The 57,671-nt window shown below is 43.7% G+C and carries 55 protein-coding genes (2 of these 55 running past the window's edge); 11 read left to right on the plus strand and 44 right to left on the minus strand.

The window, feature by feature from the left end; genetic code table 11:
- The 11 genes from CVU62_01070 to CVU62_01120 form a co-directional block, all read right to left on the minus strand.
- A protein-coding gene (locus tag CVU62_01070; GenBank protein PKN38823.1) for a beta-ketoacyl-[acyl-carrier-protein] synthase family protein crosses the window boundary here: on the minus strand, positions 1–572 show its beginning. It extends 679 nt beyond the left edge of the window; the window shows 572 of its 1,251 coding nt (coding positions 1–572); it begins with the start codon at positions 570–572; its stop codon lies off the left edge, out of view.
- Between the two features lie 99 nt (positions 573–671).
- Positions 672–1,670, minus strand: a complete 999-nt coding sequence (locus tag CVU62_01075; protein ID PKN38824.1) for a radical SAM protein — start codon at positions 1,668–1,670, stop codon at positions 672–674.
- A 25-nt stretch (positions 1,671–1,695) separates the two neighbouring features.
- Positions 1,696–2,775 (minus strand): radical SAM protein, encoded by a 1,080-nt coding sequence (locus CVU62_01080; protein PKN38825.1) that lies wholly within the window; start codon positions 2,773–2,775, stop codon positions 1,696–1,698.
- A gap of 21 nt (positions 2,776–2,796) precedes the next feature.
- Complete coding sequence (locus tag CVU62_01085; protein ID PKN38826.1) at positions 2,797–3,069, minus strand: phosphopantetheine-binding protein; 273 nt, start codon at positions 3,067–3,069, stop codon at positions 2,797–2,799.
- Positions 3,070–3,106: 37 nt separating this feature from the next.
- Complete coding sequence (locus tag CVU62_01090; GenBank protein ID PKN38827.1) at positions 3,107–3,532, minus strand: hypothetical protein; 426 nt, start codon at positions 3,530–3,532, stop codon at positions 3,107–3,109.
- 223 nt (positions 3,533–3,755) lie between these two features.
- A complete protein-coding gene (locus CVU62_01095; GenBank protein ID PKN38828.1) occupies positions 3,756–5,297 on the minus strand; it encodes a hypothetical protein in 1,542 nt (513 codons plus the stop codon).
- Between the two features lie 108 nt (positions 5,298–5,405).
- Positions 5,406–6,197: a polysaccharide deacetylase family protein gene (locus tag CVU62_01100; GenBank protein ID PKN38829.1), complete on the minus strand. Its 792-nt coding sequence runs from the start codon at positions 6,195–6,197 to the stop codon at positions 5,406–5,408.
- A 144-nt stretch (positions 6,198–6,341) separates the two neighbouring features.
- Positions 6,342–7,691, minus strand: coding sequence for a B12-binding domain-containing radical SAM protein (locus tag CVU62_01105; protein ID PKN38830.1), 1,350 nt, complete (start codon positions 7,689–7,691; stop codon positions 6,342–6,344).
- A gap of 57 nt (positions 7,692–7,748) precedes the next feature.
- Positions 7,749–8,021, minus strand: a complete 273-nt coding sequence (locus tag CVU62_01110) for an acyl carrier protein (protein PKN38831.1) — start codon at positions 8,019–8,021, stop codon at positions 7,749–7,751.
- 47 nt (positions 8,022–8,068) lie between these two features.
- Positions 8,069–8,593 carry a hypothetical protein gene (locus tag CVU62_01115; protein PKN38832.1) on the minus strand — a complete coding sequence of 175 codons (525 nt, stop codon included), beginning with the start codon at positions 8,591–8,593 and terminating at the stop codon, positions 8,069–8,071.
- A 128-nt stretch (positions 8,594–8,721) separates the two neighbouring features.
- Positions 8,722–9,312: a bifunctional 3-hydroxydecanoyl-ACP dehydratase/trans-2-decenoyl-ACP isomerase gene (locus CVU62_01120; GenBank protein PKN38833.1), complete on the minus strand. Its 591-nt coding sequence runs from the start codon at positions 9,310–9,312 to the stop codon at positions 8,722–8,724.
- A gap of 187 nt (positions 9,313–9,499) precedes the next feature.
- Between CVU62_01120 and CVU62_01125 the strand changes: the two genes are divergently transcribed.
- From CVU62_01125 to CVU62_01145, 5 genes are all read left to right on the plus strand, one after another.
- A complete protein-coding gene (locus CVU62_01125; GenBank protein PKN38834.1) occupies positions 9,500–10,186 on the plus strand; it encodes a High molecular weight rubredoxin in 687 nt (228 codons plus the stop codon).
- Positions 10,187–10,365: 179 nt separating this feature from the next.
- Entirely contained in the window at positions 10,366–11,469 is a 1,104-nt protein-coding gene (locus tag CVU62_01130) for a hypothetical protein (protein ID PKN38835.1), read from the plus strand.
- A gap of 188 nt (positions 11,470–11,657) precedes the next feature.
- Positions 11,658–12,278: a hypothetical protein gene (locus tag CVU62_01135; GenBank protein PKN38836.1), complete on the plus strand. Its 621-nt coding sequence runs from the start codon at positions 11,658–11,660 to the stop codon at positions 12,276–12,278.
- A 172-nt stretch (positions 12,279–12,450) separates the two neighbouring features.
- Positions 12,451–13,047, plus strand: coding sequence for a hypothetical protein (locus tag CVU62_01140; GenBank protein PKN38837.1), 597 nt, complete (start codon positions 12,451–12,453; stop codon positions 13,045–13,047).
- A 110-nt stretch (positions 13,048–13,157) separates the two neighbouring features.
- Complete coding sequence (locus tag CVU62_01145) at positions 13,158–13,487, plus strand: hypothetical protein (protein ID PKN38838.1); 330 nt, start codon at positions 13,158–13,160, stop codon at positions 13,485–13,487.
- 372 nt (positions 13,488–13,859) lie between these two features.
- On the opposite strand, the gene CVU62_01150 is transcribed toward CVU62_01145, so the two are convergent.
- From CVU62_01150 to CVU62_01235, 18 genes are all read right to left on the minus strand, one after another.
- Positions 13,860–15,569 (minus strand): radical SAM protein, encoded by a 1,710-nt coding sequence (locus tag CVU62_01150; protein ID PKN38839.1) that lies wholly within the window; start codon positions 15,567–15,569, stop codon positions 13,860–13,862.
- 25 nt (positions 15,570–15,594) lie between these two features.
- Positions 15,595–16,749, minus strand: a complete 1,155-nt coding sequence (locus CVU62_01155) for a cell division protein FtsZ (GenBank protein ID PKN38840.1) — start codon at positions 16,747–16,749, stop codon at positions 15,595–15,597.
- 15 nt (positions 16,750–16,764) lie between these two features.
- Positions 16,765–17,991 carry a cell division protein FtsA gene (gene ftsA / locus CVU62_01160; GenBank protein ID PKN38841.1) on the minus strand — a complete coding sequence of 409 codons (1,227 nt, stop codon included), beginning with the start codon at positions 17,989–17,991 and terminating at the stop codon, positions 16,765–16,767.
- 54 nt (positions 17,992–18,045) lie between these two features.
- On the minus strand, positions 18,046–18,882 hold the full coding sequence (locus tag CVU62_01165) for a hypothetical protein (GenBank protein PKN38842.1): 837 nt from the start codon (positions 18,880–18,882) through the stop codon (positions 18,046–18,048).
- A 1-nt stretch (position 18,883) separates the two neighbouring features.
- Positions 18,884–19,807, minus strand: coding sequence for a UDP-N-acetylenolpyruvoylglucosamine reductase (locus CVU62_01170; GenBank protein ID PKN38843.1), 924 nt, complete (start codon positions 19,805–19,807; stop codon positions 18,884–18,886).
- Entirely contained in the window at positions 19,807–21,192 is a 1,386-nt protein-coding gene (locus tag CVU62_01175) for a UDP-N-acetylmuramate--L-alanine ligase (protein ID PKN39433.1), read from the minus strand. Before CVU62_01175 ends, CVU62_01170 begins: the two co-directional genes overlap by 1 nt.
- A 74-nt stretch (positions 21,193–21,266) precedes the next feature.
- Complete coding sequence (gene murG, locus CVU62_01180; protein PKN39434.1) at positions 21,267–22,352, minus strand: undecaprenyldiphospho-muramoylpentapeptide beta-N-acetylglucosaminyltransferase; 1,086 nt, start codon at positions 22,350–22,352, stop codon at positions 21,267–21,269.
- Between the two features lie 76 nt (positions 22,353–22,428).
- Positions 22,429–23,535 carry a putative lipid II flippase FtsW gene (ftsW, locus tag CVU62_01185; GenBank protein ID PKN38844.1) on the minus strand — a complete coding sequence of 369 codons (1,107 nt, stop codon included), beginning with the start codon at positions 23,533–23,535 and terminating at the stop codon, positions 22,429–22,431.
- Positions 23,536–24,879 carry a UDP-N-acetylmuramoyl-L-alanine--D-glutamate ligase gene (murD, locus tag CVU62_01190; GenBank protein PKN38845.1) on the minus strand — a complete coding sequence of 448 codons (1,344 nt, stop codon included), beginning with the start codon at positions 24,877–24,879 and terminating at the stop codon, positions 23,536–23,538.
- Between the two features lie 15 nt (positions 24,880–24,894).
- Positions 24,895–25,974 (minus strand): phospho-N-acetylmuramoyl-pentapeptide-transferase, encoded by a 1,080-nt coding sequence (locus CVU62_01195; protein PKN38846.1) that lies wholly within the window; start codon positions 25,972–25,974, stop codon positions 24,895–24,897.
- Between the two features lie 18 nt (positions 25,975–25,992).
- Positions 25,993–27,438 carry a UDP-N-acetylmuramoyl-tripeptide--D-alanyl-D-alanine ligase gene (locus CVU62_01200; GenBank protein ID PKN38847.1) on the minus strand — a complete coding sequence of 482 codons (1,446 nt, stop codon included), beginning with the start codon at positions 27,436–27,438 and terminating at the stop codon, positions 25,993–25,995.
- A 4-nt stretch (positions 27,439–27,442) separates the two neighbouring features.
- On the minus strand, positions 27,443–28,972 hold the full coding sequence (locus CVU62_01205; GenBank protein ID PKN38848.1) for a UDP-N-acetylmuramoyl-L-alanyl-D-glutamate--2,6-diaminopimelate ligase: 1,530 nt from the start codon (positions 28,970–28,972) through the stop codon (positions 27,443–27,445).
- 7 nt (positions 28,973–28,979) lie between these two features.
- Positions 28,980–30,953: a penicillin-binding protein gene (locus CVU62_01210; GenBank protein PKN38849.1), complete on the minus strand. Its 1,974-nt coding sequence runs from the start codon at positions 30,951–30,953 to the stop codon at positions 28,980–28,982.
- Position 30,954: 1 nt separating this feature from the next.
- The gene (locus tag CVU62_01215) at positions 30,955–31,302 is read right to left on the minus strand and encodes a hypothetical protein (GenBank protein PKN38850.1); all 348 of its coding nucleotides are present in this window, start codon (positions 31,300–31,302) and stop codon (positions 30,955–30,957) included.
- A 1-nt stretch (position 31,303) separates the two neighbouring features.
- Complete coding sequence (locus tag CVU62_01220) at positions 31,304–32,239, minus strand: 16S rRNA (cytosine(1402)-N(4))-methyltransferase (protein ID PKN38851.1); 936 nt, start codon at positions 32,237–32,239, stop codon at positions 31,304–31,306.
- A 3-nt stretch (positions 32,240–32,242) separates the two neighbouring features.
- Positions 32,243–32,689, minus strand: coding sequence for a division/cell wall cluster transcriptional repressor MraZ (gene mraZ / locus CVU62_01225; GenBank protein ID PKN38852.1), 447 nt, complete (start codon positions 32,687–32,689; stop codon positions 32,243–32,245).
- A gap of 236 nt (positions 32,690–32,925) precedes the next feature.
- Positions 32,926–34,026: an endolytic transglycosylase MltG gene (locus tag CVU62_01230; protein ID PKN38853.1), complete on the minus strand. Its 1,101-nt coding sequence runs from the start codon at positions 34,024–34,026 to the stop codon at positions 32,926–32,928.
- A gap of 24 nt (positions 34,027–34,050) precedes the next feature.
- The gene (locus tag CVU62_01235) at positions 34,051–34,464 is read right to left on the minus strand and encodes a Holliday junction resolvase RuvX (GenBank protein PKN38854.1); all 414 of its coding nucleotides are present in this window, start codon (positions 34,462–34,464) and stop codon (positions 34,051–34,053) included.
- A 312-nt stretch (positions 34,465–34,776) separates the two neighbouring features.
- On the opposite strand from CVU62_01235, the gene CVU62_01240 reads away from it, so the two are divergent.
- Positions 34,777–35,019, plus strand: coding sequence for a hypothetical protein (locus tag CVU62_01240; GenBank protein ID PKN38855.1), 243 nt, complete (start codon positions 34,777–34,779; stop codon positions 35,017–35,019).
- 183 nt (positions 35,020–35,202) lie between these two features.
- Here the strand turns inward: CVU62_01240 and CVU62_01245 are convergent, their stop codons facing one another.
- From CVU62_01245 to CVU62_01280, 8 genes are all read right to left on the minus strand, one after another.
- A complete protein-coding gene (locus tag CVU62_01245; protein ID PKN38856.1) occupies positions 35,203–36,432 on the minus strand; it encodes a hypothetical protein in 1,230 nt (409 codons plus the stop codon).
- Positions 36,433–36,457: 25 nt separating this feature from the next.
- Positions 36,458–38,278 (minus strand): ABC transporter ATP-binding protein, encoded by a 1,821-nt coding sequence (locus CVU62_01250; protein ID PKN38857.1) that lies wholly within the window; start codon positions 38,276–38,278, stop codon positions 36,458–36,460.
- Between the two features lies 1 nt (position 38,279).
- A complete protein-coding gene (scmC, locus tag CVU62_01255) occupies positions 38,280–39,032 on the minus strand; it encodes a SynChlorMet cassette protein ScmC (GenBank protein ID PKN38858.1) in 753 nt (250 codons plus the stop codon).
- Between the two features lie 161 nt (positions 39,033–39,193).
- On the minus strand, positions 39,194–39,838 hold the full coding sequence (locus CVU62_01260) for a hypothetical protein (protein PKN38859.1): 645 nt from the start codon (positions 39,836–39,838) through the stop codon (positions 39,194–39,196).
- A gap of 14 nt (positions 39,839–39,852) precedes the next feature.
- On the minus strand, positions 39,853–40,959 hold the full coding sequence (gene scmF, locus CVU62_01265) for a SynChlorMet cassette radical SAM/SPASM protein ScmF (GenBank protein ID PKN39435.1): 1,107 nt from the start codon (positions 40,957–40,959) through the stop codon (positions 39,853–39,855).
- Positions 40,960–40,973: 14 nt separating this feature from the next.
- A complete protein-coding gene (gene scmE / locus CVU62_01270) occupies positions 40,974–42,056 on the minus strand; it encodes a SynChlorMet cassette radical SAM/SPASM protein ScmE (protein PKN39436.1) in 1,083 nt (360 codons plus the stop codon).
- A 54-nt stretch (positions 42,057–42,110) separates the two neighbouring features.
- Entirely contained in the window at positions 42,111–42,398 is a 288-nt protein-coding gene (gene scmD / locus CVU62_01275; GenBank protein PKN38860.1) for a SynChlorMet cassette protein ScmD, read from the minus strand.
- 402 nt (positions 42,399–42,800) lie between these two features.
- Positions 42,801–43,037 (minus strand): hypothetical protein, encoded by a 237-nt coding sequence (locus CVU62_01280; GenBank protein PKN38861.1) that lies wholly within the window; start codon positions 43,035–43,037, stop codon positions 42,801–42,803.
- 760 nt (positions 43,038–43,797) lie between these two features.
- On the opposite strand from CVU62_01280, the gene selB reads away from it, so the two are divergent.
- The 3 genes from selB to CVU62_01295 all read left to right on the plus strand — a co-directional run bounded on the left by selB (position 43,798) and on the right by CVU62_01295 (position 48,932).
- Positions 43,798–45,711, plus strand: coding sequence for a selenocysteine-specific translation elongation factor (gene selB / locus CVU62_01285; GenBank protein PKN38862.1), 1,914 nt, complete (start codon positions 43,798–43,800; stop codon positions 45,709–45,711).
- Between the two features lie 88 nt (positions 45,712–45,799).
- Positions 45,800–46,753 (plus strand): HD family phosphohydrolase, encoded by a 954-nt coding sequence (locus tag CVU62_01290; GenBank protein PKN38863.1) that lies wholly within the window; start codon positions 45,800–45,802, stop codon positions 46,751–46,753.
- A gap of 172 nt (positions 46,754–46,925) precedes the next feature.
- Positions 46,926–48,932: a hypothetical protein gene (locus CVU62_01295; GenBank protein ID PKN38864.1), complete on the plus strand. Its 2,007-nt coding sequence runs from the start codon at positions 46,926–46,928 to the stop codon at positions 48,930–48,932.
- A 102-nt stretch (positions 48,933–49,034) separates the two neighbouring features.
- On the opposite strand, the gene CVU62_01300 is transcribed toward CVU62_01295, so the two are convergent.
- The 3 genes from CVU62_01300 to CVU62_01310 are packed head-to-tail and all read right to left on the minus strand — an operon-like array spanning position 49,035 to position 51,749.
- Complete coding sequence (locus CVU62_01300) at positions 49,035–49,835, minus strand: enoyl-CoA hydratase (protein ID PKN38865.1); 801 nt, start codon at positions 49,833–49,835, stop codon at positions 49,035–49,037.
- A gap of 10 nt (positions 49,836–49,845) precedes the next feature.
- On the minus strand, positions 49,846–50,496 hold the full coding sequence (locus CVU62_01305; GenBank protein PKN38866.1) for a nicotinate-nicotinamide nucleotide adenylyltransferase: 651 nt from the start codon (positions 50,494–50,496) through the stop codon (positions 49,846–49,848).
- Complete coding sequence (locus tag CVU62_01310; GenBank protein PKN38867.1) at positions 50,493–51,749, minus strand: glutamate-5-semialdehyde dehydrogenase; 1,257 nt, start codon at positions 51,747–51,749, stop codon at positions 50,493–50,495. The genes CVU62_01305 and CVU62_01310 overlap by 4 nt, the downstream gene beginning before the upstream one ends.
- A 179-nt stretch (positions 51,750–51,928) precedes the next feature.
- Here CVU62_01310 and CVU62_01315 point away from each other — a divergent pair, with 179 nt between their 5' ends.
- Both CVU62_01315 and CVU62_01320 read left to right on the plus strand, forming a co-directional pair.
- Complete coding sequence (locus tag CVU62_01315) at positions 51,929–52,996, plus strand: hypothetical protein (protein ID PKN38868.1); 1,068 nt, start codon at positions 51,929–51,931, stop codon at positions 52,994–52,996.
- Positions 52,997–53,087: 91 nt separating this feature from the next.
- Entirely contained in the window at positions 53,088–54,002 is a 915-nt protein-coding gene (locus CVU62_01320; protein PKN38869.1) for a radical SAM protein, read from the plus strand.
- Positions 54,003–54,205: 203 nt separating this feature from the next.
- Here the strand turns inward: CVU62_01320 and CVU62_01325 are convergent, their stop codons facing one another.
- The 4 genes from CVU62_01325 to CVU62_01340 form a co-directional block, all read right to left on the minus strand.
- Entirely contained in the window at positions 54,206–54,790 is a 585-nt protein-coding gene (locus tag CVU62_01325) for a hypothetical protein (protein ID PKN38870.1), read from the minus strand.
- 255 nt (positions 54,791–55,045) lie between these two features.
- Positions 55,046–55,780 carry a hypothetical protein gene (locus tag CVU62_01330; protein PKN38871.1) on the minus strand — a complete coding sequence of 245 codons (735 nt, stop codon included), beginning with the start codon at positions 55,778–55,780 and terminating at the stop codon, positions 55,046–55,048.
- 242 nt (positions 55,781–56,022) lie between these two features.
- Complete coding sequence (locus CVU62_01335) at positions 56,023–57,120, minus strand: branched chain amino acid aminotransferase (protein PKN38872.1); 1,098 nt, start codon at positions 57,118–57,120, stop codon at positions 56,023–56,025.
- Positions 57,121–57,210: 90 nt separating this feature from the next.
- Positions 57,211–57,671 carry the 3' end of an ATP-dependent protease gene (locus tag CVU62_01340; protein PKN38873.1) on the minus strand. 1,069 nt of this gene lie beyond the right edge of the window, so the window shows 461 of its 1,530 coding nt (coding positions 1,070–1,530); its start codon lies off the right edge, out of view — the gene reads right to left on this strand; its stop codon occupies positions 57,211–57,213.

A 57,671-nucleotide genomic window follows, 5' to 3' on the forward strand; every position in this document is an offset into this window, starting at 1 on the left:
CCGATAACTATATCCGCCATATTCCGCTGCAGCAGCATCTCACCGATTATAAGCGAAGTAATTCCGGTAGCGCAAGCCGTAATCGTTGAGCAAATCGGCCCCGTCGCTCCAGTAAGAATGGAAACCTTGCCGCCGACCATATTTATGCAGGAATTGGGATTGGTAAAAGGGTGAGGCATTTTCGCTTCTTTAATCATCAGACGATCAGCCTGTAAAACTGCATCTAAACCACCAACCGCTGTGCTAAAAGTAATCGCCACACGTGGCCCAATTTCTTTCGTGATTGCGATCCCACTTTTTTCCAGAGCCCGATGCACTACCAGAAGGGCATATTTAAAAATCGGTGAAGTCCAGTGCGCCATTTCCCGTGGCTGTAAAAAAGGATATGGACGAGAATCAATTTCCGCAACTTCACCGGCTACGCGTACCGGAAAATTTTCGCTAAGAGGAAATCTGGTCAATGCACCTATGCCACAGTCTCCGGCCAGAGCCCGCTGCCATTGATTATCCAAATCCGTCCCCAGTGAAGAAACGGCATCATAACCAAGTATTAATGTTTTCTTGGAAGCCATAATTGCGTACCTAAAAGGTATAAAAAATCATCTCCCTCGGAAAAGGACTAACCGGAGATGTTGATAATCAAAGTTTTCTATATCAAAAATTATCGGGGATTACCAAGGAATAAAGTGATACAGTTTGGCAAACATTTCATAAACTTCAATCCAATTTTGCAAATCTTTGGTGGATTTCAAATGTTCACGTTTATTGACCATGATCCAGCTCATATGCGCTGCGCCGTCCTTGCAGGTGGAACAATCGCGCGTCGCCGAAGTGCAGCAACGATGAACAGTTTTTAAATCGGAGGCCCAGCGGGAAAAATGTATTAAACGACGGGGACGGTTTTTTCTGTTGTCCAGCGATTCAGTAACAGAAGGGCATTCATTCCAGCCAAAGCTCCGTCCCATCATTTTTCCCGTGGTAATTATTTCATGATAGTATTTGCAGGAAATTACCGTACGCGGATAATGATCGAGCATCTCGTCCATCTCAAAGCGCAAATCTTTGAGCTCGCCTTCGCGCCATGAAAATCCGTCCACGCCTTCATCGTTGGATAAAAGCTGAAGATGCACTTTTAATCCGACATCGGCTATTCTTTTAATCACCGGTTCAATCTTACCCAACTGACGCGGCGTTATCGTATAAAGATAATAGGTGTAGGCGTCACCCTCGTAATTCTTGCTGGAGACAGTAAAGGTATCACGCCCGCGGAGAACCTTCTCGTCTTCGCCGTTACCCCAAAGGGAAATTCCAACCATCATATCGGGGAATTTATCGCGGGGAATCTTAATCAGACCATTGGTGGCGCAATACGTGGGCAGGCGCTTGTAGAAAGCTTCGACACGATCCATGCACAAAGTCGGCTCGCCACCGATCAGAATTGCCAGATTTACTCCGCGCTCTTTTTCGCGGTCAATAAAATCTTCCCACTTTTTGATATCCATTTCTTCGGTTGCAGCCTGATGCTCTCCCGAAGAAAAGAAAAAACACCCCTTGCAGCGCAAATTGCAGCGATTGGTTACATCATATATGGAACTGCGGATATTAAGACTGGAGATTTTCCTGTATCTTTCGTGCCATTCTTTATTTAGCAAGGAACTGACTGTGTTCATTAATATTATCCAAACTATCTATTTTCTAATTTGTCGCCGCGTGTGGCGGTTCTAAAATTTTAGCGCAAAGATTTTCACCCTTCTCGTAACCCATTACCCAAACGGACAGATAAGTATCCACATAATCCAGCCATGATTTAAAAATATCCACACTGTTCACATGACGGTAAAGGCGCGCTGTGACCACCGCGGAGCCGGCGGCGTAATGACGGCAATCTGCGCAATCCGTATCCGGCACACAGCACGCAACAGACCTGTCCCAGTTAAGGTCTGTCCTGTATTGCCGGAAAGACCTTCCCAATCCGATATCCTGTGAAGGATTCTGACGGGGATATGAACAACCGTAAAGATCGTGCAAACCTTTTTTATGTGTATGCGCCACAGCGTTATAAACGGAAAAAAGAACGTTGCGCGGATATTTTTTCAAAAGTTCTATCATTATCTGCTTTGTCCGCTCAAGGGATTCATCATCATGCCGCAGATTTCCCGTGTAACCGACCGGTGCGGAAAAAACATTAAAGGTCAATTTGCAATTGTGGGCGATAAGTTCAGCAGCGACTTCCTTCACCTCATCTATGTTTTCCCGCGTAAAGGTATAAACAAAAACAGCACGCGGATCGTTTTCATAATTCTCAATCTGTTTTTTCAAGAGATTTTTAGCTTTTCTGATTCTCAGGCTGGTTTCATCATTGCCCCAGACGGAAATATGCAGTTTATAGCCAACCGATTCCGGTATTTTTTTTAAACCATTGGTGGCAATACTGCCCAGCGGCATCTCCTGGTAGCAAACATCCAGCAATTCCGGCACCAGGGAAGGCTCCGCTCCTGCCAAAACAACGTAAGTAATGCCGCGCGCCTTCTCTGCCCGCATCAGTTCACGCCATGCTTCCACATCGCCAATTTCTTTGGCAAATTGTTTTTCGCCTTCATAATAATAACAGCCGTCGCAACGGATATTGCAACGATTGGACATATCGTAAGTTGATTCCCGTAGAAAAAAATACTTCCGCACCTTTTCCCAGCGCTCTTTAACTTCGCGCTCGGCTAAAAGCTCGGAAAATTTCGGTTTGGTTGATTCCAGATTTACTTCACGATTGACCTGCATAGATCTTTCAGCTTCCATCAACTAATTTTTTGTGGCAAGTTTTTCTTCAATATATTCGGAAATCAGGCGGATGGTTTTTAATTTGGGATAATCATCTTCGTCTATTGTAATCCTGTACTCATCCTGCAAGACCAAAGCGATAGTTGCCAGATCCATGCTGTCAATGCCCAGTTCATCCACCAGATCCATATCCGGATTAAATGTATCCGCGGTAACATCTTCCAGTTTAAGCTCATCAATAATGATTTCGGCCACGTGCCGTATAATGCCTTTGATATCGTGACTTACAGGCATCACAATCCTCCTTACAATAATTATTTATATTTATTTTCTATCCATTTATTTTTTTAGCGGCAATCTGGCCGCTGCTAACAACATTTTCTTTATTTATCACTTTGAAAGAAAATAAAATATTTTCACCCGTGTCTTCATAATTTATACTTATCGACAATGTATCTCCCGGCCTTACCGGCTGTGTGAACCTGATCCTTCTGAGCAAACGTAATTGCAGCTGTGTTCCTTTCTTTAGCGCTTCTTCAATAATTGCCTGTTTAACTATATAAACTAAAGCTATTCCCGGAAGAATCGGCTCGCCCGGAAAGTGACCCGAAAACCAGGGAGAATCAGCTGGCACATCTGCTAAAGCTTCAATATTATTATTAGTAGTTGCTTTTACCTCTTTTAATAAACTCCACTGATTTTCCAATATATATGCCTCATTGGCTACTTTCTTAATTAAATGCGCGCCAAAAAGTATAAATTTATATCATTGATTGTTTTTTCAATCAAAATATTTTTATAACGTCAATAAATAAATTTAATGAGACCCAGACTTCAGAAGCGAATAACCTAAAGGTCACTATAGGCGCGCTGAAGTCTGTTGGTCGAATTATCCCCTCGATTTTGGGGAAATAACGTGAATTTATCGTTTTGTAATGACCGCATTGCAAAATTCAGTTCATGCAAAAAGATACCAATATTTAAATTTGGTCAGGTAATTTTCTTTTCACAAAGTCATAGAAATGATGATACTGGGCAAGAAACGTGAATGCCCGTCTAATGAGCTTCGGGTTTATCTTCCATGTTTCGATCAAGCTTTTGACGAACAAGTTTCGTTCCGCCGGTGTTACCAGAAACATGAAGAAAAAAAACATTCTGACGCCATGGTAAAATTGTTTGGGATCAAATTTCTTATTCATATACAAAGAACTGCAATAATCAACATGCTGCAACCAGCTCAGGAGTCTTTCGCGGAATAGCTCCGGCTCGTATATTTTTTTGAATAGTTTGCAATATCTTCGCAGAAGCTCTTCGCGGCTCATCTGTTTTGGAATAATGTTTGTATAGAGTTGCCATTCCCCGGAAAAATCGTCGCCCAAGAGACGATCTTCCTTCTCCATGCGATTATAGAGCGGCGTGTGCCTTGGTGCGTTCAGAAGGCTGATACCGACGATCGGGCTGTTGGTGTTGGTGAAAAATGCATAAAGTTCGTCAAAGACACCTTCATCGTCGTGATCGAAGCCGACTATCATGCCAAGAAAGGGCATGATGCCGAAACGAGAAATGTGGTTGATGCGCTCGAAAATGTCATGTTTGAGATTATGGACTTTCTTCACTTCTTCCAGGCTCTCCCTCCGGATAGTTTCGACGCCGAGAAACAGTACGGAGAAGCGCGCATCGGCGCACATCCGAAGCAGTTTTTCATCATCGGCGATCTCCACTGTAATCTGGGTAGAAAACGAAAGGGGGCGCGACTGTGTGATATTCCAGGCGATGATGCTTTTCAGAAGTTTTTCCATGAAAACCTTATCCGCCAGGAAATTGTCGTCGGAGAAAAAAACGGTGCGGGCGCCGATTTCATGGGCTTTCTGGATTTCCGCCATCACTTGCTCAACTGATTTGGTCCGCGGTTCTCTGCCCACATACTGGATTACGTCGCAGAACTCGCAGTTGTGGGGGCAGCCCCGGCAGGTCTGGACGTTGATGTTGATGTAATCATCGGCGTCGATGAGGGACCAGTCTGGCGCCGGGCTATCCTTCAAATCAATATAGGTCTGCTGGTGATAGACGGGTTTTGCCTTTCCTCTTATCCATTCATGAAGAAACTCGGGCCAGGTGTATTCGGCCTCGCCGATAAAAAGATAGTCGGACAGATCGTCGCATTGATCGTGGTTGATACTGGCATAGGCGCCTCCCAAGGCAACCTTGACACCCCTTTGCTGAAATCCCAAGCATAATTCGTGGATCCTTTTTGAATGAAGTGTTGCACCCGTGACAGCAGCCAGATCGCACGGCATGTTCCAATCCAGTTTGGAAACATTTTCATCACATAAAATATATTCCACGTTTACATCAGGTGGGGTCAGGGCCATGAGAGTGGCCAAAGCCGCATTGGGCATAAGGGTCTTGGCCCCCAGAATGCTGACCGTCCCTTGCATGGACCAGAAGTTTTCGGGATGTTTCGGCGCAATCAGGTAGATGCGTTTAAAATGATCACCGCTACCGTAACGTTTCGTTTTCATACTAAACAGCCCGGCGCTACCATTTTTTATTTTAACAACTCTCGCCCTACATAATATCAGAAAATATGTAATATAAAAATGTCTACTTAATTTATATATATTTCGTTCCTAGTTAATTTCTCTGCCGATTAAGGCGGAAAGAGGAACACCTTTTAAATCTTTAACAATAAGACCCCGCAATATCTTTTCAATCTCGGAAATTAGAACAGCACTGTCTTCTTTACCGCGCGGATTTGCATCGTGCAGTAAAATAATATCGTCGGCCTTAACCTTTTTAAGAATTCTCAAGCTAAGATTATTAACGCAGCGATTACCGGCATCGTAAGCGCGGCAATTGAAAGTTACACAAAACATCCCCAGTTTATTAAGAACTGAAGGAAGTTTGGGGCTGATTATTCCCACCGGCGGGCGGAAGGCCGGAGCGTTCACACCCATATCTTTAAGAACTTCCTGCGCCCGTGATACCTCCTGATAAAGATAATTATACCTTCCCAGCATCAAAAAAGGATTGTGATGAAAAGAATGATTGCCTATAGTGTGTCCGCGATTAATTATTTCAGTAATTAGTTCAGGATGTTTCAGAGCATTGACGCCGGAAACAAAAAAAGTTGCCTTAACTGAATATTTATCAAGCAACTCCAGTATTTGTTTTGTTGTCGGTTCGGCAGGGCCATCATCAAAAGTCAGAGCAACCAGATTCTGGCCCGTATTACCGCGGCTGATTACAGGAAGGTAGAAACTACTCCGGTAACAAAAAGATGCGACGACACAAAGCAAGATATATAAAAGTGCGATTATTATGGCGAGCAGTGAATCAACAAAGAAAGCCGCCGCGGCGACAAATAAAAAAACTATTCCGGTGATTTGGGCTGGACTTAAGGATGACAACTTCTTTTTCATTTACGCATCCACCTCCGTCCCGATACGAAATCGGGACACCTCCGCCAGCGGAGGACATTAAATAACACCTTCCCTTTTCACCCTCCCTCAATCCCTCCCCTCAAGGGAGGGAGGGCCAATGACGCATAACATTGTCGACTTGTTTTATTGGATAAGGTATTCCCACAGCGGCCCTGTAAATCCTCGTCTGTAGAGTTTCGGCAAAATGCGCGTCGCTTTCGCTTCGCCTGCACCGATAAGCCAGTTCAGACGGCCGTTGGCCTTATCCTCCACCATCTTCATAATTTCCGGGGCGGTTATTCCCGAAGAGCGATAAAATACAGGCGGCAGGATATTTGTACCAGCAGCAATCTGCTCTTCACGCAGAGCAACCTCATACAAAGCGGTGTGCGGATAAATGCGGACGCCACAGAAAAAGAAAAAAACCGCTTTTTCTAGTTTATCGATTCCCGTCAATGTTTCTTGCAGAGTCTGTTTATTTTCACCGGGACCGCCCAGCAAAAAATAATGGGCAATGTGTAATCCTGCATCAAGCGCCGACTGATGCGCAGTAAAAACTTCACCGGAAGTAAAAGGTTTGTGCAAATTGACCAGTACCGTATCCGATAAAGATTCCGTACCGAATTCCACATGCGTTAATCCGGCATCAGCCATGCGTTTGAAATAATCAGCCGGAGGAACGTTGGGAACAAAAAAGCCTCCCCACGGAATGGACACTCCCGCTTCAATGAAAGCCTTGGCAACCTGAGAGCTGTGATCATAACTGGCGTTGAAAGCGGAATCGGTTATAAAAATATATTTGGCGCCGGCATCCTGAAGTTCGCGGGCATTGCGGGCTATTTCACGCGGCTCATAAAAGCGCATCCGGCCACCCTCGATATGAGGGTAAGTACAGTAACTGCAGTGAAACGGACAACCTCTCTTAGTTTGCAGGTTAAGCATGCCACCATAAGAAAGATAAAAACTTGTATGATGACTGGCAGGATCGAAATGTCTGTTAATCGTGCCGCTATATGGCTCATAAACGATATCCGTTTTTTCTTTTGTCAAAACTCCCGGTATTTCTTCGACATTCGCCTTATTCTCCAAAGCATCCAGAAGCTGCGAGAGTCTTTCGCCTTCGCCGACAATGCCATAATCGGCATCAAGCGCCTGCATGAACTCAACAGGGAAAATTGTAAAACCGCTGCCGCCTAGAATTATTTTTGCCTTGGAATTCGTTCTTATCTGACTCACTAAATTCTGATATTCCGGTAAAAAGCTCCGGCAGTTTAGCACATCGGTATTATCAATATTTCTGATTGATACTCCGGCAAAATCGGGCGAAAATTCTCTGATCATCGCTTCCAGACCTTCCGGACTGGAAAAATCATTTAAATCAACAATTTTAGTCTGGTAACGGGAATCGAGAGAACCGGCCACATAATCCAGTCCCAGCGGATATACCGGATACGGAATTCTCAGAGTATTTGCCGAAATTAGCAGTACTTTCATAATAAGAGTAAAAACGCGCTATACTTTTACGGGTTATATATTCGTGTGAGATGAAACCTAACCTTTAGTCTTTTGATTCTGGGAAATGTGAGTAGCCAGAGCGCGCACGGAAGCGAAAACCTTTACGCCCAGTTCTTTGTTTTCTATTTTAACGCCATAGTCTTTCTCAATCATCATCACCAGTTCCAACACATCAATGGAATCAATCCCCAGATCGCCGCCCACGAGCCTTTCATCGTCTTTTATGTCTTCAGGCCCAACATCAATTAACCCCAGCGTCTCAATGATTTTAACCTTAAGTTCACTTATCATTATTTCAATCTGACTCATTTAATAACACTCCTGTTTTTTTATCCAGCGACCATACCAAGTCCGCTTCATTTATTTATATCATTTTCCGAATCTTTTATTGGGCTTGATCTTACAGTATTAATTTCATCACCAAGAATTTTTCCCAGCACTACCTTGGCAATCCAACGTCCCAGCGCTTTTACATATCGGGGTCCGGTAAGATACATACCCAACATCGTAATCAGCCAGGAAATGCCATAAGCCACGGGGATTCCGATAATACCAACCATTGGCTTTTTCAAATCAGCGGCAATTAACCCTACTATAAAGAATGACGGTATGACCATAATAAAACTAAAAACAATTAAAATAATCCCGATTTTTTCGGGTAGAGTATGCTTCTGTCTTAAAACAGTTAAATCAGCACGTTCATTTATAGCGTTCCTGAAAAATTCTTTACGGGCAAAATGAAGCGCCGCTTTTTTTATTATTCTCAAAATATTCCCCGTGGGCTGTTGAAAAACGCTCAACTGCTGCGTTGCGCTGCAAACAGCACCGCTCAACGTATGCAAATATACGCCTCGCGGTTCAGCTTTTTGCCCGCCTTGCATTTGAACATTTTTGAACAGCCTCCAATCATGGGATTTTTCAAAAACTGCAATATTTCTTGTAAAAAATATACGTCAATATTTTAAAATGGTAATTCAGGAAGCGTCTGGTGGACAGCTTTATAAGCTAATTACCTTTCCATGATCCCGCCGACAGAATGTTTTGAACGAAGCGGATAATCTTTATAAGCTATATTCTTAAATACTCCCGTACGCGCTTGTCCAACAGTCGCAATCAACTCATTATCTATGTAAATACGCCCGTCGCCGATTACTATGCTCGCACCCGATTCCTTCAAAAGAGAATAACGCCGCACATCAACTTCAAAACGAACACATTTGTTAAAAGGGCGAATTTGACCGTTGAAAGCTACCTCGCCACACCCCAGCGCTCTACCCGTACCCAGCGAACCCTTCCAAACGCAAAAGAAACCAAGTAATTGCCAGATAGCGTCCACTCCCAGGCATCCGGGCTGTACCGGATCGCCTGAAAAATGGCACTGAAAATACCATGCATCCAAACGGATGTCCTGTTCGGCTATTATTTTTCCCTGCTTACCGTCGCTTTCTATCAATAATATGCGATCAACCATAAGAAAGGGAGGAGCCGGAAGCTTCGCGTCAAAATGTTCCGGAGGATCCGTTATCAGCCGGCCATAAGAAAAAGCAAGAAGTTCTTCGAAGTCAAAATGATCGCGCTTTAAAAATTCCTGATATTTCATAATTATTTTTCTCTTCCCGTATTAAAAGTACGATAATACAATGATTTCCGCTAACTATAGTCAAATATAAGAAAAGGGTTCTTTTGTCAAAAGAAAAAATGTGCGCGTTTCGTTTTTTAATGGCGTTGAAAATGAATTTGCGTTATAAAGTTGCGCAACTGTATAATTTAAGATGAGGAGAATAATAATGAACAGAGCCGCCCTTCATAAAATCAGTTACGGTTTATATATCGTCACCTCCGGCCAGGAAGGTAAGTTTAACGGCCAGATTGCCAATTCCATGTTTCAGGTCACATCCAATCCGGCAACAGTGGCCATAAGCATAAACAAAGAAAACTATACTCACGAACTGATAAAACTCAGCCGCAAATTTGCCGTTTCAATTTTGTCCGAAGCTGCGCCAATGACTTTCATTGGTCTTTTCGGCTTCAAAAGCGGGCGCGATGTTAATAAATTGCAAAACGTAAAAACAAAAACAGGAACGACAAAAGTTCCTATCGTTATGGAAAATACAGTTTCCTATATTGAAGTGGAAGTGGAGAAAGAAATGGATTGCGGCACGCATACAATATTTGTCGGTAATATCGTTGATTGCGACGTGGTAAGCGATGCCGAACCAATGACTTACGCTTATTACCAAAAGGTCAAAGGAGGGAAATCACCGAAAACCGCCCCGACCTACGTGAAGGACGAACCGGCGGCCGCTGTGCAGCCTTCTTCCAGTTATGTCTGCAGCGTCTGCGGTTATGTTTATGATCCAGCTAAAGGTGATCCTGATAACGGAATTGCTCCCGGAACAAAATTTGAAGATTTACCGGATTCATGGACATGCCCTGTCTGCGGCGCGGATAAATCAAAATTTGAAAAAGAATAATACTGAAAATGTTGCGTTGAATTTTGCATTGAGAAGCTATTTCCTGTACTGATAAACTTCCTAAACTCGTTAATTGACGAATTCTTAAAATTATGCAAGATTATAAAAATTAATGATTATATACAGTGGCACTGCCGGAAAGCCAGTCAACAAACAAATAACATAGGAGGTAACAACTAATGAAAAAGTCATTAGGAACAATGGTAGCTCTAATGGTAGTTGCTATTTTATCAGTAATTTTCATTACGGCAAAGTATTCCAACGCAGTAGATATTGGAAAAGACAGCCGTTTTATTGCCTATGATAACGGGACGATATTGGATACGAAAACGAATTTGATGTGGGCAGCTAAGGACAATGGAAGTAATATAAATTGGACGGATGCCAAATCTTATTGTGAAAACTACAGAGGTGGCGGGTTCACGGATTGGCGGATGCCAACCAAGAGTGAGCTAAAAGGATTGTACGACGATTCAATTTTCGGAAACAATGGCTATCATCTAACTAAGCTGATAAACCTCAGCGGAAGCTTCGTCTGGTCATCCGAAACGACTGGTCCCAACACATTCGTCACCAGTTTCCTGTATGGCCTGACTTACGAGGAACCCTCGTCCAACACCAGAAGAAATCGAACGCTTCCGGTGCGCACATCAGGTGGAGAGACGGCAGCCGTTAATGAAACCACTACTGAAGCACCTGTTGCCGCCGCTGCTGCTACTGCCACTGGTGCCACTAAGCAATGGTGGGAAAAAGGCTATGTTCCTCCTCCTAAGGTTGAAGAACCCGCCGCTCCGGTGGAAGTAATTGCTCCCGCGACAGAAGCACCCGCTGCTCCGGTGGAAGTAGTCACCCCCAAAGTTGAAGAACCGGCTGCCCCGGTGGAAGTCGCTGCTCCCAAGGTTGAGAAACCGATGCCGGAGAAGGTCTCCATGCCGCTCAATGTGAAATTCGATACTGCCAAATCCGATATTAAGAAAAAATATGATAACGACATCAAAAAGGTAGCCGATTTCATGAAAGCGAATCCCGAAGCTACAGCTGTAATCGAAGGCCATACCGATAATGTTGACATCCACAATGAACCGGAAAGAAACATGCGGTTGTCTCAGGCCCGTGCTGATAGCGTCAGAAAATACCTGATCGACACTTTTGGAATTGATGCGTCCCGTATCACCGCTGTCGGTTATGGACCGAATAAGCCTATTGCCAGCAACGACACCAAGGAAGGTAAGCAGAAGAACCGTAGGATTGAGGCTGTCATCGAAATGGTGAAGACAAAATAATTATTTAATAGATTCTGAAAACACTTAAGGCCTCATAACCACCGCAAGGTTATGAGGCCTTTTTATAATGATTTTTTTCTTTGCATCCTGCCTTAAATATATTACTATTCAAAAAAAATCTGAAAAAACTAATTAAGTATATTAATTGTTAAACATTATTTCAACATCATGCAGGGAGGAAATTGCAAATGGGTAAAAAAAGACTCAATCGAATTATCATGTTATTTCTGGCGACAGCATTTTTCGCAACAGGTTGTGCAAGTTTTCCAGGTAAACAACTACCCACATACACTAATAATCAATTACCGGTTCCGGCAAAGAAGATAATTGCAACATATGATGTTAAAGCACTTGGTATTTACGGCGCAGACAGTAAGATGTCAGCTGCTCGTATCGATGGTAAGATACAAAAGATACTCGCACCAAGTCCAATCTTTTCTGACTTAAGATCAGGATCTGGACAGAGCGAGTATCATTATTCCTTTCTTTTCCGTAACAACGGCATACCACCAATACCAGTCGCGTTTCTTAACGGCTTCATCTGTGGTTTTACATTTGGTTTAGTACCAGCCTTTGCAAGAGATATTTATATCATTACCGTTGACGTTAAACAAGACGGTCGTGTTCTCAAAACATACACTTATCAAGATCATATGGATAGTTGGATTCAAATAGGTCTCTTGGTCCTTACGCCTTTTTATTTTCCAATTACTGTTTCAGATGAAGTTATTGATAATATGATAATGAATTTTGCATTTGACTTCAGCAATGATGTTCGATCTGGTGTCTTTCTCGCTAAACAGAATTGATAAATTGCGCTTGTTGCGCAATGATATCGAGTATTTAAATATATGTTATATATGCATTCGTAACTGATCGCATAATAAAGCGTTTAACAAGCCGCTAAAGCCGATCGCAGCCCGCTAGGCAGCTCCGGTTGATTTTTTCGTTAGGCATAAATCTAATATAAAGGAAACGCCAATGACCAATATCAAAATAATAATTATACGAACAATATTTTTATGCATCATTTTATTATTTGTAGGCTGTGGTGTGTCCACTTTGCGAATTCACACTGATTTTATTCCAGCAGGTTCTCTAAGGCTTGGCCAAGTAATGTATGTCGTAAAGCGTTCAGACATTCTCACCGATCAAAACAAACCAACATATGAAGCCTTAATCGCTTCAGGCATCAAAGATTCTGAAATAAAAGATGGCAGTGTAGTTTGGGCACGCATCTTCTGTTGTGGTGGCATCACAGAAAAATACAGTTCTGAAGTAGCTGGTTCCCTCTTGTTTTATGTTCCGCAATCTCTAAATGTGTCTCTGGGAGATATTGTAGAGGTTAGTTCTGGTAGTCCACCCGAAAAAGGTGATGCAGGTATAATAAACACGGTGACACGCGTTGTTCAGAAAAATAGTGAGAATTATAATAAGTGCTGGTGGGACCCCAAAAATGATCGTCTATGGCTTAGGGTGTTGTACTGCGATTGGATGCCACGCGAAGGGTGGATTAAGCAAACAGGTTCTTATCCAGCATGGTACAAACCAGCGGCCGCCTCTCCGTCTAAGAAATAGTGGCTCATAAATAAGGGAGGCATAACAAAATCAATACAGCCGATCGCTACGCTCCGGCTGATCTTTTCGTTAGATATAACTTTCTTCATTCTTAGGGAGGATAAGATAAAATGATATGTAATATTTTGAATATCTCAGGTTTAATCTTAGTTATTATTACACTACTTTTTGTAACAGTATTCCCACTCTTAATGCAAAAATATTATCCTAATAAATTGTGGTTTGGAATTATTTTATGTCTATTCACAGTCACAGGTCAATTATATTTGCCTGGTGGAGTAAAATATTTAATAGGTCTATTCATATTTAGTTTTATTTTATCAATAACACCACCTATTGATAATGATATACTTAAATTGATTCTTTATCATTTATTGTCTGTTGTTATCATTTATTGGCGTTTCTCAAAACTTAATAAGAGTGTTACGAGTACCATTTGATAAAATCAATACAGCCGATCGCTACGCTCCGAGTGATCTTTTCGTTGACTTTCAAATCAAAGATGATATCGAGGCGGCGAGGAGTAGGCACCGGAGGCGTATATGCTCCGGGAGTGCGACCTAAAGGGAGCACAGTGAAAAAAATGGATCATTTCCTTACCGGTTAGGTACGCCACAATTACGTAGCTAACAAATACGCTGAGGACGCCTACGACCCCGGCCTGCGCCGGGGCAGGCTGTGCCAACAAAATTATCGCTTTATTTGAGATTGATTAATACCATTTCGATTTCACAGGATAACGAGGCGGCAAGGAGGAGGTGACGAGGCGTATTTTACATACGTTGAGAAAACCGACGACGCTGCCAACAAAGTTAGCCGAAGAAAGCGGATTGGTATTCCATGGCTTTGCGGTATTCACTCACCAGCGCCTCTTTAGCAACGCCCCGATCAATGATATCCCATGGCAGAACTTCATCAAATTGCTTTTGGCGATAAACGTAAAAGTCCGGATTGATATTAACTTCCTTCAACGCCTGCGCCCAGTTCTCCTCCAGGCGATTTGCGGTGAGCAATATTTCGCCCACCCTTCGGTCACCCAGAGATAGCAGCGCCTGAATATAATTCCATTTCGGAACATCGTGAATGACCTTAATTGACTTTTCGCGCTTCAAAGCGTTTTCAATCTTTTTTATTTTTCTGCCCACCAAACCGACATCCTCCAGAGAGCACCACTGAAAAGGGGTTGCCGGTTTAGGAATAAATTGATTTATGCTCAGCGTAATGTGCCGGAACTTTTTCTTTCCTTCGAATTTACTATGAATATGATGCTGAATTTTTTTAATAAGTTCGATAATGGCATCTATATCACCCTCTTCCTCCCCGGGAAGGCCGACCATGAAATAAAGCCTTAATTTAAGAATTTCTTTTTTAACCAGTATTTCCACGGCATTCATTATATCGTTTTCGGTTATGCCCTTGCGGATAATGTCCCGCATTCTCTGGCTGCCCGCCTCCGGCGCCAGCGCGACCGTTTCGATGCCGCCGGTTTTCATAAAATCAACTATCCTTTCATCTATCTGATCAATACGCAGGGAACCCATGCCGACCTGCGCTTTCTGCTTGATGATGTATTCACAGATGTGGTTGAGATCGGGATGATCGGAAACAGCCGCACCCACCAGACCGATCTTCTTTTTTCTTTCCAAACCACGGTCAATGGACGCGATGATTTCCGCACTGCTGCGGAAACGAACCGGACGATAAACAAAACTTGCCGCGCAAAAGCGGCAGCTTCGGGCGCAGCCCCGATTAACTTCCGTCAGAAACATATCTTCCATTTCGGTTTGAGGCGCGCTGATAATTTCTTCGGTACGGAAAGAATCGATATCTTTTACGTGATGTATTTTTATTCTTTCCGGCAAACCCGTTTCACATGGCTTTATTAACTGAATTTTGTTTTCCGCAGAATACTTTACTTCGTAAAGAAACGGAACGTAAATATTATTTACTTTTTTCTGTAAATCCACGAGTAAATTACGACGATCCCCGCCAAGACGGCGCGCTTCTTCAAAATAACGGCAGAATTGCGGCAATGTTTCTTCGGCTTCGCCCAGAATAAATAAATCAAAAAAATCGGCCAGCGGCTCGGGATTAAGAGTAAGAGCAATACCGCCGCCTATAATTAACGGGTAATCACTCGAACGGTCTCTCGCCAACAAGGGAATGCCGGCAAGATCCAGCATTTTTAAAATATTGGGGTAATCGTTTTCAAAGGATAAAGAAAAAGCCAGAATATCAAATTCGGCTATTGACTTCTGGCTTTCAAAACTAAATATTTCTGCCGCCCCGGAAATGAATTTGGCATTGTTTCCGGGAGCGGGCAGAAATACTCTCTCACATAGGAAGGAGGATTGCTCATTAAATATTTTATAAACAGTTTGGAAGCCCAGGTTTGCCATGCCCGTCCGGTAATAATTGGGATAAGCCAGACAAACCGTATTGTATGTCCCCCAAACTTTTTTTACATATCCAGTCTCTTTCTCCAGAACAGCAGCATGTATTTTTTTCAGTTTCCAATCCATTATTTTATCATGGCCTACAGTCTGCTTAGTCGGCCTGACGGCGTAAAAACGTCGGAATCTGTATATCGCTCATATTGTCGGTTTCATCGTTAATGTTCATATTCGTAAAATTCAAATTGTTTTGTGTTTTCCCCCGGCGTATGAAAGCAGGCGTCGCTAAATCATCGCGTCGGTAACCGCCCAGATGCGTAACATTTCCCAGTGATTCCTTTTTCTTTGATATATTATCAAAACCCGTGGCAATGACCGTGATACGAATTTCATCCTGCATATTCTGATCAATTACCGTTCCGAAAATAATATTAGCTTCTTCATCCGCTTCCTCTTGAATCAACGATGAGGCTTCATTAACTTCATAAAGACTCATATCCGGTCCGCCGGTGATGTTGAGCAGAATTCCACGCGCTCCCTGGATAGTGTTGTCTTCCAGAAGAGGAGATGAAATCGCTCTCTGCGCCGCTTCTACCGCCCGGTTTTCGCCGCTGGCCATGCCGGTACCCATAATGGCTATACCCATATTGCTCATGACGCTCTTCACATCGGCAAAATCAAGATTAATCAGTCCCGGAACCAGAATCAGATCCGATATACCTTTAACCGCCTGATAAAGGATATCGTCTGCTTTTTTGAAAGCTTCCAAAAGCGACAAATTGCGGCCACCCAAACTCAAAAGGCGTTGGTTAGGAACAACTATGAGCGTATCTACAATATCCCGCAATTGTGCGATCCCTTCTTCAGCCTGAATATTACGTTTTTTACCTTCAAACTGAAAAGGCTTGGTAACCACAGCAATTGTCAGAATGCTGCATTCGCGGGCAATTTCCGCGATCACGGGAGCCGCGCCTGTTCCCGTTCCTCCGCCCATTCCCGCAGTAATGAAGATCATGTCCGCACCTTCCAGGAACGGCCGGATTTCATCGCGGGATTCCAAAGCCGATTGTTTGCCGATTTCAGGATTGGAACCGGCCCCCAGACCTTTTGTTATTTGTGTACCAATTTGAATTTTAATTGGCGCATTGGATACGCCGAGCGCCTGTGAATCCGTATTGGCGTTAATGAAATCGACGCCTCCCAGAGACGACGCGATCATTGTATTGACAGCGTTCCCGCCGCCACCGCCTACGCCAATCACCTTTATTTTCGCCAAATTCTCACTACATATCTCCGTTAATTCAAACATGTTCTCTCCTTCCTTTCAAAAAAATTCTGAAAACATTTTTTTTGCCGTTCTTATCATTTTACCAAAAACATTCGTCGTATTTCTGTATATGGAATCACCATCTAATTGACTATTCCCATATATAATTAAACCGACACCTATAGCATGCGCCGGTGAATTCACAATATCGGAAAGGCCTCCAATACCAATGGGAATACCTTTGCGAGCCGGCATATCAAAAATTTGTTCAGCAAGTTCAGTGATACCGTACAAAAGCGACGTTCCGCCGGTCAAAACAACTCCGGCTGCCAGTAAATCTTCGAAACCGAAACGGACAACTTCCTTGTAAGCAAGATTTAAAATTTCTTCCATTCTCGGCTCGATTATGCGCCCCAATATCTGACGCGACACTTCGCGGTCTTCCCTGCCGCCCAGACTGGGCACGTTGATTGTTTCATCCTTGGGAATCATGGAAGTCAAAGCACATCCGTATTTAAGTTTAATTTTTTCCGCATCGCCCAATGGTGTCCGCAACCCTGTTGAAATATCCGACGTAAGATAGTTGCCGCCAACCGGTAATATCGCCGTATGTTTGATGCTGCCTTCAGAAAAAATTGTAACTGAAGTATTGGCTCCGCCAATATCAAGCAGAACGACACCTAAATCTTTCTCATCAGAACTTAACACTGCCTCACCGGCGGCCAATTGTTCCAAAACGACATCATCAATATCCAAACCCACACGGTTTACGGATTTTACAATGTCCTGAATAGCGGAAGTGGCTCCTGTAACAATGTGCACTTTAGCTTCCAGCCGGACACCGGACATCCCGATAGGGTCTTTAATTCCCTCCTGGCCGTCAATTACATAACTCTGGGGAAGAATGTGCATGATTTCCCTGCCTACGGGAATGGCAATGGCTTTGGCAGCTTCGATCGCTCTTTGTACATCGCTTTCACTCACTTCTCTGCCTTTTATGGAGACGATACTCAACGAATTTTGTCCTTTAACATGGCTTCCGGAAATTCCGACATAAACAGAATTGATGCGGCATCCGGACATATGTTCAGCTTCCTCCACCGCCGTTTTTATTGATTCCACCATGCTGTCAATATTGACAACTGTTCCTTTTCTTATTTCTTTGGCCAGAGATGTCCCGACGCCAATGATATTAATACCGGTTTCGGTAACCTCCCCGACGACAGCCGTGGTTTTTGTCGTTCCGATGTCAAGCCCGACTATGACATTGCTTCTCTTTCCCATCAGCACTTTCACCTCATTTTTTAATTTTACCAGCCTACCTGCAAACTTTTCGTTTTATATCAAATACTGCTGGCCTTTAATGATTTGTTCTATACGGCCGGGAGCATTTTTGCGTTGTACTGTAACTTTTGACTCATCAGACAAATCAATGCATAAATAGCCGTTTTTCATTCCTCTTTTTTCCATGTCAGCCATAATCAGAGTTAATTGTCCCAGTTTTCTTTCGAAATCACCTTTCCCCAGCTTTAAATAAAGGCCGGCATCGGAAATTAAAGACAATCCGAATACCTCATCAATATGAATCTCGGAAATTGTACCCAAATAAGTGTACTTGCCGGAACCGGATATAGTCTTCAATAATTTAAGCGTGCTTAAAAAAAGCGGGGATTTAGTTCTGTCCTTCTGTGTGATTCCCGTAAATATCGGAAGATCTACTTCGTCGCCTTTACCCAGTTTTTTAAATACAAAACCTTCACCATCCATCAGATAGAAATCACTGGCCTGCTTGACTAGAGCCAACGGATTTCTTTCCTGCACTTCCAGAACAAGCTTGTCGGGCAGTTCCCTGCCAATATAAACATTTTTTACCCACTGATTCGCAGAAACTCTGTGGATGACAGCATCAGTATTTATTGCTAATAGATTTTGCGCAGGCTTTATATCCGCTAACTCCAGGACATCTTTTTCCGTTAGTTCCTTTAACCCGCGCACGGAAATTTCTTTTATTTCAAAATACGACCTGCTTATAAGCAGATTGTAAGCATAAATAAAGAAAGTGGTCAGAACCGCGACGGCAAGCAGTAACCCGGCCGCTGCAAAAAAATCCCCCGACATTCCGGCCAGCCGCCGACGCACACGGTTTTTTTTCGCTTTCAGGCCCAATTTCTTCAAATTAATCCTCTCCAACAATCACAACTTCTGTTTCCAACTTCACACCCTTCTCTTTTTCGGCTCTGGATTGAATCAGCGCAATCAGTTCTAAAACATCAGAAGCCGTGGCACTACCCCTGTTAACAATAAAATTGGCGTGTTTGGGTGATATTTGCGCGCCTCCGATACTCATTCCTTTCATACCCATGTCTTCAATAAGTTTACCGGCTATTTGCATGGGCAAATTCTTAAAAATGGAACCGGCATTAGGAAATTCCAAAGGATGTTTTTTCTGTCGCCATTGCAGAATTTCATTTATTTTTTTCTTAATTTTCTCGCGTTCACCTTTTTTAAGTTTAAATTGAGCAGCCAATATTACTGTGTCGGGAGGTAACAATGTCTTGCGGTAACTGAAAGATATTTCTTCGCTGTTCATTGTCTTGATTTCGCCTTCAGCATCCATCAAAGATATTGCCTTTATAACATCTTTCATTTCTTTCCCGTAAGCTCCGGCATTCATCCATACGGCACCACCCACCGTACCCGGGATACCGGCGCAAAACTCAAGTCCTGTTAGTTCGTCCGACACGGACATGTTGACAACCTTTGCCAATGCCGCACCTGCCTGAGCAGTAACAAGATAACCGCTTTCCGGCGTATATTCGTAACTTATTTTTTTCATTCCGGTCATCAGCAATATTGCTCCCCGGTATCCGCCATCCCGAACAATAATATTGGTCAGGTTACCCACCGGCAAAAAATTAATTTTTTTTTCTTTAAGTTTCTTTACAACCTCAAGCAGTTGATCTTCATTCTTTATAAACACAAGAGCGTCGGCTTTCCCGCCAACAGCAAGCGATGTATGACTCGACATTGGCTCATCATACAATATTTTTCCGGCTACTACATCGCTCAACGCTTTTTTAATTTCATTTTTGCCGGCCATTACTTTTTTATTTTCCCTGCCTTCAGTTGTTTTAAGAAATTTTCGCCAATTTTATAAATACTGCCTGCCCCCAGAGTCAGAACAGTATCTTGTGATTTTACTGTCTTTAATAAGTATTTTACAGTGCTTTCCGCCTGCGCAATATATTTCACATGTGTTTGCCCGGTTTGTCTTATCGCTTCGCAAAGCGCGGCGGAATTTATTCCGGCAATAGGTTCTTCGCTGGCCGGGTATATGTCATTGATAATCAATATGTCGACATCCCTGAAAGCTTTGGTAAATTCATCAAAGAGCGCCTTTGTCCGGGTAAACCTGTGTGGCTGAAAAACTACAATGAGTCTGTCTTTCCATACTTGCCGCATGGCAGCCAGTGTCTCTTTAATTTCCGTCGGATGATGGCCATAATCATCAACCACTGTGATATCGCCCACTCTTCCTTTAATTTCTAGGCGGCGCTGAACTCCCGAAAAGCTCTGCAAACCTTTCTTGATTGTTGCAAAATCAAGATTCAGCTCGCGTGCCACTGCTATTGCCGCTAAAGAATTATAGACATTAAACATACCCGGAACAGTTAATTCGATCTTGCCTGAATTCGTTCCTTTATAAGCGAGATTATAGGTTGTTTTTCTTTTGAAAAACTTTATTTCTCTGGCACTATAGTCTGCCGGCGATTCAATACCATAAGTTATCATCCTGCGTTTAATTAATGGAATAATTTCCCGCGCGTTAATATTATCGCTGCAAATAACCGTACAACCGTAAAAGGGAACGATATTGGCAAATTTGAGAAATGCCTCTTTGATTTCAGTAATGCCCGCATAAAAATCCAAATGTTCGCGGTCAATATTTGTAATTACGGCAATTGTAGGCGACAATTTTAAAAATGATCCATCACTTTCATCCGCCTCCGCCACAATAATCTCTCCATCGCCTAATCGGGCATTGCTGCCGATACTGGCAAGTTTTCCCCCGATGACCATCGTCGGATCCAATCCACCGCGGGCCAGAATCGTGGATATCATCGATGTGGTCGTAGTTTTGCCATGGCTACCGGAGACGGCGACAGAAAATTTCATTTTGAGAAGTTCCGCCAGCATTTCCGCCCGCGGAATTACCGGAATATTTTTCCGGTGAGCTTCTATAACTTCCGGATTATTTGCTTTTACCGCCGTGGAAGTTACAACTACATCGGCATTGCCGATATTTTCCGCAGCATGTCCGATGACCACCTGCGCACCAAGTTTCTGCAATCGCGCCGTTGTTTCCGAATTTTGAACGTCGGAGCCGCCGATGTGATAACCGAGATTAACCAGAACTTCGGCAATCCCGCTCATACCGATGCCCCCGATTCCCACAAAATGAATGCATTTTACTTTGCGCTGCATTGAGCTGTTTCTTTTATCTAATCTCATTTGTACCGCCATTTTCTCTCTTTCTTTATGAACTGAACTTCGTAAAGTTAATTTTTCCCGGTCATTAATTTAATACAGTTATCAACTATTGTTTTTGCCGCATCAACTTTGCCTAGTTTTAATGAATTTTCTTCCATCTGATGCAACTTTTGCTCATCCCGTAACTGATCTTCAATTACACCAAATAACTTGCCACCGCTAAGCTCCTTCTCCGGGATCAGGATAGCAGCGCCTTCGGAAGCCATAGCCTGCGCGTTTTTCAACTGATGATCGTTGGCCGCCCAGGGATACGGGATTAAAATCGCTGCTTTGCCCGCCGCTGTAATTTCCGCAAGTGATGTGGCTCCGGCACGACAAATGATTAAATCTGCATCCGCATAAGCTCCGGCCATATCAACAATAAAAGACGTCACTTGCGCCCGAATGCCGAATTGTTCATAAGCTTTTTTCACTTCCTCCAATTGCCGAGCGCCGGTTTGATGAAGAATACGCACCTTATCTTTCATGCCCTGTAACTGCGGCAGCATATCCATAATGCTTTTATTGATCGCCTCAGCGCCCTGCGATCCACCAAAAATCAGCAACTGCCGATAATCTTTTTTTTCTTTTCTCTCACCGCTTTTGGCAACCAGTGCCGCCCGGACTGGATTTCCGCTGACAATAACTTTTGTTTGCGGGAAAAATGTCCGCGTTTGCGTATATGTTACGAATATTTTATCTGCAAAATTGCCCAGTATTTTATTAGTAATGCCCGGAATAGCATTTTGTTCCGCAATTACTGTGGGGATGCTCATAAAGTGAGCGGCAAGCACTGCCGGTCCTGAAGCATAACCGCCCACTCCCACTACAATGTCAGGGCAAAACTGTTTCAAAATGCGCCTCGATTGCCACATGCTCTTGGGAATCTGATAAGCACCTCTTATCAATGCTTTGCCCCCTTGTCCTTTAACACCTTCAACATCAATTTCTCTGAGTTCATAACCAAGCTGACCAAGCAGTTTGCTTTCAATGCCTTTTTGGGTTCCAATAAAAATAATCGCTGTTTTATTATCTCTTGCCAAAAATTCTTCAGCTATGGCAATTCCCGGAAACAAGTGTCCGCCTGTTCCTCCTCCCGCAATTACAATGCGCATTGTTGCTTTAGACAAAACCAAACCCTTTTAACTTTTTTTTGAGCAAACAGCTCAGTGTCCCTTAATATTTCTTTCATCAAGTCTGGGTAGAAATATTCAATAAAATACCCACCGCCGTCATAGTCATGATAAATGCAGTACCGCCATAACTCAAAAAAGGCAGAACTAAACCCTTCAGTGGTATAAGTCCCATCACACCGGCAATATTTATGAATGCTTCCATCACAATCACCATGGTTAGTCCCGCGGCCAACAACGTCCCGAAAAGATCAGGCGCCTTCAACGCAATCATAAAGCCGCGAAAAGCAAAAACGGCAAACATGACTATAACAATCGTCACTCCTATAAAACCGCTTTCCTCAGCGATAATGGAAAGGATAAAATCCGTATGCGGCTCGGGCAAATAAAATAATTTTTGCATACCGTCTCCTATTCCCACACCAAAAGTTCCACCGGAACCAAAAGAAAGCAGAGATTGAATAATCTGGAAACCTGTATTGTCAGCATCTTTCCATGGATCTAAAAAAGCAGTCAACCGCGTCAATCTATATCCCTTAAAAAAAATCAATGCTACCCCGACCGGAATAAAAGCCGCTACTAAAAATGACAGATGCTTTATCTGAGCGCCGGCTATAAAAAGCATTAAAAGTAAAATAGTGGCAATAATTACGGCCGTGCCGAAATCCGGTTCCAGTAAAATCAACAAAATAGCAATTGAAGTAGCTATTAAAGGAACCAGAACTCCTTTGCCGAAATCCTTAAGTTGATGCGCCTTTCTGGTAAGCAAGTGTGCCAGGAAAACTACTATTGTAATCTTAACCATCTCGGTCACCTGAAAGGAAAAGCCGAATAAATTTAACCAACGCGTTGCCCCTCCACGCCTCATCCCCAAATGCGGTACCAGTAACAGTGACAGTAAGACAAAAGATAATAACATTCCCGGATAAGCCCATTTTCTTAATTGCGTATAAGGAACCCTGGTCATAATAATCATGGAAGTAATGCCCACAAACACAAAGAAAATTTGTTTTTTTAAGAAATATTGACCGTCCTTAAACTTTTCCAACGCAATAATGGAACTGGATGAATAAATCATTGCCGTGCCTACAGTTACCAAAATTAAAGTAACTAAAAGCAAAATAATGTCCGGTAATTTATCTTCATTTCTAACCACAGCATCCATTTAAAGATTCTTCACGACCTCCTTAAAGAAATTACCCCGTTCTTTATAATTGGCAAATTCATCAAAGCTGGCACAACCCGGCGACAGTAAAATCACATCGTCGGATTGAGCGTCTTGATAAGCGCTTTCCACCGCTTCCTTTAATTTATTTTTTTTCACGAGTGGCGTATCTTTGCCGATTAACGAAGCGATCCGTTCACGCGCTTCACCAAACAAAATCACTTTTTTTGTTTTTGTTTTAAGCAATGGCCGCAAAGTTTCAAAATCACCATCTTTATCGCGACCACCCAAAAGTAAAATCACGGGTTTATCAAATGTCTCCAGCGCCCGCTCAACGGAACCAACATTTGTCCCCTTGGAATCATCGTAAAATTTAATTGAATTCTTTTCCCCCGCAAATTCGATGCGGTGAGGTAATCCGTGAAATGCAGAAACAGCCGCAATGATATTTTCCTGACTGCAACCACAGAAGCGCGCCGCCATTATCGCTGCCATCACGTTTTCCACATTATGCAATCCGGGAAGGTTTATAATGTTTAGGGGATATTGCTCTTCATCCTCGCCGGGCATCCTAAAAACAATGTTATTTTTCTTAATAAATATTCCCTTTGGCAGCACTCTTTTAGAACTGAACTTTATAACTTGCGCATTAATGATCCTGTCTATTTCTTCCTGCTCCGGATCCGCGGCATTAAGAATCGCAAAATCCGTTTTTGTCTGATTAGCAAATACTCTGGTCTTGATGCGTCGGTACTCAGCGAAAGAACCATGGTAATTGATATGATCACAGGTTATATTCAGAAGAACAGCAATAAACGGTCTGAATTTTTCTATCCACTGGAGTTGAAAACTGCTGATTTCAGCAACGATAAAATCATCTTTCTGTGAGCCTTCCACATATTCAATCAAAGGATTGCCAATGTTTCCGCCGACAAAAGTTTTCTTTCCCGAGTATTGCAAAATTTCACCCAACAGGGTTGTCGTTGTCGTTTTACCGTTAGTTCCGGTTACGGCAATTACCGGAACTTTCAAGAATCGATAAGCCATTTCAATTTCACTGATAACCGGTATGTTTTTTTTCAATGCTTCAACTAACAAATCATTATGGGGAGGAACGCCGGGAGAAGGAACAACTATGCATGCACCCATTAAAATACGGACATTATAGTTGCCGATTTCCAGCCATTTTTCTTTAGCTATCTGTTCAAATTCAGCCCCCCATTTATCAATCGGCTGCTCATCAGTTACTATTACTTTCGCGCCTTGTTTTCCAAAAAATCTTGCAGCGGCAATTCCCGTTTTGCCCATGCCAATCACAACTATTTTTTTACCGGTAAGATTCATGCTTCCCCTATTCCTCTAGCGTAATTTCAATGTGCTTATCGCCATTAACGCCAACAAAATAGAAATAATCCAAAAACGTACAATTACTTTCGGTTCCGCCCATCCTTTCAATTCGAAATGATGATGCAGGGGTGCCATCCGAAGAATGCGTTTTCCTCCGGTCATTTTGAAGTAACCAACCTGAAAAATTACTGAAAATGTTTCCACTACAAATATGCCGCCGACAATAGCCAGCAATATTTCCTGCTTGGTTATTATCGCAAGAGTTCCCAACGCTCCGCCAAGAGAAAGTGAACCGACATCTCCCATAAAAATTTCCGCAGGATAAGCATTAAACCAGAGAAAGCCGAGGCCTGCCCCCACCAGGGCTCCGCAGAAGACCGCCAATTCACCGGCACCGGAAATGTGAGTAACCCGCAGATAAGAAGCGACTTTAACGTTTCCGGCAAAGTAAGCAAAAAGTATATAAGTGGCAAAACAGATTATTGCAGGACCAATAGCCAAGCCATCCAAGCCGTCTGTTAAATTTACGGCATTGGCCGCGCCGACGATGATAAATGTGGAAAGCAGTACATAGCCCCAGCCAAGGTTAGGCAATATCGTTTTAAAAAAAGGAATCGTTACCTGCGAATTGAAGCCTGGTTTTAAATAAAGAACTATGCTGACGAACAGGGCAATTATAATTTCCGCAACCAGCCTTTTTTTACCGGAGACACCTTTAGAACTTTTACCGGCAAGTTTGCTGTAATCATCAATAAATCCAATTAAGCCATAACCCACTGTCACCAGCAATATCAGCCAGATGTAATTAATGGAAAGATTGGTCCAAAGCAGAGTGGAAATTACCACAGCAAGGATAATTAAAACTCCTCCCATCGTAGGAGTGCCTTTTTTGGTCAAATGACTTTGCGGCCCGTCTTCTCTGATCTGCTGGCCGATTTGCATGTCCTGGAGCTTCCGAATCATCCAAGGACCAACGATCAGACAAATTAAAAGCGCGGTTATCGCCGCAAAAATCGTTCGGAAAGTTATATAACGAAATACGTTAAAGAACGAAATCGTTGTGTGTAACGGATATAATAAATGATAAATCACTTTTTAATTCACTCCCGATTAATGAATAGTTTTATTATGCCCGTTTATATTATCGCTGCCGAAATTCTCGCATATTTGAACCACAATTTTATCCATCTTCATCCCGCGCGAACCTTTCACCAGAATCCAGTCACCTTTTTTTAAATTTTCCTTTAAATAATTAATCCCGTTATTTTCATTAGAAAGGAAAAAAATGTTTTCCGGCGACAGCCCTCCTTCCATCGCTCCAGCGGCTGTCACCCTGGAAAAATTGCCTTGAAGAAAAAGAGTGTTGATTCCTATCGTCGCTATCAGCATCCCTATTTTACGATGCATTTCTTCTGATTCCGTCCCCAACTCCAGCATGTCGCCTAAAAAAACAAAACCATTATGATGAACTTTTAAATCTTTCAGTGTCATCAGCGCTTCGCGTACTGAAGCAGGATTGGCATTGTACGAATCATCCAAAAGAAAAGACCCGTTGCGCAGTTTAACCATTTCCATTCGTCCGCTGAATGGACGGAATTCCGCCAGGCCTTCCGCTATCGTCTTGATGTCTGTACCAACAGCAAAAGCCGCAGCGGCCGCCGCCATGGCATTATTAACATGATGCAGACCAACAATTTTCATTTCTACTTTTTGTGTGTTCTCATCGACAATCAGATTAAAACTCATTCCCTTGATGCCGTTCATTTTTATATCTTTAACAGTAACATCGGCATTAGGACTCATACTGAAAGTAATTTTCCGACCGGTCCATCGCTCAGCGCAAAGGGCAACTGCTTTATCGTCAATGTTAACTATGATCGTCCCCGAAGGTGACATATTAAGAAATAAATCTCCCTTTTCCTCCCTGACAACATCTATGGAACCAAATCCGGCCAGATGCGCCGGACCGATGTTAGTAATCAAACCTATATCCGGCAAGGCAATTTGAGTAAGTCTTTTTATTTCCCCCCGTGTATTTGTGCCCATTTCCAAAATAGCCAACTCATGTTCGGTGGTAAGGCGAAATATCGTCTGAGGCAATCCGATCAAATTGTTTAAATTTCCGTCAGTTTTTAAAATATTTTTCTTCCGGCCGATAATTGCCGCTATCATTTCCTTAGTTGTTGTTTTCCCGGAAGATCCTGTTAATCCAATTACAGCAATGGAAAACCGTTTCCTCCATTCATGGGCAAGATCGCCCAACGCAATCAACGTATCTACAACTTTAATCACAGTGACATTCTTATCTGTCAGATCTTTACTAACTTTTGCATCATGAACTATAATTCCGGCAGCTCCCAGCTGCAGTGCTTGATTTACGAAATCATGTCCATCAAACTTTTCACCTTTCAATGCGATAAAAAGATTCCCCTTTTTTACCAGACGAGAATCAGTGGAAATTCCATAAAACGTTTTTTCCGAAGCCCCGGTAACTAAATTTCCGGTGGTTGCCTTCAATACATCATCTAGCAAAAATTTCGGCGACTCATAATTCATCAATTTAACTTAAGCAGCTTCCTGATTCCAAAATTTGTTTTACAACAATACGATCATCAAACGGCACTTTATCTGTTCCCAAAATCTGATAATCCTCATGACCTTTTCCTGCAATTAGAATAATATCTTCTTCTTGTGCTGCACTTATTGCGGTTTCAATGGCCTTTCTCCGATCGGGTATTACTGTGTAGCGATGAGCAACATTCTCCGATTGTAAATTGCCGGGCAATATTTTCTGTATCCTGCTTTGATCAATTCCAGTTTCTATCTCAGCAATAATAGACAACGGATCTTCCAGACGGGGATTATCTGATGTCACAATAGTCAGATCACTGTATGTTGTGGCCGCTTCACCCATAAGTGGTCTCTTGCCGTGATCTCTATTCCCGCCGCAGCCGAAAACCGTGATAATGCGTTTCTTCTTCAGCTCTGTTAAATTTTGCAGTACACGCCTCAAAGCATCATCCGTATGAGCATAATCGACAAAAATATTAAGTCCCGATGATGAATCAACTTTCTCCAGGCGACCGGGGACACAAAATAAATTTTCTATTCCCTTTTTAATTGTTGAAGGAGAAATTTTTAAGACAGAAGCAGCACCGGCAGCAGCCAGAATATTATAAAGATTAAATTTACCTATAAGCGATGATTCTATAGAAAAAGTCTCCTCGCCTAAACTAACCCGTGCTTTTATTCCGGATAATGCTAATTCATAGCTTGCAGCTCGGATTAAGCTTTCATTTTCCATGCCGTAAGTTACGACCGGCAAATTAACCTCTTTTAGGATTCTTTGCCCCCACCGATCATCGGCATTAATAATCATTTTTTGCGGGTGAACCTTTTTGCTTTGAGGCAATACTTCAGCAAAAAATCGTTTCTTAGCCTGAAAATAATTTTCCATCGTCAAGTGATAATCGAGATGATCACGGGTAAGATTAGTAAAAACACCTAAATCAAAATCACAGTCATCAACCCTCTTTAAATCAACAGCATGAGATGAAACTTCGGCAACAGCATGAGTGACATGATCATCAGCCATCGCGCGTAAGATTTTCTGCAAATCATAAGATTCGGGAGTAGTATTAGGTGCCGGATAAATCTTATCATTGTAACGGTAATTAACCGTGCCCAAAACTCCGCAATTAAAACCTGCCGCTTTAAGTATAGATTCCAGAAGATAAGATATTGTTGTTTTACCGTTTGTCCCCATAACAGCAATAAGCACCAACTCGGCAGAAGGATTACCAAAATAATTTTTGGCTAAAACACTTAAAGAACGCCGGCTGTCGACCACCCTAACTGCTGTCACGGCAGAAGGAACATTGAAATCTTTTTCATGAACAATGGCCCGCGCTCCACGAGCTATCGCGTCCATAATAAAATCATGCCCGTCATGTTTTAAACCGGCAACAGCAACAAACAGCGAGCCTGCTTCGCATTTATCCGCAGAATAACAGACAGAAGAGATATCCTGATGAGAGTCTCCGGAAATATTGATTATGTCTAATCCTTCAATTAAACGACGCAGATTCATTTAAACCTCAATTGTGCAACTCAAAAACAACATTACACACTCGTTCTTCCCCAAACGGAGTGTGGGCTTGTGGATATTGACGCACGGCCCAGCCATTACCGGATACTTTAAGCTCTATTGATTCGGCCTTTGCTTTTTTCATCGCTTCTCTGATCGTCAAACCCGCAAAATTAGGCATGGTTGATTCATCACTGCTAACAACATTCTGCTGAGTTAGAGTTTGCTGCGTCGAGACCAGCTCCACTTTATTGGGATCTTTTTCAAAAATAGGGGTCTCCCTGATATTTGTCTTGAAACAATTGAGTATCTGATCACCGATGTTTTTAAAAACCGGAGCGGCGGCTACTCCACCCCACTTATCTCTTTGCGGTTCATCAAGCATTACCAGAATAGCGACTTGCGGATTATCGGCAGGAAAGAAGCCCATGAAGGATGTACGCACCCTCTCCGATGAATATACACCGCGTTTAAAATCGAACTTTTGTGAAGTTCCTGTTTTACCGGCAACGGCGACATTAACAATGCTCGCTTTTTTACCTGTTCCGTCGGGAGCACCTACAACCTCCGTAAGCATAGTGGTAAGACGTTTGGCCACACCCGGAGAAATAACTTTACGTACTACTGTTGGCGCATATAATTTAACGAGACGATTATTTTTATCGGCAATACCGCGCACGATATAAGGTTTCATTAAGACTCCGTCGTTCGCTATGGCAGACACAGCGGCGATTAATTGAATCGCCGTAACTGAAATGCCCTGACCGAAAGCAATCATAGCCGTATCAACCGGCACCCAGTTTTTCACCGGCCTGACCAACCCCGCGGTCTCGCCGGGCAGATCTATACCAGTCCTTTCCCCAAAACCAAATTTTTGAATATAGTCATAGAATTTTTCTCTTCCCATCTTTTGAGCTATTTTTGCAGCACCGATATTACTGGAATATTTTAATATATCAGGAACTCCCAAATATCCGTGGCGTTTTCTTTGTGCTTCATGAATAACACGATTTGCCACTTTATAATTTCCATTTTCACAGAAAAACTTATCTGATTCCTTAATGATCTTTTCTTCCAGCGCAGCAGCCACTAAAAAAGGCTTGAATGTTGATCCCGGATCAAAATTATCGGCAATGGCGCGGTTACGCCATTTTTCCGGTGTAAGTCCCTCGATGTTATTGGGATTGAATCCTACCTGGTTGGCAAGCGCTAAAATTTCTCCCGTCTTGGGATCCATGACAATGGCTACGCCTCCCTTTGCGCCCTTATCCAGAACAGCTTCTTTTAAGTGGGTTTCCACAAGATATTGAATCCGATTATCTATGGTTAATACCAGGTTTTCATTTTCGTCTTTTTTTGTTTCACTCTTTTCCACGCGCAAAAACAATTTTTTCCCCTTGGCATCTCTGGCCCAGGCCAGCTTCTCCGGCTTTCCTTTCAAAGATTCATCATATTTTTTTTCCAATCCTTCCAAGCCGCTGGCATCCAAGCCGACAAATCCCAGCAAATGCGCAGCCAGTTCGCCATTAGGGTAAAAGCGTTTAGGCTCTTTAACTAAGAAAATGCCTTCGATGTCCGCATTTTCCACCAAAGCAGCTTGTTGCGGAGAAATTCTTCTGGCCAGCCAGCAAAAGTTTTTGGGTGACGATATCTTTTTAAAAACTGTTTGATTGTCCAGATTAAGAATCTCAGCAACTTGCCCGGAAACCTTAGCGGGATCCGCAATTTTGGAAGGATCGGCACAAACGGAATTGGCCATTATGGATATGGCCAGCTTTTCCCCGTTACGATCGAAAATTACACCTCTTTCCGGCTGCAATTGCAGAACAGTGGTATGCTGCCTGTGTGCCAATGATTTTAGTTTCTGACCGGATAAAACCTGTAATTGGAAAGCGCGTGATATCAAAGCAACAAAGAACACTAAGAAAACCGAGAGAATAATGACTATTCTTATTTTCAGCCATTTTTTTGATTCGGCAGCCATATCATTCTCCCGATTTCTTTAAAACAATTATCTGACTGTTATCAGGATACGACATTTGCAATTTGTTCATTACAATGCTTTCAATCCTCTGCGGTGATTTGAGCATTGCATATTCCAATTTTAATTTTTTTTGTTCCTCCAACTTCTGCTCTTTGATGCTTAGCTCCGTAGCGATATTATATTCCAATTCAGTCATGCGAATATGAGAACCGACATAGATCAAAGCAACAAACATGAACACTATGGCAAAAATAATAAATGTCGAATACTTGATTCCGAAAGAACCTTCCTTCGCCTCCTGAAAACGGGGGACAACTCTTGTTCCGACAGATTCTGCAGATTGTGCCATTTTAAACTCTCCGGGCTACACGCAACTTAGCACTGCGAGCGCGTGGATTAGCTTCGATTTCTTCTGCCGCAGGAATCAGCGCTTTTCTAGTCATTATTTCCAGTTTTGCTTCTTTTTGACAAACGCAAAACGGTATGTCCTTCGGGCAGACACAAACTCCGGTTAAAGCGCGAAATTCATTTTTTACAATGCGATCTTCCAGCGAATGAAAAGAAATTACGCAAAGGCGACCACCTGTTTTCAGCGCATCAGCCGCAGCGTTAATTGCCGGTTTTATATTATCCAACTCGTTGTTGACGGCGATTCTGATAGCCTGAAAGGTTCTTGTGGCGGGATGAATTCTCTGCCATTTTAATTTGGCTGGCATGCAGGAAGCAACAATTGCCGCCAGTTCCGCAGTTGTTTCAATGGGTGCGAGTTGTCTTTTCTTTGATATTGTCCTGGCTATTCTTGTTGCCATTTTTTCTTCTCCGTAAAACCTGATGATGTTTTCCAGTTCGTTTTGCGCGAAGCTGTTGACAATATCGTAAGCGCTAAGTTTCAAACTGCGATCCATACGCATATCGAGCAGCGCCTGTTTATTAAAACTAAAACCTCTGTGGTCTGTTTCCAGTTGATGGGAAGAAACTCCTAAATCCAGAAGAACGCCATCAACTTTTTCTATATTTAAACTTTTTAGTATATTGTCTAAATCAGCAAAGTTAGCCTTGATCAAAATCTTGCGTGAACCGAACTGGGCCAGTCTTTTTTCCGCGAACTGCAGAGCATCATCATCGCAATCAATTCCCACCAGCAGCGCGTCAGTTTCTTTAAGTATCGCGTAAGCGTGACCTGCACCTCCCACAGTGCAATCCACGTAAACTCCCGTTCTACTGACTAAAAGCGATTCAATAACTTCTTTAACCATTACCGGCTCGTGATAGAAGTCGGTAATCATGGTTTAAATTCCCAGATCAGCTATGAAGTCGGCGCATTTGTCAATTTCACCGGCGGCCTGTTTCATTCTTTCTTCGAAACGATCTTTCGACCAGATTTCAATATTTTTCAGCATACCGGCCAGAACAATATCTTTTTCCAATTGGGCATATTCGCGTAAAGTCGGCGGGATAAGCACACGCCCTTGTCCGTCAATACTGCAATCAACCGCTCCGGACATAAAGAAGCGCTGAAATGAACGCACTTCTTTGCGCAACTTGGATTGATGGGCTACTTTTTCTTCAATTATCAACCACTCATCGTAAGGAAAAACCATCAAGTACTGGTCCCAGTTGGTAATTACAATCCGATTGTCGTACTCATCCGCAAAAATTTCACGGAACTTGGACGGGAAAATTATTCTCCCCTTTTCATCGATTGTATGATGATATTGTCCTCTAAAAACAGACATCACTTCCCTCCACGATAAGCCACTTTACTCCACTGAGCCAACTATAAAGACCACAATTGTCTTTGTCAAGCAAAAAATTTAATTTTTTTAGGGTTAAGTAACTTAAAATCACTGAGGAAATACGGAAAAAACAGGCGATCTTTTTTTGAATTGAAAAAAACAGCGGAAATAAAATTTTTTATTAAAAAAATAAAGACTTTTTTCGCTATTTTTCATTGAGGTTCTTGCACTTTAAGTTACTGTATTGATTCATTATTAATGTATCGATAACGATTTATGGCACGTTTGTGCTCAACCAGTGAAGCTGAAAAAAAGTGTGAACCGTCTTTTTTGGAAACAAAATAAAGATACTTTACCGGAGCTGGATAAAGCACAGCTTTTAAAGAAGCCACACCCGGATTGGCAATGGGACCCGGTGGCAAGCCTTTTATAACATAAGTATTATAAGGAGATTTTCTTCTCAAATGACTGCGCAGGACCTTGCCTTCAAAACTATCCAAATCATAAACGGCTGTGGGATCACTTTGTAAGCGCATTCTCTTTCTGAGCCTGTTATGAAATACTGCTGAAATCATGGGCTTTTCCGCATCGTCACCTGATTCTTTACCGATAATAGAGGCAAAAGTAACAAGTTTATGAATGTCTAATTTCATCTCTCCTGCTCTTTTAATCATTCCCGGTGTAATTTTTTTCCAAAACTGACTAACCATTATTTTCATAATTTGGCGAGTACTCATCGAGCGGTCAAAAAAGTAAGTGTCCGGAAAAAGGTAACCCTCTATGGAATCCGCCTGAATATTTAAAGATCCTAAAAAATCTTCATCGCCAGCCAGTTCTAAAAAATTATCTTCGTCAATTAGTTTGTACTCTTTCAAGCGATCAATAATTTCTTTCAGCGAAAAGTCTTCCGGAATTGTCACTTTATATTTTTTAATATCACCGCGAATAAGTTTTTCAATGATGGCATTGGGAGTTAGGGACGTGTTAAATTCATATTCGCCTGCACGAATATGGCGTCTGGCGTTTTTTATTACAGTCAAGCTGTAAAAGAAAATACGGTATTTAATCAATCCAGCCCGATTGAGTATTTCCGTAACCTCTAAAAAGCTGGAACCTGTGGGGATATCAACCAGTACATTCACATTTCTTTTATCAATGGAACTAATTGAATAATTTAATAGCAAAACGCAAAAGACAAGAATAACAGCAATAAAATATAAAATAACGCGGCGAACTGTTCTGCCGATAAAAGAGGACTTCTTAAAAAAACTGAACAAGAGAATCCGCCTTATCCATGAATTTTTCTCTATTCTATTTTTTTTATCAGATTTATTCATATTTTTTGAGGAATTAAATTGAAATTATTTAGCGATAGAATCCAGATAACCTTGAAGAATAACGCAGGCGGCCAGTTTATCAATCTTATCTTTTCTCTTTTTCCAATGCATACCGGATTTGATTAGTATTTCTTCAGCTTCTTTGGTAGAGAGTGTTTCCGGCCACTTAATAACAGGCAGAGAAAAAGTCTTAACAAGCTGAATCGAGAAACGATTCACCTTTTCACATTGTATGCCCTCTGAACCATCAAGTCGAACAGGATAACCTATTACAATCTTTTCAACATTGTAGCTCTTGATCAGATTATCCAGGATATCCCAATCATGTTTCTTGCTTTTTCTGATGATTGTGGGCAATCCTTGCGCTGTCATTCCAAGCTCATCGCAGATGGCAGCCCCAATTCTTTTTTCACCGTAATCTAAACCAAGTATACGCAAACATAACCTCTTGACGTATGGTTTCTAACAATTTTAACCAATATTTTCAATCATTAAATCATCGGTTGTTTTCGCGGTTTAATACAAGTTTTCATTCATGCAAATTATAAAAAAAATTATAATGTTGTGAAAAAGTGAGGAGTTTGTTATTTTCCACAAAATATTGATCAAATCAAACAGGCAAATATATGAAATATTTTGTTCTTGGCACAGCCGGTCACGTCGATCACGGAAAAACAGCGTTAATTAAAGCGCTTACCGGAGTAGACACAGATCGTTTGAAAGAGGGGGGGGAAAGGGGATAAGCGGACATTGAGTGATGGAACTTTTGTAAGCGAAGTTGTGGAGAAGGCCGAAGAAAGATTCAAGGAAGGATATCGACTCAGAGCCAGAGGATATGTGGATTCATTAATCAAACGAGTTACTGAGATCACTCAAGTAACTCCGGATGAAATATTAGATTCATTAAGAGATGCAAAAAGGACAAAGGCAAGAAGTACCCTGTGTTATTGGGCAACGGAAAAGCTTGGAACGCCTCAAATCCAGTTGGCGTAATTGCGAAACGGACACAATCGGCGATTACTTACGCCGCCAGAAGGGGGAAAAGTGATTGTTGAGAACAATTCATATCTGATCGAATGAGGGGATTGATATTTTGAAGTACGTCCCCTAATACGCCGCCAGAATTGTCATCGATATCAGCTTTTGTCGATGTCCGTTCGGCTCTGCGCGCAGAATTTAATTTCTTCGTAAGAGCCAATCCTTTAATGTACTTTTTTTATTTGCAAAGATCGCAAAGGTTGACATCTCTTTATCACGAAGGAATAACCTCCATACGGTCTGATGGTGCCTCTTCAAAAGACCTTTGAGGCGAAAAAAATATAAAAGATAGACTGACAGTGGATTTCCGGTTTGCGTCCGCATATTTACCAGTGTTCTTTTGGGTGGAAAAGCGCATTTGATGGCATGAATCAACTTGCTGAGAAGCCGGTCATCATTAAAGAGCTTTACAATATTTGGTGATATGGATGCGGCTTTTCTGAATATTAACTCTTCGGCACGAGCCGCAGCATGAAAACTATCATTATATACATCCAAGTCCTTTGTTATTCGTTCAGGGATAGATGCACCAGCAAATCTCTTAGCTAAAAAGAGGGTCAGGTAAACACATTTGCTCACGCCCCATTCCCTGCTCCTGCTCAGGACCTGCTCCCAATCAAGCTTTCCTTCATAATGCTCAATGGCCATTGAGATATCAAACAGCGGCATGATCCCGTTATCAAATACGTGATGGACACCGGCGTGCATACAAAGATGAAGCAGCAAATCTTCGTGGCACAATGACAACGCCTCTATCCCCTCTATGAAGCACGTTTGTGCTCTGGCAAACAGTTTTTCAACATCAACTCGATCAGAAAATGGAGGAGCAACAATGTTGAAATGGATTTCGATGGGTATCGAATCTTTTTTCCTGTACGACGGCAAATGCTCTTGTGCACAACCTGTTTCTTCTTTTGAGGGGCTGTAGCCCTGTTCGACCAGTATATCCTGCACCTTCAACAGATCAGTCTGTTTCACCAGAAGGTCTATGTCGCCCATCGGCCGCAGGGCGATGTTCCGATACACAACGATTGCCAGATGCGCTCCCTTGAGCGCGATCACCGGGATACATTGCTGACGCAAGATACCCAAGATTTTTCCCAACTCGTGGTATAATTTCATATTCCTGCCGGAGCTCTGGAGATAGGCCTGCCGTAGTCTCTCCATCACATTGGCCGGAATTGCTGTGCCCGGATGGAATGTGGTCAGGCGATGATATAACAAAGGCGTAACGTTGTGCTGGGCTGATTTGCAGAGGAGATCGTCCCAATCTACGCTGGATAGTTCTGCTTCACCTGTTATTCCTGTCCCGTCCGGATTCCTCCGGAGTAAGGAAAGGAGCAGTTCATCGATTCGGGATCGATCCATCTAATTACCTCGGTTCGTTAAATCGTCAACGGTACTGCCGGGCCTGAGTTTCAAACAAGTGGGCATACATTCCATCAAAATGAAGCAGTTCTTCGTGAGTGCCTCCTTCGATGATTCTTCCCTCTTTCAGTACATAGATGCGGTCAGCCATCCGGACGGTGGAAAAGCGATGACTGATCAGGATAGCAGTCCGATCCGCGGCAAGTTTACGGAAATTCTGAAAAATCGTATACTCCGCTTTGGCGTCCAGAGAACTGGTCGGTTCGTCCAGAATGATGATCTGCGCGTCGCGCAGAAATGCCCGGGACAGCGCAACCTTCTGCCACTCGCCGATGCTGAGTTCCTCACCATCCTCAAACAGTTTGCCGAGGATTGTTTCGTAGCCTTTGGGCAATCCGCGGATAACGTCATCCGCTCCCGAGTCTCGTGCCACGGCTATGACCCGCTCGTGGTCGGGAGGAAGATCGGTATTCCCCAGCCAGATATTCTCGCGAGCTGTCAGGTGGTACTGCGCGTAGTCCTGGAAAAGGACGGAGAATTCACGTCGCAGGGCCGCGGTTCCAAACCGGCGCAGATCCATTCCGTCGAGGGTGATCGTCCCGCCGGTCGGATCGTACAATCGGCACAACAGTTTGACCAGCGTGGTCTTTCCTGAGCCATTCTCCCCCACCAGCGCTATGACTTCCCCCGGCCGGATCGCCAAAGACACGTCCTCGAGTACCTTCTGTGCGCCCGTCGGATACTGAAAACTGACGTGGTTCAACACGATCCCTGTTTGCATCGGGCGTGGAACGGTAATGGCGTGCGCCGGTTCGACAACCTTCCGTTTCAGGTCCAGGAATTCATGCATGTTGGAAAGGAACAGGTTGTCTTCGTAGATCCCGGCAAGGCCGCCCAGCATCCCCTGAAGAAAACCCTGCCCGCGCTGAAAGGCCATGAAGTACATGATCATGTCCCCCAATGTGTTCGTCCCCTGCATCGTCCGGTACGCGATAAAGGCCAGTGAACCGTAGATCGCCGCAGTGGCGCAGGTCTGCGCCGCCAATTCGGCGACGGAACGACGGCCTGTGATTCTCAAACGCTCTTTACGAAGTTTCCGTCGGAGATCGCGAAAACGGCGCACCAACAAGGGACCGAGATTATATAAGCGGATTTCTTTGGCATGGCTGCCGCCGGTGAGCATCCAGTTGAGATAGCCCGCCTGCCGTTCTGTCGATGTCTGTTCACGTTGCCAGCGATACATCGTGCCGGCATACCCCAATCGCACGACGATACCGGGAAGAACGGCAACGAATAGTATGACTGCGACGATCCAGTGGAACAAAAAGAGTAATCCCGCCATCGCCAGCAGAGAGATCGCGTTCTGGGCGACTTGAACCAGACCGTTAACGAGGTGGGTGGGCCGGTAGGGGGCCTCCCGCTGGGCACGATGGAGCGTGTCGTAATATTGCGCGCTTTCATAATACTCAAGATCTACCTCAATGGACTTGGCATGGAGGACATTGTTCATGTGATCTGTGACGGCCAGTGACTGCGCTTCGCTGACCAGGCCCGCTATCGAGCGGGCCAATACGCCTACCAGAGTTACGATACCCATAAGACAAATGAGAAATAACACCTGTCTAAAAGCCATACCTTTGTCAGAAGCTGTAAGCCCTGCGGTCACCGCATCTACCATGAGCTTCATGAGATAAAGCGGCAATAACGGCAATACCCCTTGCACCACAAGGAGAACCCCGTTTGCTATTGTCCAGCCTTTCGCGCTTTGCCAGACAAAACTCAACGCCCGCCTGAGCTGCAATACGCGCTGTATTTTCAGTTTTACCGAGGCAGTCTGTTCTTGCATATCAGCGGCCTCCCTCAAGCATCTGCTCGATCTCTTGCCAGAAGGCGCCTGTTAAACTGATATGAAGTATGTGTGCGGGTACGACCCGGGCCAACGCACAAAGGTTATTGAACCGTTCCAGATGCAGGGCGCGGGTTTCTTCTTTACTCAGACCCTGTGCCATGAACATGGAGGCCTGTTTCACACACTCGACGAGCAGGCTGACCGCATGCCCGGTGCCTACGGATGCCACCCGATCTTCAACCGCATGGGATAAAAAGAATATACCCTTGAGAGGAACAGCGCTTTGCACGTCCCACGTGCCGCCCGGCCCCCCGTCCAGAAAACGGCTCCAGGTGGGCCAGGGGTGCGCCCGGTAGTTCCCTTGGGAATCCCGCACAACTAATGTTGTATCATCGCACAGCGAGTGCCACGGGGCCGGAAGCCTGTCGCTCGCTGTGGTCTTTCCCGTCCCGCCCGGCGCAGCCAGGATCACACCAGTCCCGTTTCGTTCCGCAAGGGCTCCGTGGATGAGGATTCCTCCCCGGGCCTGCGCTTCGCGGGCAATGATTAACGATAGCTGCATAAGCTGGATATACAGCCCATCGCTGTGATTGCATGGGCGCAGAACGCAAACGGCAAAACCTTCGTCATCAAATGGTAACGAAGCATGACAATCCGCCGCGGATGCGCGCAAGTCAACCGAAACAAGAAGTCGACGCACAATGCCGTGATGAGGATGTTCGATTGCCCCTGTAGAAGGACATAACTGCATTGCGCATCCCAGTTGTGAAACGATGGATACAGCCTCCTCGTCCCCGGCAGCAATTTCCCAACGGCTTCCATCAGCCCAAAAAAGGTTATGCTGTAATCGCTGCTTCAGTAGATGGTTCAATGTTTGCTGTCCTTAATTAAACTCAATAGTCCGGTTAGGTTCTAATCGGGCCGCTCTTGGAGGATTCTATCATCCACAAACAATCGAAATGGCCGTTGGATATACCATTGATGTTTCTGGTCATCGTATCGCCCAATGATACGCGGTCCCAGCAGAAGATGAAACTGATCCCGGCCCCGGGCATGGAAAACGATGACTCGGGGACGAAATGGAGCAGGCAATAATCTGGCGATCACAGCCCGGTGAGACAGGGCGTAATAAAGGGAATGCACCAGAGGAGACACGCTACGGTCAAGGACACCTCGCCAATGAAGCCAACGGCTTGTCAACCGGCCTTGTAATCCGCCCGCGATCTTCCGCCGCTTCTGACCACGCCACGCGGCCACCACCCGACCTTTAATATTCCCGAACGGTAAGAGAAAGGTATCCTCATGAGTGTTGTTGTCACCGAATGTGGATATACCTGCCGGGGTCACACGGATAATGCGATGTACGACCGGCTGATCATTTTTCGGCGGCAGGAAAAATACTACATCGCCAACGCGTAAGGGTCTGCGATCATAAGGCATGATCTCCATCATCTCCGATTCACGTAAAGTGGGATTCATGCTGGGACCGGCATAAGCGGCAAAGAACATTTTTTCGGGTCTATTCTTTTTAGCAGGCTCAAATTCTTTCGGGTGCATATTCACTAATCCCCTTACCGTGCTGCTTTTTCTCCCAAACGTGAGGATGGAAAGAGACCCGCCTCTTCCGCCTGCGCACAGAACCAGAACGGCGCCCACAGGCTTCCTGTGGTGTAATAGTTCTGAGCAACGCACGAGCCCAGGCAGCGCCCCTTCATCAGGCAATGACTGCATACCCCTTCCAGTCTCTCGGGCAATCCCTCCCGCAGTGTTTTCAAGATGGCGTTTTCTCGCCATACCACTTCCAGTATGTCCTTTCCTACCTCACCGAAGACCAGATCCGGCACCTGCTCTCCAATGCCGCACAAGGCATAGTGTCCGCTGGCGATTACACCCAGGATGCCCAAAATCCCGCAAACACCGCACCCATCCCCTCTGGCAATGCTATGGAGAGCTTTAAAAGCATGCGGGTAATGAAAGAAAATCTTCACCTTGGCCTTAGGCGCCAGTTCCTGTTCCACATGCCGCCCCAATGCGATGAGGTCGGCGATGTTCAGGGTCTCCTGATCTTTATGCAACTTTTCGCCTCGCGCTGTTGGTTGCACCACATTGAACTTAACCGAGGCCGCTCCCAGTTTTTCGGCTATGTGCACGATGGCATCCACCTGACCGGCATTACCGCGCATCACCGTGAAAATGATCTGCGGCCTGGTGCCGGTGGCTACAAGGTTGCTCACAGCTTGCTGGGCGGCTTCAAAAGACCCCGGTACACCGCGCACCCATTCGTGAGTCTCCGCATCCGCTCCGTCAATACTTACGGATACGAATCGGTCGGGAGATTTAGCGATCTCAGCAGCGATCTCCTGTGTGCACAGCAGGCCATTGGTCTCGATCGTCAGCTTCAACTCTTCACGCCGGACAATCTCCAGCAAACGCGTGAAGTGGGGATGCAACAATGGCTCGCCGCCTGTAAGTTTGACGCCGCTCATCCCCAGCGGCTTGGCTTCGCGAATCGCCGTCTCGAACAACTCCACTGGCAAGGTGGGATAATGGTTGCCTGTGGCGTCGAACCGGGGACCCATCCAGCAATGGCGGCAGGCAAGATTACATCCTTCGGTCAAATAGAAATACAACGTGTTGATCGCAGGTATTCCATTCTGTCCCTTCTTCTGTTTTTTCATACCGCCAGGCCCGCTCATGGAACTGTGCCCCCTTCTTCAAGAAATCGTCGTAAACAAGCATCCGGACTGGGATGGTCTACCTTGCCTGTAATGGTATAGGCCAGCCCCGGACAGTTACCCGTGCAATAGGGGACGTATGAACAACCGGCGCATAACTCAAACCAGGTCAACGGGATCGTATGTCGGTTGCGGAGTTTGTTCAGCGTTGGGCTGTGTTGCCAAATTTCCGCCAACGAATCCTGGTTGATTTGCCCCAGTTCGCTGTGGGCTAGCATGGAGCATGGAACAATTACGCCGTCGGCGCGCACGGCAATCTTACTGCTTGGACAGCCGCACGCAGTAAGGCGACCTCTATTGGGGAATGCTGGAGCATTCTGTGCCCGTGCCTCCTCCATCTGGCGCCAGACGAGCCCTTCAGCTAATGGACCGGCACTTGCCGAGATGCGGTCCGGGTATTTCTCCGCCAGGCACAGCAATTTTGCAATGGCCAACTGTCGCTCTGTAATGGTCAGCATAACATCATTCGCATTCAGGCGGCATGTGCCCAGGTACTCGGCGGAGTTGGTGCCAAAAGCAGGCAGGCCCAGTTCTTCCAGAAGGAAGTGAGCGATATTTTCCAGATCGTTAACATTATGATGATGAATGGTGACACGCACTGCCACATTAACCCGATGGCGCTGCAGGGTGCGAATGCCACGTATCGCATCGTCGAAAGAGCCTTTGCCGCGACAGGAATCATGTACCGCCGCACAGGAACCATCCACTGATACCTGTACATTCTCGCAACGACCGGTGTGGGCGATAAAAACCGCCATCTCGTCGTCAATCAGTGTACCGTTGGATAGGAGGGAGAAACGCATTCGATTACGGACAATACTTTCAAGAAGTACGGGCAGGTCTTTCCGGATAAACGGCTCTCCGCCTGCTAGAATTACATTCATTACACCGAGCAACCCCAGCTCATCGAAGAATTTAAGCCACTCGTCTGTAGCTAAATCCCGGTATTCTACCGCCGGGTTATTGAAGAAGTAGCAGTAGTGGCAGCGAAGGTTGCAGCGTGCGGTAATTTCAATGTCCAGAGTGCGGGGAGTGCGCATGACTCTTGATGCCGTTGGTTCTATCTTGTCCATCTTGAGTTCCTCAGGCATCCGTTATTTGCTCTCCAGTTCCAACCCCACAAAACCCTGTTCCGCCAGTGTGCTGACAAAGGTGGTAATCTCTTCGAGGGCGGCCTCTGGAACATCTTCAAAACTGATTTTGATCTCCGCGACAATATCCTTAAGGCTTCGCTTGCCGTCCATCCGTTTCCAGACCAATACACCGACAGGATTGGTTCCCACAGCATCGGCCGTATCGGGATTGAAGAGAATGGCCCAATCGTCGAATTCCTCCCTGAGCACAACGATGGGATTAGCAATCGGTCTATCCGTTTGATTCATAGTTAGTAACTCCCACTTTCGATCACACACGTTACCCTAACCGAAGATCCCATTACCGGACGGGTTGCGTCATTCCTAATTTACCGAGGATTACTAGTTGCCTGTTGTCCCGGTCCCGCAAGTAGTTCCGGCAGTTACCCCGGAACCGCAAGAAGTATTTGCGCCGAACCCGCTACCGCAAGAATCATCAGGATTTGACCCATTAGCGCAACTACCAGACCCCTTGGATATCTCCCCCAAGGGGACGAAGACCGACGTTTCGTACTTAGGCTTTGTCGTCTTCTCATTGTCCGACATAGTGAGATCCCCTTATTGCACTAGAGCGTCAGGCAAGCGGCAATGCACTCCGCTACTGCTGGTGGCGAACCGTTCGTTAACACGTTGGCCCAGCCGCGCAATCTGTTAACCAGGTGAAGTGCCGCCAGTGCAGGTAGGGCTTGCACTACCACCGTCCGAGCAAGTCGCCCCATTATTAGTAACGCCGGCCGTGCAAGCCGTCTGTGCTAAAGGACCAGCCGTGCAGGCATCTGTATCTCCACTTCCCGCTGTGCAGGCTCCCGCCCCTTTGGCCAGCCCACCTAAGGGTATGACGATGGGAGCTTCGTACTTAGGCTTTGTCCCCTCATCTTTCTTAGACATAGCAAAATCTCCTTCCCCTATGTTATCGTTACTTATGATAATGTTTCAGTTCCAGTGATTCGTCTTTTGCTTTGTTTATTCATACTGTAAATTGCGTTTTTGTAATATATCATAAGTTCTGTGGCATATAAATCAATTTTCATGATCGTGGTTTTTTTTAAAAGAGGATATTAAAGAATCTTTCTAATTAATTGTATTCTTATTCTAAGGTTTTGCAATTAATATTAAAGGATATCAGGATTGTTCGCTGAACATTACTGCTAAGTTAACACTTCCAACCCCTTACCACCGCAAGAGCGACCTCTAATCTTCCTTCTTCCAACCCTTCTTCCAACCCTTTAATTCCCTGTGGGGTGACATAATCATATGACATTAACGTATGATAATAACATCGACATAAAAGTTCTGTTTTAGTATTACTAATCACATTCGTTGGAAACCGATCTATTTAAGATGTAAATTATTTTTCTGAAAAATCGATTTATAAAAAAAGCCAAAACAAGAGGATGATGTTATGAAAAAAATTGTTCCAGCAAGGAGTTGAAACGATTCACCTTTTCACATTGTATGCCTTCTGAACCATTGGACGGATGGTTTCCAACAATTTTAACCAATATTTTCAATCATTAAATCATCGGTTGTTTTCGCGGTTTAATGCACGTTTTCATTCATGCAAATTATAAAACAAATTATAATGTTGTGAAAAAGTGAGGAGTTTGTTATTTTCCACAAAACATTATCAAATCAAACAGGCAAATATATGAAACATTTTGTTCTTGGCACAGCCGGTCATGTCGATCACGGAAAAACCGCGTTAATTAAAGCGCTTACCGGGGTAGACACCGATCGTTTGAAAGAGGAAAAAAAAAGGGGAATTACTATTGAGCTTGGTTTTGCTTCACTTGCTCTTCCTTCCGGTCAAACACTCGGCATTGTGGATGTTCCCGGACATGAAAAGTTCATCAAAAACATGGTGTCCGGCGCGGCGGGTATTGATTTAGTCATGATGGTCATAGCTGCAGACGAGGGTATCATGCCTCAGACGAAAGAACATTTACATATTTGCTCGCTTTTGGGAATCTCCAAAGGCCTCGTTGCCCTAACCAAAACAGATATGGTGGAAAAAGAATGGCTTGATCTAGTCCAATCGGAAATTACTGAATTTCTACAGGGGACTTTTTTAGAAGGCGCGCCTGTTGTGCCGGTATCAGCCGTTAAGCAAGAAGGACTTGCCGATCTGATAAAGGCAATTGATGCAACTGTAAGCAAGATCAATGAAAAAGCGGATGATGGAATTTTTCGTCTGCCTGTGGATCGCGTATTTACGATGAAAGGATTCGGCACAGTCGTTACCGGCACACTGGTTTCCGACTATATCAAAACCGGCGAAGAAGTTGAAATACTTCCGGGAGATATTGCCGCCCGTATCAGGGGCATCCAAGTGCATAACCAATCAGTGGAAGATGCCTGGGCCGGCCAACGCACGGCGATTAATCTTCAAGGTGTCGAAAAATCGATCATAGAACGGGGCAATGTGCTTGTGCGCCCTAAAACTGTCTGGCCATCACAAAGATTGGATGTTTTTGTAGAATTCCTCACCTCTAATTCTAAAAATTTAAAGAACAAGGCGCTCATCCGCCTGCATACGGGCACAAGCGAAATCATCGCTCGCATAACATTACTGGACAAAGATGAGCTTGCACCTGGACAAAAAGCCTTTGCTCAATTGGTTCTGGCCAATAAAGATGTGATTGTCTCCGGTGATCGTTTTGTTCTGCGCAGTTATTCGCCGATAACAACTATTGGCGGTGGTCAAATCATTGATCCCCTTCCCTCGAAACATAAAAGGCAAAACGAAAAAATTATTGCCGCTCTGAATATATTGCAGAGCGGATCGCTGGCGGAGAAAATTTCCGTAATCATGGAGAGAACAGGATTTTCCGGCATCAATCTGCGCGGGCTTAACTTTCGTCTTGGTGTGAACACAAAGAAAATACGCGAAGCGCTGGATGGTCTGCTTTCCGCTAAAAAAGCTATCCTTCTGGATAGTGAAGATACAACTGTCATCTCCGCTTACTTTTACAATCAGGTGGAAGAACTCATTGGCAAAAATCTTGCCGACTATCATCAGAAAAACCCTTTGCAGGTGGGCATTTCCAAAGAACAGCTCAAAGAAACTCTCGGTCGCGCCATATCGGTAAAACTATTTAATCTGGCGTTGCGCAGCCTGGGCAAAAAAGAAACTATTATCAGCGACAAAGACAATGTCCGCCTGTCAGGGCATCAGGTGGAACTGGCCGGTGATCTTGATTCTCTGCGTCACAGCATTGCCCGGATTTATAGTGAGGCGGGACTTACACCGCCTTCGCTCACCGATGTTGTCAACGATTTTAAGGATCAAAAAGCCAAAGCGCAAAGCATTATCAAACTTATGCTCAAAGACGGAGATTTAATTAAGATCAATGAAGAAATGTGTTTTTCGAGTGGCGCTTTGAGCAAATTGCGTGATGATTACAAGGCAATGCTGGTAAAAGACGGCAAGGCGACACCGGCGACATTCAAAGATCTAACCGGCCTTTCGCGCAAATACATTATCCCGCTGATGGAATATTTTGATGTAAACAAGCTGACCGTCCGAGTGGGCGATCATCGCATCCTAAGAGAAAAAATATGAGTAAGACGATAAAAAACAATTGCTTCCCCTTATGCATGTGGTAAAGGTATTAATGAAAATTTATTCTTAAGGAAGGGCAAACGACAATTTGAAGACTAAAGAAATTTATCTAAAAGACATCAAACAGGGCGATAAGGTAGCTTCCACCTTTTTGGCCACCGAAAAGAATATGGCTTTTTCTTTGAAAGGTTCTCCGTATTTGAATGTGCGACTAAAGGATAAAACCGGTGAACTCGATGGTAAGGTCTGGGATAATGCAATTGAATTAGATCAGCAATTTAAGAAAGGTGATGTAATTTATATTGAAGGGAAAGCTGCCAATTATAAAAACTCTATTCAAATATCTATTATTAAAATCAAAAAAACGGTATGGGAAGATGTCGAACCCACCGACTATTTACCCGCAGTTAAAACCAATGTTGCTGATATGTTTAATGAAATATTGGCCTACATTGAAAAAATTCAGACCAAACCGCTGCAAGATTTGTTGCAGTCTTTTTTGCACGATCAAGAAACAGCCGAGCTTTTTCAGCGAGCGCCTGCAGCAAAAGGCTTTCACCATATTTATTTAGGTGGACTTCTGGAACATACACTTTCGGTTGTACGCTTATTAGAGAGAGTATCAGAACATTACCCCACCCTCAACAAAGATATGGTTATTACCGGCGGCATTCTACATGATATAGGCAAAATATATGAATTTTCTTATGATTATACAATCGACTACAGCGATGAAGGAAGATTAATCGGTCATATTGTCATGGGCGTGGAAATGATCGATAAAAAAATTGCCGCTATTGATGACTTTCCCCGGCAATTAGCTTTGGAATTACGCCATATTATCTTAAGTCATCATGGAGAATTTGAATTCGGCTCTCCCAAACGTCCGAAAACTCTGGAAGCGCTGGTCGTTCACTATATCGACGATATGGATGCTAAATTCAATGCTTTTCAAACACTTATCGATGATTCCAATAATGCCGATTCCGACTGGACGAACTACAACCGTCTTTTGGACCGATTTATTTATAAAAGGAAATAAACCCTATTTAGACCTTTTAGGTTATATACGAATTTAAACTTGATTTTTTAAGCAAAAAAATACTATGAAACATATGTCACAAAAATGAAACTAAAGAGCAACTAAATGCTCTTTTTTGTTTAATTGTAGATTATCTACACAAGAAAAATCGTTCAAAAGAAAGGATGGAATTATGGCTTACAGGATGGATACTTTATGCGGGATTTTCCATAATCAGGCATTGCGTTATGGAGATCAGGTCGAACTTCTTCGGGCTAAGTTAGACAAAAATGGCGACCCGAGCAGTCAATGGCATTCGCGAACATGGAAAGAAACACGCGACGAAGCGATAGGTCTTGCCAAAGGGTTAATGGTTTTAGGATTGAAGAAAGGCGACAGGATAGTCATCTTTTCCGAAAGCAGACCAAGATGGATAATAGCCGATCAAGCTATTCAAGCCTGCGGCGCTATTGGCGTTCCCCTCTACCCCACCTTAACTGTGGAGGAACTGGGGTATATGACATCAGACAGCGGATCCAAAATTGTCATCGCCTCTTCTCAGGACAGAGGAGAAATGGCCCTCAAAGCAAAAGCGCATGGTGTCCCTATAGAAAAAATTATTACTATGTGTTCCTGGAATGGCACAAAACCGGAAGGTGTATATACTTTTGATGAAGTAATTGCTTTAGGTAAGGGAAAAATAAGCGATGAGGAAATAGAAAAAAAGATAAACAGTGTTGGTCCCGACGACGTTACCTCTATAATCTATACTTCAGGAACTACGGGAAAGCAGAAAGGCGCTATCCTTACACAGAAAAACTGGATTTCCAATCTTCATCAGTGTTCTAATTCCACTCTTCTGCGCCGTCAGCGGGATTTGGGAATCCATTTGACATTCCTTGTTCATCTGCCCATGTGTCACGTTTTTGGCAGGACAAGCGATTATCATGTAGGGGCTCTTCAACAAGGGGGCATTCTCGTTTTTGCCGAAAGCTTCGAAAAAATACCGAAAAATCTTCTGGAGATTAGGCCTAATGTAGTCATCAGCATTCCCCGATTGTGGGAAAAAATTTATGACACCACAAAATCCATCGTCTCCCGGCAAAACAAGACCACTCAATCCATCTTTAACTGGGCATTGAAGCTCGGCGGAAAATATTCCGATGCTATGGCAACCGCTACAAGAATGAATCAAATTGATTTGCTTCAATTCGCTCTGGCCAATGTTCTGGTTTTCAATAAGATTAAAAAGACGGCAGGCTTGGACCACGTAATTCTAGGTATATCGGGCGGCGGCAAACTTTCCAAAGATGTTTGCGTGTTTATCCGCTCATTGGGTATTCAGCTCAGCGAAGGCTACGGACTTACGGAAACATCGCCTGTCATTAACTTCAACGAACCGGAGTTCAAAGGTTACGACCCCAGCAAGGCTGGCTGGTTTGGCAACAAGATGATTGACTTGACGGTGGATTTGATGGTTACCAAACAAGCAAAGGGATTGTCGCCTTATACCAATCCAATCCGCTCACTGAGTCTTTCCCTAGCGTATAATACTGTTGCCCATAAACTGCAGATCAAGCCCGGTACCGTCGGGAGACCGGTTCTCTGGACAGAAGAAAAAATCGCCGAAGATGGTGAAATTCTTGTCAAGGGCCCTCAAGTCTTCAAAGGATACTGGAATTTGCCTGAAGCAACGGCCGAAGCATTTACTGAAGATGGATGGTTTAAAACCGGCGATATAGGTGAATTTGATAAGGAAGGATTTCTTCTGATTACAGACCGCAAAAAGGAACTATTTGTCACTTCAGGTGGCAAGAATATCGCTCCCCATCCCATTGAACTGGCCTTGACAGCCAAACCTTATATAGAACAGGTCTGTCTCCTCGGTGACGCCAGGAAATATGTCTGCGCTCTTATCGTTCCTGATTTCCCAGAACTCCACCGTTTTTCCAAACACAGCGGCATTCCGGCATGTTCGGATAAAGATCTTGTCGAAAGTGCACAGATAAAGGAATTGATCAAAAAACAAGTTGATGAAGTCAACGAAACATTGCCTCGTTACGAACAAATCAAGTACTATAAGGTGTTGGATAAACCCTTCAGCGTTGAGTCAGGCGAGCTGACACCGACTTTGAAACTGAAGCGCAGGATTGTTTTTGAAAAATTCAAAGACGACATTGAGAAAATGTACACTAACTAATAACAAAGAAAATACGTAGTAAAAGGAAAAGCGGCGCGCCTCATCTGAGGAGCGCCGCTTTGTTTTAAGGTTTTTACCATGTCCTCATTAAATACGAGATGTTCATTTACCCTTAAAATCCGGTTTCCTTTTTTCCATAAAAGCAATGAAGGCTTCCTTCAAATCTTGCGTTGTTAATAAGAACATATTCTTTTGTACAGCCAAAGCCATGCCTTCGCTCACGCTTGTATAACGGCTAAAGTTAAGAACCTCTTTAGTGCATTGTATGGCAAGAGGAGCGTTTGCAGCTATTTCATTTGCCAATTGCTGCGCGGCTGCCATAAGCGCATCTTTATCCGCATAAACATCACTGACCAGTCCCATTTTTTCGGCTTTTCGCGCGGGATAATTACCAGCCGTATAGGCCATCTCTCTGGCAAAGCCTTGGCCGATTATCAGTGGAAGCCTCTGCAGCACACCCATGTCAGCAACTAATCCGATGTTTGCTTCTTTTAAACTGAAAATTGCATCTTCGCTGCATATACGTATATCGCAGGCAGCTATCATATCAAGCCCTCCACCGATGCATTTACCATGCACAGCAGCAATAACCGGCTTTGGACATTCCTCAATCGCGTTGCAGCAATCAAACAATGGCTGGATTCTCTTGATGGCGTTGAAAATGCCCTTTGCCGAGTCACCAAAGCTTGAAGCAGCATCTTTCAAGTCAAGACCGGCGCAAAAAATTCTGGCCTTGCTTTGCAGTATAGCTACCCTTACCTCGTCCATAGCTCCCAGTTTTTTAAAAACATCAGTAATCTCCAGAGCTAATTCCAAACTTAAAGCATTCAGGCTTTCCATTCTGGCCAAAGTTACTGTCGCGACATAATCCTTAATATCCAGTTCAATAAATTTATAAGTCATATATTTCTCCTCATGATTTTTTGTAGAGAGAATTTTTAGTGATGTATTGACGGACTTTATCCGTTGTAAGATATTTTATTGATCTTCCCTGTTGAGCCATCTCTCTCATTCGTGATGATGAAATATCCAGAAAACTAACATGACGGAAATATATGGCGTGTCCCGTCGGGCCCTTAAATCCATCAATTTTTTTATCGTAGGCAAACTTCGCGGCAAATTCTTTCGGCAGAATTTCGTCCAATCTCATATCGTCATAACCGGGACGGGTCATCACGGCAAAATTGCACAAAAGCAGCAATCTTTCCCAATCCTTCCATGTTGTCACCGCCTGAAAAGCATCCTGGCCCACAATGAAGAATAGCTCCAGGTCCTCCATGTACTTACTGAGAATGTATTCAACTGTTTCCACGGAATAAGATTTGCCGGCACGTAATTTCTCGACTTCAGAAAAAGAAAAATTAACATTATCTTCAATCGCCAGGCGAATCATTTGTTCACGGTGATTAAAAGAAGTTATTTCCCCCTCCAGTTTATGCGGCGGCCTGGATGAAGGCACGAAAATAATGCGGTTCAAATTAAAAATTTCCAGCATTTCCTCCGCGCCGCGCAAATGACCGAAATGAATCGGATCGAATGTTCCGCCTAAAAGTCCCCATCTCATGTTCTCACCTGTCCGTTACCATAAATTATAAATTTTGATGTAGTTAATTCCTCCAGCCCCATTGGACCGAAAGCATGAAGCTTTGTCGTGGAGATGCCGATTTCGGCACCAAGACCCAGTTCAAAGCCATCACTGAAACGAGTCGAAGCATTAACCAGCACAGTCGAAGAATTAACCTCATTTAAAAATCGCTGAGAATTAGCATAATCATTGGTAATGATTGATTCCGTATGTAAGGAACCGTACTTTTCGATATGAGCGACGGCTTCATCAAAATCTTCGACTACTTTAATGGCCAGTATCAAATCGAGATATTCTTCGTACCAATCAGCCTCTCCGGCTTTTTCAATATTCTTCAGAATTAACTTTGTTTTTGCGCATCCCCTCAAAACAACACCGGCCTTTTTTAATTTATTTGCTGCCAGTGGTAAAAATTTACCTGCTATATCCTTATGCACCAACAGGGTTTCCATAGCATTGCATACTCCCGGACGCTGAGTTTTAGCGTTCAGACAAATACTGATAGCCATGTCAATATCCGCCTGCGCGTCTACAAAAATATGGCAGACGCCTTTATAGTGTTTGATCACAGGTATTCTGGATTGAGCAACTACGGCGCGAATCAATTCTTCTCCGCCACGGGGTATGATTAAATCAATATACTCATCCAATTGCAGCATTTCCGTTACAGCTTCACGATCGGTAAACGGAATTACCTGAATCGCGTTTGCGGGTATTGATGTTTCCTGCAATACTCGCTGCAGAACGGAAGCAATCGCCAGATTGGATTTTATTGATTCGGAACCACCCCGCAAAATCACCGCATTACCGGACTTGATGCACAAAGCGGCAGCATCAACGGTAACGTTAGGACGCGACTCATAAATAATACCGATGACTCCCAGAGGGATGCGCATTTTACCGACCAGGAGCCCGTTGGGTCTGCGCCACATGGAAGTAACCTTGCCGACGGGATCGGGCAGTGCAGCCACTTCTCTTAATCCTTGGGCCATCTGTTCAATTGTAGCCTGTTTCAGCGTCAGACGTTCCAACATGGCGCGGGGAATGCCGGATTTCTTGGCTTTGGCCACATCCTTTAAATTCTCTTCCAGAATAAATTTAGCGTTAAGTTCCAGTTCCTCCGCCATGCGCAAAAGGACTTTATTTTTTTCCATCTCTGTTACACGGGAAAGTTTTCGCGAAGCCGACGCCGCGTCCCTGGCAATTTGTTGTACAGAACTTTTTATATCCACAATACAATCCTTAAAAATAAACTTGCATTTTCTCCTATATTATTGATAAAAACTCCCGCCTAAACAGATAGCAAAAACGCTGAATAACTTGATTGTTTTTAGCTTTTAACAATAAGAATTACTGATGTCAATCTACAAAACAAAAGTTTACGTGTCAAGGCCTTTGCCCAACAGAAATTATGAGCCGAATACGAATTAAAGCCGGTAAAAATATTTACCAAATAATTAAAGACGGCGGATTTAACTTTGATTCTGTATCAACTTATTTCGGACCGGCGGTGGGGCCAAGGTGGCTTATTGCCAGTGGATTCGATTTGACTCTTCTGAAGGGTGGCTTTTTAGGACGTTCAAAACCAGCTCAACTGGTAGGTGCCTCTGCGGGTGCTTTTCGTTTTGCCGCCTGGCTGCAACCCCAAGCCATCGAATCCTATCAAAAACTTCTGGAAGCCTACATAAACGTAACGTATAAAAAACAAGATACGCCGTCAACATCACTGGGTGAAATTACCAATATTGTTAACGTCTATCTGGAAGATGACGCCCTGCCTTTCGCTCTGGCTAACAAAAAATACCGTCTGGTTATAATTACCGCGCGGGCGCGCGGCCTTGTCGCTTATAAAAATACCGGGTTACAAAAACTGGGATTGGCAGCCTGTTTTGTATTCAACTATTTCAACCGGGAAAACATTTATAAGTTTGCGGAAAGAGTTGTTTTTTATAACGCTTCCAAACCGCCGGCATTTTGCCTTAGATCGCGATTCCGCGGAACTTATGTACAGCTAAACGAGGTTAATTTTAAATACGCCGTTCTGGCTTCAGGCGCTATTCCTCTGGTTATTGAAGGTGTGCGTGATATTTACGGCGCGCCTCGCGGTGTCTATCGCGACGGAGGCCTCATTGATTATCATCTGACGCACCAGTTTGCCGCCAAAGAGAATGAAATTGTGCTTTTCTTTCATCATCAGGAACGGATTATTCCGGGTTGGCTTGATAAAAATATTACCCGGCGTGTGCCGGAACCTTATAAGTTAAACAATGTTTTGATGGTTTTCCCTGCGCAGAGCTTTATCGAAAGTCTTCCAGACGGAAAAGTTCCCGACCGCACCGATCTGCTTACCTTCATTAACGATCAGGAAACAAGAATTAAAAACTGGCGCAAAGCCGTTGAGTTATCCGCGCCGCTGGGCGAAGAATTTCTGGAACTGGTGGAAAGCGGGAAGATTAAAGACATAGTAGAAAAGATTTAAGTAATTAAGATTTAAGAAAAAAGGATTGCGCGAAGCGCTTCAATCATACTTAACCCTTAAACCTTAAATCTTAATACTTTTTGGTTTAATTATGATCATTCAATCCCTACTGGATATCTACAAATCCTGCACGCTTTGCCCGCGCGCCTGCCGTGTTGACCGGACAAAAGGTGAGTTAGGCTATTGCCGTCTGCCTGCCGATATAGTCATGGATTGCGCGCTGGCTCATCACGGCGAGGAGCCCCCTCTTTCCGGAACACGCGGCGCCGGCACAATTTTTCTTTCATCATGCAACCTGGGTTGCATCTATTGCCAGAACTATCAGATTTCCCACAGCGCGCAGGGACGCCATCTGACGGTGTTAGAGCTGGCTAAGGTTATGCTGGATCTTCAAAAAAGTGGATGTCACAATGTCGAACCGGTCACACCGACACATCAGGTTCCGCTGATTATGGAGGCACTATGCATGGCGCGAATGCAGGGGCTTACGGTACCGTTTGTTTACAATTGCGGCGGCTATGAAAATCCGGAAGTTATTCGCTTGCTCGACGGCATGGTGGATATTTATCTGCCGGACTTTAAATACGGTCTGGAAGATGATAGCATCATTTTTTCTTCTGCACCGGAATATCCCCGTTTCGCTTTGGATTCCATCAAAGAAATGGTGAAACAAGTCGGGGACGGTCTGGAGTTGAAAAACGGCGTGGCTCAAAAAGGACTGATTATTCGCCATTTGGTTTTACCCGGTAGAATAGAAAATTCCAAAGAAGTCTTAAGACTGATCAAAAAAGAAATATCAACGTCGGTTCAACTTAGCCTCATGGCCCAATACACGCCTATTGTCAAAGTACGTCATCATCCGATTTTAGGACGCAGAATTACAAAAAGCGAATACGACCAAGTTTTGGATTATGCTTACAAGCTGGGGTTCAATAACTTATTTATTCAGGCAGTCAACGATTATGAACTGACACCCAATTTTGACCAAAAAAATCCCTTTGATTAATTGATACCAATTCGCATTCATTCGTCTACCTTTGTTGGCCGCGTCGTCGGCTTCCTCAACGTATTGTACTATACGACTGCGTCGCCTCTTCCTCGCCGCCTCGGTATACTTTTGACTGCAAATTAGTATAATTTCTGTTTGAGTGGATATCGAAAAAATCAGCCGGAACATTAGCGATCGACTGGCTTGATTTTGTAGACAACCTATCTTCTCATGCCCTTTGAAAAATGAATTCTAGGTATTTTAATCAATTTACCATCTTTTTCCAAACTTCCGATATCAAGTGTAAAGTTTTCCTCGACCGACGGTGGTGGTGGCTGGACATTAAAATACAAGATGAAGCAGTCACCTCTCTTCCCTTTGTAAGGGGGATCTTTCAGGGGTGCACGTTCCTTCAGGTTATTATATGACTCAAACGTTGCAAGACTATAAATCGTGTAGCGACAAGGAAAATCTTTTGACGAGACAGTCTTCCCATTTGGCAAGGTAAGAATATTGGCGGACGGTGTATATATGTATGTTGACTTTTCTGACGTCTCAAATGCTACCTTAATTGTAAAGATGTTGTCTCTAACATAGTCGTTTTGGGCTTCTACTCTAACAGTAACGTCCTTGCCCACTAAAAAATCAACTATTTTGGCACAACCTTCATATCCGCATTTCTCTTCAATATGCCAGTCAGGATTTGGTTCTATTTTTGCAACACTTGTAGGCCTTGCAAAATGGAAGCAGCCGCTTAGAGAGCAAAGAAAGATTACAACGCCGATTATGGACCCAATACATTTCATGTTCTATTTCCTTTTATCTAACATTTAATATACCAAGTTGGTGTTTTACGAACTTTTGTGCAATTTTATTTCATTTTATAACAAATAAAAAGAGAAAATTATGAATAATGGGCTGTAAAAAAAACTCAATAGGGGCTGTTCAAAAATGTTCAGATGCAAGGCGCGCAAAAACTGAACCGCGAGGCGTATATAAACATACGTTGAGCGGTGCGGTTTGCAGCGCAACGCCGCAGATGGGCGTTTTTGAACAGTCCCTCAGGGCATTTCAAAAACTTGGATTCCCGCCGGCGGCTTGAACTGGAACATTTTTTGCGCCACTCCAGTATTGATGGAAATATTGGAAAATTTCAGCGTGGTAGAATTGCCCATAACGTCATCGAAACTTACCTGTAAAATATAAAAATTGTTTTTGTCAACGACAAGCTTAACTGAATTGCAGGCAGCCGTCTTTTCCCTGGGAATCAACATAAGTAAATAATTGCCGTCTTTATCCTGAGCTTTTGTTTCGGCATGTTTTATTAAAAAATCATCCTGTATTTTCCCCGCTCCGGCAAAAAAGTTTATTAAAAACTTCGACTGGAAAATACTTTCCGACTTCTGCTTATAAGCAACCTTTTCCTTGGCAAGGTAGAGCCACGCGGTTTTACTGTTAATCACCAGTTTTTTACCTTTGGGGTTGTAGTATTCCCAGAGCATATTCTTCGGATTCTTAAAATAAACGCGGCCTTCTTCCCTTTGAGTTTTCTTGACTGATGTTAATGTTGCTTCCTGAATGAAATTAGCCTTCAGGTCTTTCGTTTCCTCATAAGTGCTCTGAAGCTTTTGGGCAATATCGCCAACTGCATGAAGTTCTTCGGAAAAAACACAACAAGGCAAAGCCAACAGCGATAGAATAAGGCCAAGAACAATCTTTGTTGCCGTAAATAGCTTATTTGTATTGAAAATAAAATTTATCATTTTTTTATAAAAAAATGGCCATTGATGGCACACTTTTTCCTGTGAAGTTTATATCTGTCTTTATCCATGCCTCTTAAGTGACGATGATATAAGGCCATATTGATAAGTTATTGATTATATTGAATGTTTTAATTGCCTAAACCTTGTGCAATTTGGTGTAAAATCGTAACAATTACACACTTAGAGACATTATCAACAAAGTTATCAACAACCATTTCCACAGTGTTGTGGAATACAAACCCAAGTGCCTGTATCAAAGAAGAAAAATAAAAATTTTACTTCCTGGAAGTCTTTTTCCCGTCTAATATTTTGACGCGCCAGCCGAATGGATCATTCTTCAATCCATACTGAATTTGCAGGATTTCATTATATAATTTCTCCGCCAGCGCTCCGGTCTTGCCGCCGTTAATTGAATATTCCTTTCCGCGGAAGTGAATATGTCCTACCGGCGAAACTATTGCCGCCGTTCCGGATGCAAAAGCTTCTTTTAATGAACCGTTTTTAGAAGCAGCAATAACTTCGTCAATGGATATAGGTCTTTCCACAACCTTGGTTTTTAGATGTTTTGCCAAAGTTATCACTGAATTACGCGTCACACCCGGTAAAATCGATCCGGCTAAAGGAGGCGTGACTAATTCATTGCCAATGACAAAAAAGATATTGCTTGTTCCGACTTCTTCCACATATTTCTTTTCGACGGAATCAAGCCAGAGAACCTGCGTGTATCCCATATTAGTGGCTATCCTGCTGGCATAAAGGCTGGCGGCATAATTACCGGCTGCCTTTATGTGACCGATCCCTCCGCGCACCGCGCGAACATATTCCTCCGATACATACATTTTTGTCGGAGAAAATCCCTGAGGATAATAAGCACCCACAGAACCTACCACTATAAAAAAGAGATATTCACTAGCCGGATGCACACCCAGTGCCGCTTCAGTGGCAATCATCGTCGGACGTATATATAAAGATGTTCCTTCACCACGGGGTATCCATTCCTTTTCCAGAATAACAAGCTTCTTGATAGCTTCCAGAAAAATTTTCTCATCCATCTTTGGCATGCAGAGTCTTTCTGCGGAAACATTCATTCTTTTAATGTTTTCCATAGGACGGAAAAGATAAATTTCGTCTTTTGGACCGCGATAGGCCTTGAGACCTTCAAATATCTCCTGACCGTAATGCAAACACATAGCCGTTGGATCCAACTGTAATTTACGGTATGGCTCAATTACCGGATCATACCACCCTTTGCCTTCTTTATATTTCATATTGAAAAAGTGGTCCGTAACCACCTTGCCAAAACCAAGCTTGGACTCATCACGTGGTTTAGCTTTTCTTTCTTTAGTTGGTGTTTTTCTTATTTTAATTTCCATAAATGCCTCTCTCACCAGGCTGTAGCCTCAGATATATTCTTCTACTATCCGCAAATCGGTCTGGTATTAAAATTTTTCTTTGACATAGCACTAAATTAAACTTCTATCAAGACTTCGGTACTGAATTGCTTCGGCAACATGAGCAGGTTGAATATTCTTTTTGTTTTCCATATCGGCGATAGTACGGGACACTTTTAAGATACGGTTTACTGCCCGGGCGCTCAACCCCAGTTTTTCAATAGCCATTTCAATAAGCTTATGAGCTTCCTCATCTATCTGGCAGAAATTACGAATCTGCTTTTCAGTCATTCGGGCGTTACAAAAAATACCATTGGAGCCAAAACGTTTTTTCTGTAAATCCCGTGCTTTATTCACCCGTTCCTTAATTGTCTCGGAAATTTCACCGACTTCTTTATCGGACAAAGCCCGGTATTTAACTGAGGGGACTTCAATGTGTAAATCTATCCTATCCAATAGTGGTCCGGATATTTTAGACTGATACTGACGAATCTGTTGCGGGGTGCAGCGACAAGTATGTACGCGATCGCCGA

The organism is Deltaproteobacteria bacterium HGW-Deltaproteobacteria-2, assembly GCA_002840505.1.
Taxonomy (GTDB): Bacteria; Desulfobacterota; Syntrophia; order Syntrophales; family Smithellaceae; genus Smithella.

Coding starts and splice junctions, on each gene's coding strand:
- murD (PKN38845.1), bottom strand. CDS start 24,879: ATGAATCTTACCGGTAAAAAAATAGTTGTGATTGGCATGGGCAAAACG.
- CVU62_01215 (PKN38850.1), bottom strand. CDS start 31,302: ATGGCACAATCTGCAGAATCTGTCGGAACAAGAGTTGTCCCCCGTTTT.
- CVU62_01080 (PKN38825.1), bottom strand. CDS start 2,775: ATGCAGGTCAATCGTGAAGTAAATCTGGAATCAACCAAACCGAAATTT.
- ftsW (PKN38844.1), bottom strand. CDS start 23,535: ATGGATGCTGTGGTTAGAAATGAAGATAAATTACCGGACATTATTTTG.
- mraZ (PKN38852.1), bottom strand. CDS start 32,689: ATGTCTGTTTTTAGAGGACAATATCATCATACAATCGATGAAAAGGGG.
- scmC (PKN38858.1), bottom strand. CDS start 39,032: ATGCAGTTATGTCCTTCTACAGGGGCAATCGAACATCCTCATCACGGC.
- CVU62_01250 (PKN38857.1), bottom strand. CDS start 38,278: ATGCAAGAACAGACTGCCTCGGTAAAACTGAAAATACAGCGCGTATTG.
- selB (PKN38862.1), top strand. CDS start 43,798: ATGAAACATTTTGTTCTTGGCACAGCCGGTCATGTCGATCACGGAAAA.
- scmE (PKN39436.1), bottom strand. CDS start 42,056: ATGCGCACTCCCCGCACTCTGGACATTGAAATTACCGCACGCTGCAAC.
- CVU62_01295 (PKN38864.1), top strand. CDS start 46,926: ATGGCTTACAGGATGGATACTTTATGCGGGATTTTCCATAATCAGGCA.
- CVU62_01100 (PKN38829.1), bottom strand. CDS start 6,197: ATGAAAAAGAAGTTGTCATCCTTAAGTCCAGCCCAAATCACCGGAATA.
- scmF (PKN39435.1), bottom strand. CDS start 40,959: ATGAAAAAACAGAAGAAGGGACAGAATGGAATACCTGCGATCAACACG.
- CVU62_01140 (PKN38837.1), top strand. CDS start 12,451: ATGACCAATATCAAAATAATAATTATACGAACAATATTTTTATGCATC.
- CVU62_01120 (PKN38833.1), bottom strand. CDS start 9,312: ATGAAATATCAGGAATTTTTAAAGCGCGATCATTTTGACTTCGAAGAA.
- CVU62_01205 (PKN38848.1), bottom strand. CDS start 28,972: ATGAATCTGCGTCGTTTAATTGAAGGATTAGACATAATCAATATTTCC.
- CVU62_01315 (PKN38868.1), top strand. CDS start 51,929: ATGAGCCGAATACGAATTAAAGCCGGTAAAAATATTTACCAAATAATT.
- CVU62_01130 (PKN38835.1), top strand. CDS start 10,366: ATGAAAAAGTCATTAGGAACAATGGTAGCTCTAATGGTAGTTGCTATT.
- CVU62_01105 (PKN38830.1), bottom strand. CDS start 7,691: ATGAAAGTACTGCTAATTTCGGCAAATACTCTGAGAATTCCGTATCCG.
- CVU62_01125 (PKN38834.1), top strand. CDS start 9,500: ATGAACAGAGCCGCCCTTCATAAAATCAGTTACGGTTTATATATCGTC.
- CVU62_01135 (PKN38836.1), top strand. CDS start 11,658: ATGGGTAAAAAAAGACTCAATCGAATTATCATGTTATTTCTGGCGACA.
- CVU62_01200 (PKN38847.1), bottom strand. CDS start 27,438: ATGAATTATGAGTCGCCGAAATTTTTGCTAGATGATGTATTGAAGGCA.
- CVU62_01300 (PKN38865.1), bottom strand. CDS start 49,835: ATGACTTATAAATTTATTGAACTGGATATTAAGGATTATGTCGCGACA.
- CVU62_01155 (PKN38840.1), bottom strand. CDS start 16,749: ATGTTTGAATTAACGGAGATATGTAGTGAGAATTTGGCGAAAATAAAG.
- CVU62_01095 (PKN38828.1), bottom strand. CDS start 5,297: ATGAAAACGAAACGTTACGGTAGCGGTGATCATTTTAAACGCATCTAC.
- ftsA (PKN38841.1), bottom strand. CDS start 17,991: ATGGGAAAGAGAAGCAATGTCATAGTCGGGCTTGACATCGGAACGACA.
- CVU62_01335 (PKN38872.1), bottom strand. CDS start 57,120: ATGGAAATTAAAATAAGAAAAACACCAACTAAAGAAAGAAAAGCTAAA.
- CVU62_01115 (PKN38832.1), bottom strand. CDS start 8,593: ATGCAAGGCGGGCAAAAAGCTGAACCGCGAGGCGTATATTTGCATACG.
- CVU62_01145 (PKN38838.1), top strand. CDS start 13,158: ATGATATGTAATATTTTGAATATCTCAGGTTTAATCTTAGTTATTATT.
- CVU62_01075 (PKN38824.1), bottom strand. CDS start 1,670: ATGAACACAGTCAGTTCCTTGCTAAATAAAGAATGGCACGAAAGATAC.
- scmD (PKN38860.1), bottom strand. CDS start 42,398: ATGAATCAAACGGATAGACCGATTGCTAATCCCATCGTTGTGCTCAGG.
- CVU62_01220 (PKN38851.1), bottom strand. CDS start 32,239: ATGATTACCGACTTCTATCACGAGCCGGTAATGGTTAAAGAAGTTATT.
- CVU62_01085 (PKN38826.1), bottom strand. CDS start 3,069: ATGCCTGTAAGTCACGATATCAAAGGCATTATACGGCACGTGGCCGAA.
- CVU62_01280 (PKN38861.1), bottom strand. CDS start 43,037: ATGTCTAAGAAAGATGAGGGGACAAAGCCTAAGTACGAAGCTCCCATC.
- CVU62_01260 (PKN38859.1), bottom strand. CDS start 39,838: ATGCACCCGAAAGAATTTGAGCCTGCTAAAAAGAATAGACCCGAAAAA.
- CVU62_01305 (PKN38866.1), bottom strand. CDS start 50,496: ATGAGATGGGGACTTTTAGGCGGAACATTCGATCCGATTCATTTCGGT.
- CVU62_01150 (PKN38839.1), bottom strand. CDS start 15,569: ATGGATTGGAAACTGAAAAAAATACATGCTGCTGTTCTGGAGAAAGAG.
- CVU62_01245 (PKN38856.1), bottom strand. CDS start 36,432: ATGGATCGATCCCGAATCGATGAACTGCTCCTTTCCTTACTCCGGAGG.
- CVU62_01210 (PKN38849.1), bottom strand. CDS start 30,953: ATGGCTGCCGAATCAAAAAAATGGCTGAAAATAAGAATAGTCATTATT.
- CVU62_01320 (PKN38869.1), top strand. CDS start 53,088: ATGATCATTCAATCCCTACTGGATATCTACAAATCCTGCACGCTTTGC.
- CVU62_01230 (PKN38853.1), bottom strand. CDS start 34,026: ATGAATAAATCTGATAAAAAAAATAGAATAGAGAAAAATTCATGGATA.
- CVU62_01175 (PKN39433.1), bottom strand. CDS start 21,192: ATGCAGCGCAAAGTAAAATGCATTCATTTTGTGGGAATCGGGGGCATC.
- CVU62_01170 (PKN38843.1), bottom strand. CDS start 19,807: ATGGCCGGCAAAAATGAAATTAAAAAAGCGTTGAGCGATGTAGTAGCC.
- murG (PKN39434.1), bottom strand. CDS start 22,352: ATGCGCATTGTAATTGCGGGAGGAGGAACAGGCGGACACTTGTTTCCG.
- CVU62_01110 (PKN38831.1), bottom strand. CDS start 8,021: ATGAGTCAGATTGAAATAATGATAAGTGAACTTAAGGTTAAAATCATT.
- CVU62_01325 (PKN38870.1), bottom strand. CDS start 54,790: ATGAAATGTATTGGGTCCATAATCGGCGTTGTAATCTTTCTTTGCTCT.